Below are 42,780 nucleotides of genomic sequence, written 5' to 3'. Positions count from 1 at the left end.
GGTCCTCTCGGGGGGCGGGGCGTGCCCCCGCGTTCTGTAGGTACTGGGGCCCGCCCCCGTTGGGGGTTCTGTGCTGGCTGGGCGTCGCCAGGCAGACGGGAAACGACAGGCCCTAGCAGGGCCGGAACCGGACGCGCATGCCTAAGGTGGTCACGAGTACGGCCCTGGAGAGAAGCCATGCCCGAGGCGCCCCGTCCGGAGAACGGCACCACCCGCAGCACGTCCGCGACGATCTCCCCGAACATCCTGCGCTATCTGGGCCAGATCACCGGGGAGTACGGCGTCGACCTCGGACCGGAGCTGACACACGTCGGTCTCACCGAGACCCTGATGCGGTCGGCGGCGCTGCGCGTCTCGTACCGCCAGGGCAGCACGGTCATCCGCCGCGCCGTCGAACTCACCGGTGACGAGAACCTGGGCCTGCGGGTCGGAGCCGCACAGCACCTCACCGCGTGGGGCCTCCTGGGCTTCGCCATGCTGGCCAGCGACACCCTCCAGGTCGCCATCGAGGCGGGGGTGCGCTTCCAGAACGTGTCCGGGGCCATGACCGTCTGGTCGGCCGGCCGGGAGGGCGCGGACTACGTGGTGCGGGCCGACCTCCCCGATCCGATGGTCGACCCGAAGGTCGGCGTCTTCCTCGTCGAGGAGGCGTTCTCCAGCGTCGTCTCCCTGACCCGTCTCGCCGTGGGCACCGACCTCGGACCCCAGGAGGTCCACTTCGCCTTCCCCGCCCCGCGCGACGTCCAGCCGTTCCGCGACCTCTTCCGCTGCCCCCTGCGCTTCGGTGCCTCCGGCAACCGGCTGGTGGTGCCGCAGGCATGGATCAACCGGCCGATGCCGGGCCGCGATCCGGTCACGTACGCCTCGACGCTCGAACTGCTCGAAGCGCAGATGGCCTCACGTCGCCGACAGCAGGACCTCCTGGAGGTACTGGAGATCTCCGTCGCCCAGAGCCTCCCGGTCGTCCCCTCCTTCTCCGAACAGGCCCGCAGGCACGCGTCGAGCGAACGCACCCTGCGCCGCCGCCTGGCCGACTGCGGCACCTCCTACGAGGCGCTGGTCGAGGGCGTGCGCCGCGAACGCGTCGAGCAACTTCTCCACCGCCCCCACCTCACCCTCCGCGAGGTGGCGCGCCAGGCAGGCTTCTCCGACGAGCGCGCCCTGCGCCGGGCGGTCCGCCGCTGGCACGGCATGGCGCCCTTGCAACTGCGCCAGGGCCTCCTCGACGAGTAGGGCGGGAACGACGCCATGTCAGGGGCCGGGACCGCATCGGACGTAAGCCCCCACCGGCCGTAGCCACTTGCGGGCCTCTCACCCCAGTGGCTGGGGGAAGATCACGCGGAGTGTCTGGACGCGTCTGCTGCGGCGGATCATCAGCCAGGCCAGGGCCGGCGGGTAGGGTTCGGAGACGCCGGCGGGGTGGCCGCGCTCGCCCGGCGTGCTCAGGACGCCGAGCAGTTCGGTCTGTGGCGGCCACGCGCACGTATCGGCGGGACCCGGCAACCCGGGGCCCGCCGACCCGTCACCCGGTCATGAGCAGGAAGTGCGCCACCGGTGGGAGCGGATCTTGGTGTTGAACTCTGATCCGAAGCCACCGTTCTGCGCCCAGCAGTAGTGGTCGCCGGTGTAGTTGGCGCCGGTGTAGAGGACGACCCAGTTGTACGACGACGACGTGCCGCGGTTGTAGATCGACCTGACGACCTGGTTGTCGGCCCACGAACACTGGACGTCGCCGCTGTACCAGTCAGGGTCGGCGTTGCTCCATGAACACCGGCTGCCCGTACCGTTGTTGCCGCTGTAGACGCACACGCTGCCGCTGTTGCACTCCCACGCCTGCGCCGTCGCACTCGCGGAACTCGGTGCGATCAGGCCGAGGGCGGCCGTGGCGAGAGTGAGCGCCGCGGCGACGAGGCCCCGGCGGCCCCGGCGGAGGATGCGGCTGGACTTCCGGTCGTGCTCCTGCTCGTACGGGAACATCTCGTACCTCTCTGGTGGACTGCGCCAACGGGCCTACGGCTGGCGGGAATTCATGCTTCCCGGCCCCGCATATCGCTGTCATGCTCATGCGAGTCCACTGACACTTCGCAGGTCGGCACCAATACCCCACGGGGAAACGGATGCTCCGCTTTCACTTCACGTCCGAGGACCTCACCAGGGTCAGAGTGGCGACCGAACCACACGCACTCTGGGAGATCGCGGCCAGTCTGCACAGGCTGCAGACCCGCGAAGGCCGCTGGGCCTACGCACCCTGGTTCCGCACCACACGTGACTCGTTGCGCCTGGCCGGGCTCGAACGGACGGTCAAGACCTTCCTGTTGCCGCTCTTCCCGCGCGCCAGCTACTTCCCCGACCTCCTGACCCCACCGGAGGGCACCCAAGGACTGGACGCCGGGCTGGAGGCAGTCCTGGCGACGCCGTGCGAGCGGGTCGCGCGCGAGGTCGACGCGCTCAACCGGGTTGTCGGAGCACCGGCCTGGACACGCCGACTCACCGAGTTGGACCTGCGCGAACAACTCGTGGGCGCCCTGCGCGCCTACCACCGTGCCGCGATCGCCCCACACGAGGAGTGCATCCAGGAACGTCTGCACGCCGAACGGACCCGGCACGCCCACACTCTCTTCCACGCGGGCACCGAAGGCCTGCTCGCCGGACTGGGCCCTACGATTCACTGGCGGCCACCGGTCCTGGAGATCGACCCGTATCCGGAACACCGCGACGTCCACCTCGACGGGCAGGGACTGCTCCTGATCCCCTCCCACTTCTGCTGGCAGGCACCCATCGCGCTGGCCGACTCCGGCCTCCCGTCCGTTCTCCTCTACCCCCTCCACCACCAGCCGACCACGACCGCCCTCACGGACCCCACACCGCTGAACGCGCTGCTCGGCCCCACCCGCGCCGCCATCCTGAGAGCCAGCGCGACCGGCTCCACCACCACCGAGGCCGCCCACCGGGCCGGCGTGACCCCCACAACAGCCAGCCACCACACCGCCGTACTACGCGACACCGGCCTCATCACCAGCCACCGCCAAGCCAACACAGTCCTGCACACCCTCACCCCACTCGGAGCCGCCCTACTCCAAACCCGGCCACGCAACCGCTGACCCCGTGCAACATGTCATGCGATCAAACCGGCAGCACGTCACCCCTCCCCCAGATACCGGGACCGTTCCCGAGGGGTGAGATCCCTGTTCACGGCCTCGTGTATGCCCCGGATCGCGCGAGCCGGGTCCGGCAGGTCCACATCCCACAGCCCGACTCCCCTCACGCCGCTCACGCCGCTCACGCCGCTCACGCCGCTCACGCCGCTCACGCCGCTCACGCCGCTCACGCCGCTCACGGCGAGGGTGCGCCCGTCGGGGCTGAGAGCCGGTGGCTCCGCCTCGCCTCCGGTGCTGAGGCCGCCCCGGAGCCGGGCGGTGCGCACATCCCACAACTTCACGGAACCGCTGCCACCCCCCACGGTGACCAGCGTGCGCCCGTCCCGACCGAACTCGAGGGACGCCAGCATCCCGGTCCCCGGCTTGAGGATGCCGCGCGCGCGGCCGTTCGCGGAGTCGACCAGCTCGACCTCGTCGCCGTCCGCAGCGATGACGGCGACGGCGAGTGTACGGCCGTCCGGCGCGAACTCGCCGCTCTGGACAGGGCCGTCACCGCCGCTGCGGACAGTGCGCAGTGCGCCGGTCGACAGCTGCCAGATCCGCACCGATCCCTCCAGGCCAACCACCGCGAGCCGTGTCCCGTCCGGGCTGAAGACGAGCACGCGGACCGGATTCTCGGCCCGGCTCCGGCGCAGCCGCCCGGGCGAGAAGGGCTGCATGGGTCCGGGCGGGATGCTCGCCGGGGGTCAGGATCCTGATCGCGGTCGGTCGCGTGGACGGCTCCTGGTCCCGCTGGAGGACGGGTATCAGTCCGGCCCGCAGCAGGGAGGACTTGCCGCTGCCGGAAGGGCCGAAGACGGCCGCGAACCGTCGACGGCGCAGCAGGCCGGCCAGGTCGGCGGTGAGCTCCTCGCGGCCGAAGAACAGGGCGCTGTCCGTGGTTTCGAACCGTGCCAGGCCCCGGTACGGGGCGGTGGGGCCGAGGTCGTCACGGGCGTGGGCGGCGGACTCCTCCATCGCCTCCTTCCACCGGGTCTCCCACGGCCGCGTCTCGCCGCCGCAGGCCTTGACGTAGGCCAGGGCCACCGGAAGCGTCGGCAGCTGCTCGCCCGCGGCCGCCTGCGACAGCGTGGTCACCGAGTAGCCCGCCCGGCGGGCCATCGCCCGGTAGGTGATCCCGCCGGCCTCGGCCCGTAGTTCGCGCAGCGCGGACGCGAACCGCTGGACCGGGCCCGCCGCCGGATCCACCGGCACCTCACGGCGACCCGCCACATCCTCACCCCTCGCCTCGTCGTTGTTCGGCCGCCGGAACGGTACTGCCGAACAATCCCCCGGCCGCTGAACTCAGGTCGGGGCACGGCCGATCGGGCCGCCCGACACATCACCGCGAAGGACTCTGCCACCCTATGGAATCCCCACCCCCCACCCCTGCCGCACGGCTGGGCTGGCTGGACGCGCTGCGCGCCATCGCCGCACTCGTCGTGGTGTTCGACCACGCGTCGTACACCTTCATGCCGGACTTCCGGCGGGAGCTGATGCCGCAGTTCAACACCAGCCGCTACGGCATCCTGGTGTTCTTCCTGGTGAGCGGGTACATCATTCCCGCGTCGCTGGAACGCCGGGGCTGCGTGCGGACGTTCTGGATCGGCAGGGTCTTCCGGTTGTACCCGCTGTGGGCGGCCGCGGTCGGCCTGTTCCTCGTCGCCGGGCTGCTGGGCGTCGCGCGGACACGTGACTACGGCCGGGAGAGCGCTGCCGAGGTGGTCGTCGCCCACACCACCATGCTCCAGGAGCTGCTGGGCACGCCCAGTGCCCTGCTCGTCCTGTGGACCCTCTCGTACGAGATGGCCTTCTACCTGCTGGTGGTGGGGCTGTTCACGGTCCGCCTGCACGAGCGGTCGGTGGCGGTCGCCGTGGTCCTGGCCGTGGCCGCCGCGGTATGCGGCACGACGGGGCTCGCGCTGCCGTCCTCCGCCCTGTCCCGGGCGGTCGGCACCGGACCGCTGATCGCGTTCGCCGCCGTCACCATGGTGGCCGCCATCGGGTGCGCGAGCGCCGGGTCGCGGACACTTCAGTGGTACGGCGGTGTGACGGGCGGAGTGCTGGCACTGGTCCTGGTGGCGTCGAACGGCACGGTGCCGCTGTGGGAGGGGCTGGTGATCCTCGCCGTGATGTTCCTCGGCACCGCTGTCCACCGGGCCGAGAACGGTGCCGGCAGCTGGCGGTACGTCGCGGCGACCGCTGGCGTGGTGGTCGTCTGCGCCGTGGGGAGCGCGTGGCGCTACGGCGACGGTGACCAGTTCACCCGGCGTGGCTGGATCCTCGCGTTCCTGCTGGCCCTGCTCACCTTCGGCGCCGGGCTGGCCTCACGCCACCGGCGCATTCCCCGTGCCCTGGCCTGGCTGGGGGCGATCAGCTACTCGGTGTACCTGGTGCATCCGGTGCTGCTCGCGGTGATCGACGGTACGGTCGGGCGACGGCGGCAGGACGACGTCGTTCTCGCCGTGGCCTTCTTCGCCGTGCTGTTGCCCCTGTGCGCGCTGACCTACCGCTACGTCGAGGTACCGGGCCAGGCCCTGGGGCGCCGGTTGGCGAGGCGTATGCGGTGACACCCGGCCGGCGGCGATGACCGTCTCTGCCGGCGGGCTCAAGATTGACGCCAACCGGTCCCGGCACACCCGACTTCGACCCCGGCATTCCGCTGCGGCCGCGCCCGACGTCATGAAGACTGAGTCAAGTTCCCGTGCGACGAGCCGTGTTGCCCACGGGAACTCTCCATGCGCGACGTGACACAGCATCACCAGTGCCCTTCCGAAGAAGTCCACGAGACGGGGAATTCGCGTCATGAGCATCGGCATCAGAGCCCTGCGGTCCGCGGGCGCCGCCGCCATCACCCTGGCCACCCTCTGTACCCTCACGCTGGCCACGGCCCACACCACGTCGGCCCACACCACGTCGGCCGACACCGGCCCGACGACCGACGCGGCCACCGACCTGCCCCTCCCGCCCGGCGCCAACTCCAGCTACCCCGCCGCCATCAACGACGACGGGGTGATCGTCGGCTACACCACCGTTTCCAACAACCAGATGTCCCCGACCCGTTGGAACCCGGACCTCAGCCCCACGACACTCCCGCTGCTGCCCGGCGACCCGATGGGCTACGTCGAGTCCGTCAGCGACGACGGCACCGCCGCCGGCTGGTCGGGGAGCCACCCGGTGCGCTGGCCGCCCGACGGCACGGTCACCCCGCTTCAGCCGCTGCCCGGCGACACCTGGACCGTCCTCCGCGCGATGAGCCGCACCGGTATCGCGGTGGGAGAATCCGCGCTCGGCGGGACCTACCACGCAGTGAAGTGGCGCCCGGACGGCCAGGCCGTCCCGCTCGCTCCGCTCAACGGTGACACCCTCGCCTTCGCCCTCTCGGTGAACAGCTCGGGCACAGTCGCCGGTGTGTCGTTCTCGGACTACAACGCCTATCACCCCGTGAAGTGGAACCCGGACGGCACTCCCGTCCCGCTCGATGCGACCTCGGCCTACTCCACCGCGTGGGTCGTCCGGATCAACGACGCCGGCACCGTGCTCGCGCGAGAGGCCGTACCGACCGGCGGCACGAGGAACCAGTCCCGCTCCGTGACCTGGGGCGCCGACGGCACCGTCACGGACCTGGGCCCACACTCCATCGCGAACGACATCAACGCTGCGGGCACCGTCGTCGGACGGCAGCTCGGAGCGGACAACATCGACTACACCGCGACGAGTTGGAGCCCTGACGGCACCGCCACGGCGATCGGCTCGGCGTACGAGTACACCACGGCCGTCGCCGTCAACGACGCCGGTGTCTCCGTCGGGCACACCGGGGTCAAGGTCCCCTCCGATGAACACCGTTATGCCCTGCGCTACGAGGCCGACGGGAGCCTCACCGAACTGAACGTGACACCGGACGCCAGCAACTCCTACGCCACGTCCATCAACAACACCGGCGCGGCCGTCGGCGTCCGGATCACCTTCCCGACACCGGGAAACTCCACGCGCACCGCGGTGATCTGGCGGCCGTAGCCCCCGGACAGTTCGCCGCCTCGGAGGCAGAGCCTCGGAGGCAGACCCGGGTGCTGCCTCCGCACCCGCTCTCCACGAACTCCGGCCGCTCAGCGGATGCCGCACTTCTTTTGCACAACGGTTTCCTACGCTCCGACGGCACCGCCCACCGAGCGCAGGGAGTCATCCGTGACACTGATCGTCGCCGCCGCATCGCCGTTTCACGGCCATGTCCAGCCCATCCTCACCGTCGCATCGGACCTGGTGCGGCGCGGGCACGAGGTCGTCGTACTGACCGGGAGTCGGTTCGCCGACGATGTTCGGGCCGCCGGTGCCCTCCATGTGTCGTTGCCGCCCGCCGCGGACTTCGACGACCGGCAGCTCGACCTGTACTTCCCGGACCGCACCGCCTTCCCGCCGGGCCCGGCCCAGTTGGAGTACGACCTGAAGCACGTCTTCGGTGACCAGACACCCGCCCAGTACAGCGCGCTGCGGACCCTGCTGGCCCGTCGGTTCCCGGCGTCCGTGGTCATCAGCGATCCGCTGTTCCTGGGGGCGACAGCACTGAGTCTGTCCGCTCCGCCCGGCCGCCGACCGGTCACCATCGGCCTCGGCATCACCATGCCGACCCTGCTGAGCGAGGACGCGCCACCCATCGGGCTCGCGATGCCGCCCCTGGTCGGGGAGGACGCCAAGAAGCGGCACCGAGAAATGAACGACCAGGTCAAGGACGTCTTTTCCGGCGCCCAGCGGCACATCGAGGAGAACTTCGGAGAGAGCGGCACCGAGCTGCCCGGGTTCATCCTCGACTGTCTGATCACCGCGCCGGACCACTATCTCCAGTTGACCGTCCCGGAGTTCGAGTATCCGCGCGGTGACCTGCCGCCCTCGTTCCGGTTCGTCGGTCCGCTGCCCGCCGTACCGCGCCCGCCGCGGCCGCTTCCCAACTGGTGGGCGGAGGTGGAGGACGCGGAGCGACCGGTCGTCGTGGTCACCCAGGGGTCGTTCGCCAACCGTGATCTCGGCAGGCTCGTACGGCCGACGATCGACGCCCTGGCCGCAGAGGAGGTCCTCGTGGTGGCCGCGACGGGGCGCGCGGACGGGCCGGCCGTGATCGAGGCCGCGGGACCCGTGCCGGCGAACGCGCGCATCGAGGGGTACGTCCCCTTCGACCTGCTCCTCCCCCACACGTCCGTGCTGGTCACCAACGGCGGTTACGGCGGCGTGCACGAGGCACTGCGGCACGGGGTACCGCTCGTGGTGGGGGGCGACGGCGAGGACAAGCCGGAGGTGGCGGCCCGCGTCGAGTGGAGCGGAGCCGGGATCGATCTGCGCACCGCGGATCCCTCGCCGGAGGAGATTCGGGAGACCGTACTGGCTGTGCTCGCCGAGCCCGGGTACCGCGAGCGGGCCGGGGCCCTGCGGGCGCGGTTCGAGCGCCATGACGCACTGGAGGCCATCGCGGAGGTGGTCGCGGCGGCCCCGTAGCCGCCCCCGAGCGGCTCGTCCGGCCGGAACCGCCCTTGCGCCACGCCTGAAATGTCCTGCCCCGTGAGTGCCGCCTCCGCCGCTGCCTAGCATGTTGTCCGGCAGGGCGGAGGACGGGGGAGGTCGGGGCGATGACATCGATGCCACTGCGGTTCGCGGTGCTGGGGGAACTGCGGGTCTGGCGGGACGGGATCGAGGTGGAACCGGGGCCGCCGCTGCGCCGCACCCTCCTCGCCCTGCTGCTGGCCAGGGCGGGCTCCCCGGTTCCGTTGCCGGACATCGTCGACTCCCTGTGGGCGGACCGGCCTCCCGCTCGTGCGGTGAACATGGTGCACCGTCATGTGGGCGCCTTACGGCGGCTGTTGGAGCCGGGGCTGCCGCAGCGGGCCGAGGGCGGTCTGCTCCTGCGCGGCGGTGGCGGCTACCGGCTCCTGGTTCCGCCGGACTCCGTGGACCTGCTGCTCTTCCGGCGACTGGTGGCGAGGGCCCGGGAGCACGCCGATGTACGGCAGGCCGTCGAGACGTACGCCGACGCGCTCGCCCTGCGTCGCGGCCGGGCCGCCGGATGCCCGGCCCGGGCACCCGCGCATCCCGTCTTCACCGAGCTGGACAGTGAGTACGACGCCGTCGTGCGCGAGGCGGCCGAGGTGGCCCTGCGCGGCGGCATCGCGGAGCGCGTCCTGCCTGCCCTGTCCGAGAGCGGCTCGCCGCCCGCTCGACGAGGGACTTCAGGCCTCGCTCGTCCTCCTGCTCACCGCCACCGGTCGCCGGGCCGAGGCGCTGCACGTGTTCCGTTCGACGGCCGACCGGCTCGCGGAGGAGCTGGGCGTCGATCCCGGCCCCGAGCTGATCGCCGCGCGCATGCGGGCGAACGCCGAACCGGAGCCGGAGGGCTCTTCGTGGGGCACACCGGCCGAACTGGGGCCGGAGGGCATTTCGAGCGGCGCACCGGCCGAACCGGGCCCCGCAGACCTCCCATGGCACGCGCAAGCCGAACCAAGCCACGCAGACCTCCCATGGACCGCGCAAGCCGAACCGGGCCCCGCAGGCCTCTCATGGCACACGCAAACCGACCCGACACCGGAGACTCGCCCTCCCGCCGCCCCGCCGCTCCCCTCCATCCGCCCCGCTCAACTGCCCCCCGCTCTGCCGGTCTTCGTCGGCCGGGCCCTACAACTGAACCGCCTGCGAACCCTGCTCGACAGCACCGGCACAGGAGACGACAGCGCCGGCGCAGGAGACGACACCCCCGCGCCCACCGTCGTGATCAGCACCATCTCCGGCCCGGCCGGAGTCGGCAAGACCGCCCTGGCCGTACACCTCGCACACGAGGTGGCCGACCGCTTCCCGGACGGGCAGCTCTACGTCGACCTGCGGGGTTTCGACCCCGCCGGACGGCCCACGCCACCGCGGGACGCCCTGCGGGGATTCCTGGACGCACTCGGCGTACCGGCCGCCCGCATACCCGAAGGGCTCGACGCCCAAGCCGCCCTGTACCGCGGCCTGTTGGCCGGCCGCAGACTCCTCGTCCTGCTCGACAACGCGCGTGACGCCGCTCAGGTCCGGCCGCTGCTGCCCGGCACGCCCGGCGCTCTGGTGCTCGTCACCAGCCGCAACCGGCTCGGCGGCCTGGCCTCCGCCGAGGGCGCCCACCCGGTCACCCTGGGCACGCTCACACCGGCCGAGGCACGCTCAGCCCTGGCCCTGCGCCTCGGCGCCGAACGGGTGGCCGCCGAACCTCGGGCAACGGAGGAGATCGTACGGCTCACAGCGCGGCTGCCCCTCGCCCTGGCCATCGTGGCCGCGCGCGCCACTGACCGGCCGAAGTTCCCGCTGGCAACGCTGGCCGAAGAGCTGCGGAGCGCGCATGGAGGCCTGGAGGCCTTCCGCGACGCCGACCCCTCGATCGACGTACGAGCGGTGTTCTCGTGGTCGTACGACGCACTCGGTTCCTCCGCGGCCCGTATGTTCCGGCTGCTGTCCCTGCATCCCGGGCCGGAGCTGACCGTCCACACGGGCGCCGCGCTCGCGGGTGAACCCGTCTCCAGGGCGCGGGCCCTGCTCGCCGAGCTGACCGACGCGCACCTCGTCACCGAGCGCACACCCGGCCGGTATGTCTGCCACGACCTGCTGCGTGCGTACGCCACCGAACTGGTCCGGGCCACCGAGAGCGAGGACGAGCGGCGGGCGAGCCTGCGGCGGTTGCTCGACCACCTGCTGCACACCGCCCATGCCGCGACACTGCTGTTTGACCCCCCGACGGCCGTGATCACCCCGGTCGCGCCGGCCGAGCCCGCCGCCCCGCCGCAGCCCCTCGCCGACGCGGCGTCGGCCCAGGCCTGGCTCACCGGCGAGCGGGCGGTGCTCCTCGGCGCGTTCCGGCAGGCCGTCGACCTCGGACTCGACACCCACGTCTGGCAGTTGGCGTGGTGCTTGGAGCGCTTCCACGAACGGTTCGGCCACTGGCCGGAGTATCTCGCCCTCCAACAGGCCGCCTTGGAGGCCGCCCGGAGGCTCTCCGACCCCTTGGCCCTCGCCCAGGCCCACCGCGGGCTCGGCCGGGCCTGCATGATGCTGCGGCGGTACACCGAGGCCGAGGAGCATCTCCGTGCGTCCCTGCGCGAGTTCGGCCGGGACACGGGCGACGACGGCAGCGGAAGGGCGCAGTGCCTGCTCGCCCTCTGGACACTGATGACCCGACAAGGCCGGTTCAGGGAAGGGTTCGACGAACTGGCGCCCGCCCTCGGCCTGTCCCGGGCGTCAAGTCGGCGCAGGGGTGAGGCCGATGTGCTGGTGGCGACGGCCTGGGGGCAGGCTTGTCTGGGGGACGGCCTGGGTGCGCTCACCCACGCACACCGGGCACTCGCCCTCTTCCAGGAGCTGGAGATCCCCGTCGCCGAGGGCTACACCTGGGACACCCTCGGCCACATCCACCGTCAACTCGGCCAACACACACGGTCGGTGCACTGCCATCGACGTGCCGTCGGCCTGTTCCGGGAAGCCGGAGACCTGTTCAACGAGGCGTGTGTGCTCGACCGGCTCGGCGACGCCCATCACTCGGCCGGTGATCCCACCGAGGCTCTGCGCGCCTGGCGGAGCGCGCGGAACGCGCTCCACGACTTCGACCCCGTCTGGGCGGCCGAGGTGCAGCGGAAGCTAGACCGCCATCAGCCGCGGCCCCCGGTCACAAGCCAGGCACACTTCGTCCACTGCACCCTGCCTACGCTCCCGCCGTCCACCAACACCCCTCCACGGGAGCGAGTCACATGACGTACACGATGATCCACGGCAACCGGCTGTTCCACACCGACGAGGGACCGGCCGGAGACCGTGCGGGCGAGACACTGCTGCTGGTGCACGGCGGGGCCTGCGACTCGCACGACTGGTCGGCCCAGATCGGGGCGTTCTCGGCGCGGCACCGGGTGATAGCCCCGGACCTGCGCGGACACGGCCGGTCCACCGGGATGACGGGAGGCATGCGCCCCCGTGAGTTCGCCGCGGACCTCGCGGAACTCCTCGACGGCATCGACGCCGGTCCGGTGGTCGTCGTCGGACACTCGATGGGCGCGGTGGTCGCCTCCGTCCTCGCGGTCGAACACCCGTCGCTGGTACGGGCCGTCGTCGCGGTCGACCCCGGCTACGGCTTCGAGGCGGAGTTCGCGCCGCAACTGGCCGCGGCCTTCCGGGTACCCGACCCGGTCGGTACCGCCGCCGCGGTCCTCGGCGGTCTGGAGAACCCCGCCGCGGCCGGGCCCGAGGCCGAGGCGCTGCGTGTCTGGCACCGCCGACGGATCCTCGGCATGGACCCGATGACCGTACGGGACGTCTTCCACGGCCTGTTCGACGAGGCGGCCGCCCCGCTGACCGTGCGGCCGGGCGTCGAGACCTACCTGTCGCGCCGCGCCTGCCCGGTGCTGTCGCTGTCGGCGGCCGCCTCACTCAAGGCCAAGGGGATCGACGGGGGCTGGGAGGAGGCGCTGAGCCGGCACCCCTACAGCGCGTCGGCCGTCCTCGAGGACGTCGGGCACTGGCTGTTCCAGGAGCGGCCGGCCGAGTTCAACGCGCTGGTCCTGGGCTGGATCGAGGGGCTGCCGGCCGCCTGACCGCACACCAACAGGGCACGAAAACGGGACACGGGGACACGGGGACTACGAGGGTGACGATGCGGTTCGAGGTACTGGGACCGGTACGAGTCTGGCGCGACGGCAGGGAGGTGGGGCTCGGCGCGGCCCAACAACGCCTGCTGCTGGCCCAGTTGATGGCGCACGCCGGGCTGCCCGTGCCCATGGAGGAGTTGCAGCACGCCCTGTGGGGCGAGGCGCCGCCGGGCTCGCCCGCGAACGCGGTCTACCGCCACATCGGTGTGCTGCGCCGGCTGCTCGAGCCCGAACTGCCGCTGCGGGCACCCGGCCAGTGGCTGGTACGGGACGCCGGCGGCTACCGGCTCAACGCCACCCCGCAGACCCTGGACCTGCTGCGCTTCCGTGAACTGGTGCGCCAGGCACGGCAGAGCGGGACCCGCGACACGGAGGCGGCCGTATCGATGCTGCTGGAGGCGCTGCACCTGCGCACCGGCCCGGTCGCCACCGGCGTACCCATGGAGGCGCGCTCCCACCCCGCGTTCAACGCCCTGGAGCGTGAGCACCTGACGGTGGTCAAGGAGGCGGCCGACGCGGCGGTGGCCACGGGCCGGGCCGGGCGGCTGCTTCCCGTCCTGCACCGCGCCGCCACCGAGCACCTGCTGGACGAACCGCTCCAGGCACGGCTCGTCCGGGTGCTCGCGGCCACCGGGCAACGCGCGGCGGCGCTCAACACCTGGCAGAAGGTACGTGCCCGGCTCACCGCCGAACTGGGCGTCGAACCCGGCGCCGAACTGCGGGCCGCGCAGGCGGAGGTACTGCGCGAGGACGCCCGGACGGATCCGCCCGAGCCGAGCCGCGGGGATCGCGGCGCCCCGGTCCGACTGACCGTGGTTCCGGACACTCCGGCGCCGGACATCCCCCGTCCGGCCACGCCTCAGCCGACGGCCCCTTTCGTCCGCCCGGCTCAACTGCCCCTCGACCTGGCCGCGTTCGCGGGCCGTCGGTCCGAACTCTCGCAGGTGGCACAGCTGTCCGCGAAGGATTCGTCAGGGAGCCGGATCGCCGTGATCAGCGGGATGGGCGGCATCGGCAAGACCACGCTCGCCGTGCGCTGGGCGCACCGCGCCGCCCACCGCTTCCCCGACGGGCAGCTCCACATCAACCTGCGCGGTTTCGACCCGGGCGGCACCCCGGCGGATCCGGCCCAGGTGCTGCGCGGGTTCCTGGAGGCGCTCGGCGTGCCCCCGGCGCGCATACCCGGCGGGGCGGACGCCCAGGCCGGGCTCTACCGCAGTCTCCTGGCCCGGCGCCGGGTGCTGATCCTGCTCGACAACGCACGGGACGCCGAGCAGGTGCGCCCGCTGCTCCCCGGCAGCCCCGGCTGCCTCGTGATCGTCACCAGCCGTGACCGCCTGCTCGGCCTGGTCACCGCCGAGGCCGCCCGGCCGCTGGCGCTCGACCGGCTGCCCGACGCGGAGGCCCGCGAGTCGCTCACGCGTCGCCTCGGCGCCGACCGGGTGCTCGCCGAACGGGCGGCCGTCGACGAGATCATCTCCCGCTGTGCGGGGCTCCCGCTGGCACTGGCCGTCGTCGCCACCCGGGCCGCCGCCCACCCCGATTTCCCGCTGGCCGCGATCGCGGACGAACTGCGCACCGCCCACGGCAGTCTGGACGCGTTCACCGACGCGGATCCGGCCGGGGACGTACGGGCGGTGCTCTCGTGGTCGTACCGCGCGCTGAGCCCGGGCGCCGCCCGGCTGCTGCGGCTGCTGTCGCTGCACCCGGGCCCGGACGCCACGTTGTCGGCCGGGGCGGCCGTCACGGGCGACGAATCGGCGACCGTCCGCTGTCTGCTCGCCGAACTCACCCGCGCCCACCTGCTCATCGAGCACTCCCCCGGTCGCTACGCCTGCCACGACCTGCTCCGTACCTATGCGGCGGAACTCGTGGTGGAGCACGAGGACGCGGGCGCGCGGGACACCGCCGTACGGCGGCTCCTCGACCACTACCTGCACACCGCGCACGCCGCCGGCCGTGTCTACTCGCCTTTCTGGCGGCTCCATCCGCTGCCCCCCGCCACCCCTGGGGCAGGTCCCGAATCCTTCGCCGACGACGGAAGCGCACTGCGCTGGTACACGGCCGAGGCGCGCGTGCTCGCCGCCGTCGCCGAACGGGCGGCCACCCTCGGGGAGCACGCCCATGTCTGGGGCCTGGCCTGGGCGTTGGAGCGGTTCATGGACCGGCAGGGTCACTGGCACGACTCCGCGGCCCTCCAGCGCCTCGGCCTCGACGCGGCCGTCCGCGACGGCCACCGCACGGCCCAGGCCCATCTGCACCGCGGTCTGGCTCGCGCCTCGGCCCGCCTGAAGCGGTACGACGAGGCCCGCACCCACATCCGGCACTCCCTCGGCCTGTTCGCCGAACTCGGTGACCGGCTCGGCCTCGCCCACGCCCACCGCAGTCACGGCTGGCTGCTCGACCGCCTCGGCGGTCACGACGGAGCGCTCGACGCGGCCGGCCGGGCGCTCGTCCTCTACCAGGCCCTCGGCGACCGGGTCGCGGAGACCAGCGCCCTGCACGCCCTGGGCTGGACCCACGTCCTGAAGGGCGAACACCGAAGGGCCGCCGCCTACTTCGAGAAGGCCCTCGCCGGACTCGAAGGGCTCGACGGCACCCGGTATGCCGAGGCCGGTGCCTGGGACAGCCTCGGCATCGCCCGCCACCATCTCGGCGACCACCTGCGGGCCGTCGCCGCGTACGAGTGCGCGCTACGGCTCTACCGTGAGGTCGGCGACCTGTTCAGCGAGGCCGGCACGCTCCGCCACCTCGGCGACACCTACCTCGCCACCGGCGACCCCGGCGCGGCCCGCACGGTCTGGGAACGCGCGGTGCGGCTCCTGGCCGGGACCGACCCGACCGCGGCGGAGGAGCTCCGTGCCCGTCTGCTGGCCCTCGGGGACGAGGTGCCCGCGCCGCGGATCGCCCTCGTGGCCGCGGTGGACGAGGATCTGGCCCGGATCGCCGGGGCAGAATCCGAGTGACTCACTCCTTGCGGGCCCAGGCGCCGTACTGGACAGGACCCTGGATCTGGCTGCCCAACTCCCCCACCGCCTTCTCCAGTTGGTCCGGCAGGGTGTCGTCGGCGACGAGGCCCTCGGGCAGGGACAGCCCCGTCCGTTCCAGCACCGGTGCGAGGCTGCGGACGGAGTCGGCGACCCACCGGATCACCGGTGAGGACACATCGGTGCCGACCGGGGTCAGGCATTCGACCGTCGGGCTGGGCAGCCCGGCGTCCAGGAAGGCCCGGGTGAGTCGGCGGCCGAAGTCCGGCGGGGTGCCGCCGCGCCGGTACGCCTCGGCGAGGAGGCGGTAGCTCTCGTCCCAGACGGGGCTGGGCGGCCAGCTGGAGTACTCGTTGGTGAGGTCGATCTCGTGGAACACCATGACACCGCCCGGCCTGAGGAAACGGGCGAAGCGCCGAAGCGTGCCGGCCGGGTCCGGCTGGTACAGCAGGACGAACCGGCCCACCACGGCGTCGAACCGTTCCTCGGTGTCGAAGTCTTCGAGGGCGGCGAGATCGAAGGCGAGGCTGTCGCCGAAGCCTTCGTGCTCGCCCCGGCGGCGGGCCTTGTCGATGACGACCGGATCCCGGTCGATTCCCACGACCCGGCCTCGCGGACCCACGATGCCCGCGGTCAGCATCGAGACATCGCCCATGCCCGACCCCAGGTCCAGCACCGACATGCCGGGCACCAGGCCGGCGGCGCGCAGGAAGCGCTCGGTCCACGGGCGCAGGATCCGCGCCTGGAGCATGAGCCGTCGGTGCTCCAGGTCCGAGCTTCCGAGTATGTACACGTCCTGGTCCGTCATCCCGCGTCCTCCTGCTGGTTCCGCTTGCTGGTAGGGCTTCCGCCGCCGACCGACGGCATCGAGGCGGACCCTACGGAGCGCTTGTGCAGGTCAAGTGGGCGCGTTCTGACCGGACGCGGGGCCGCGGCCACTGGACGCGTCGCCGTGGGCGCATTCTCGTCAGCCGGCGGCCAGTCTCCGCAGCACCCAGGAGGAGACCGGCGTGGGCAGGGTGCTCAGGGTGCGGACCAACGTCGCCGTGGGCCACGGGAAATACGCCTGCGCCGATTCCCTCTCCAGGGCCCGTACGACATGGCGGGCCGCCCGCTCCTGGCTGATCTCAAACGGTTTGGGCAGGCCGTCCCCACTGGTGCGTTCGGTGGCAACGAAACCTGAGTGCAGGGAAGTGAACCGGATGCCCTCGGGCGCCAGTTCGACGCGGGCGGCGTCGATGAGCGTGCGGACGGCGGCCTTCGCCGCCGAGTACGGCCCCTGCCGGGGGATGCCCATCAGCCCTGCCAGGGAATTGGTGTGAGCGATCAGGCCGCCGCCGGACTGTCCGCGCATCTGCTGGATCAGCGGGACGAGGTAGTTGACCACGACGTCGTAGTTCAGCGCCATGATCCGTGACAGGTCGGCGACGCTCACTTGGTCCATGCGCATGTCGGGTCCCTGGCCCGCGTTCAGGAGCGCGACGTCGACCGTGCCGTACGCCTCGACGGCCGCCGCCACCACCTCGGCGGCCGCCCCGGCGTCCAGCGCGTCCGCCGGGATGTCCTGGCAGGCGCTGCCCGCGGCCCGTATGTCCCGTGCTACGGCGGCGAGTTCGGCCTCGCGCCGGGCTGTGATCACGAATCGGTTGCCACCGCGGGCGAGCAGCCGGGCCGTCTCGGCGCCGATGCCCGACGAGGCGCCGACGATCAGGATCGTCCGGTCGGTGATGCGTGCCATGCCGTTCCTCCGCTCGGTGGCGTCAGCGTAGACGGGGCGAGTGGGCGAAGTGTGCACGTCCGGATCCACACGGCCATGAGACCCTCCCGCCTCATCCTCCGGGCTTGCCCGCCAGCGTCGCAAAGTAGTGCGACATGTAGTGAGCGGACGCGTTCGATTGGTGCGGCGCCTCCGTGAACCCGGTGATGGCGAACCCCGCCGCGAGCTGCCCGCCGATCTGATCGGCGAGGGTGTGACTGTATTCAAGCGGGGCATCCGCACCGAACTTCGCGGCGCGTTCCTCGGCGGAGTAATGCGTGACATCGCTGTAGGGCAGCTTGTGTACGACGATCAGCTCGCCGCGCTCGTCGAGCGCCTCGTGGTCGAACAGGTACGCATCAGGGTTGAGGAAACCCGCGAGCAGCCGTCCGCCCGGTCGCAGAACGCGGAAGCACTCACGCCAGACCGGCGCCAAGTCCGGTACGAACAGGTTGGAGACCGGATGGAACACGACGTCGAACGTCGCGTCGCCGAAGGCACTGAGGTCGCGCATGTCGCCGAGGACGGTGCGCAGTTCGAGCCCGTCGCGCGCCGCCACCATCCGGTCCTGACCGAGCTGGCGGGGTGAGTTGTCGAAGACGGTGACCCGCGCCCCCGCCGCCGCGAGGATCGGACTCTGCTGACCGCCGCCGGACGCCAGGCACAGCACGTCCTTGCCGGTCAGGTCCGCCGGCAGCCAGGAGCGGTCCAGCGGCTCATGGCCGACGAGCACAACCGACCAGTCGCCCCTGCGTGCGCGCTCGACATCCTCAGCACTCACCGGCCTCGACCACTCGTTGCCCTCCTGGACATACTTGTCCCAGGCTGCCCGATTGTGGGCGACAGGGTCGACAGCAATGTCCCGCACGTTCAACTCCCTACAGCGGCCGGCGGACCTGAGGCACTGACAATTCCGCGCCGCCAGCCAACACCAACGCAGGGTGCGGGCTCAACGGAATTGGCGGGCATCTGGTACCGGGGTCCCGGAAGCCGTAGAACGTGCGCCGTTGCAGCAGGCGAGCGCTGAGCGTCAAACCAGGTCGACGTGGATCAGTGCGGTGCCCGATCATGCGTTCATGCCCCTGAGAGAGACCCTTGCCCGAATTGATGCAGACCTGGCCGCCGGCCGGGTCCCCGTCGCACGCCAGCGGCTGCGAGGTCTCGTCTCGTCCTTCCCCTACGATCTGACGCTCCGCCGACGCCTGGCCGAGGTGTACCGGCTCTACGGCGACGCCGCCGAGGCCGGACGCTGGATGTACCTCGAAGAGGACCGCGACGCCGACGAGACCGCCGCCTTCGAGGCGCGCTACAGGTCTCCCGGGCAGCGGATGAAAGTTCTCGCCTGGCGCGGCCCCGAGACGTTGGCCGCCACCGCCTTCGCGGAGGGGCAGCTGGTCGCAGTGCGGACCGCCTGCGCCGAGCAGCTGGGACACCCCGTCGACTGGGACGACCCCGCCACTTACCGGGACGGCCTGGAGGAGCAGTACGAGGCATCCTCCGAGCCGTGGACGGTCGGCGGTGTGCTGGCGGGCGTCGGCTGCCTGGTGGGCGCCCTCGCGTTCCTCGCGATCTGGGTGAACGGAGTCGTCGCACTCTTCGACTGACCGATGTCACCAGGGCGGGTGGGGTGCGCCGCTGCCCCACGGAATCCTCGCGCCAGAGGCGGTCGCATCATCACCGCCCACCCCCGCTGCACGTCCTGGACGCCAAGACCCCCGGGCCATCGGTTTTCAGCCACGCCCCTGGAACGCCCCTGCACGAAAAGGTACTTCCGTGCAGGATCATGCACCTGACATCTTGCATCCACCAGTCGTTTCGTACGGCCCGACCCGTGTCCTCGGCGCGGCCGGGCCGTCTCCGGAGGATGCCTTGATACCCCACAGATCCAGCCGCCCCAGACGCACCCTGGTGCTGACGGCCACGCTCGGCGCAGTCCTCACACTCGGCGCCCCCGGCGCCCTCGCGGGGACGCTCCCCGTCGCCCCCTCCACCGCACCGGCAGCCAAGGCCCACGTTCTGGCCGCCGCGCCGGCTTCCGAGAGTGCAACCTGGGTGGCCGGGACGCGTGCCTACCTCGTGATCACCACCCCCGGTGACAGTACGGCGGTCCGCTCGGCGATCACGGCCAACGGCGGCACCGTCTTCTCGACCTTCGACGCCATCGGCGTGATCGTCGCCCACTCCGCGTCCAGCACCTTCGCCGCCACCATGCGCGGCGTCGCCGGTGTGCAGCAGGTCGGCGCCACGCGTACCTCGGACGTCCCGGCCGACGCCTACAACCCGGCGCTCCCGGCCAATCCGGCCCAGTCCACGACGCCGGCCGGAGAACCGGTCCGGGCCGACATGAGCCAGATCAAGGCCGACCAGGCCTGGGCCGTGAACCCGGGCTCCGCCTCCGTCACGGTCGGCATCCTGGACACCGGTGTGGACGACCAGCACCAGGACCTGGCGCCCAACTTCGACGCGGCCGACTCGGTCTCCTGCGCCTACGGCAAGCCCGACACCCGTACCGGCGCGTGGCGGGACGTCGACACGCACGGCACGCACGTGGCGGGCACGGTCGCCGCGGCCAAGAACGGCAAGGGCGTCGTGGGCGTGGCCCCCGGCGTGAAGATCGCCGCGGTCCGGGTCGCCGAGCCGGGCAACGCATTCTTCTTCGCCGAGAACACCATCTGCGGCTTCGTCTGGGCCGGTGACCACGGCTTCAAGGTCACCAACAACAGCTATTACACGGACCCGTGGCAGTTCAACTGCCCGGACAACATCGACCAGGCCGCCATCATCGAGGGCGTCAAGCGCGCCCAGGAGTACGCCGAGAGCAAGGGCTCCCTCCAGATCGCCGCCGCGGGGAACGAGAACTACGACCTGGCCCACAAGACGACCGACTCCGCGAGCCCGAACGACTCGACGCCGGTCACTCGCACCATCACCAACGCCTGCCTCGACATCCCGACCGAACTGCCGGGCGTGGTCACGGTCGCGGCCAACGGCACGGGCGTCACCAAGGCCTCGTTCTCCAACTACGGTCAGGGCGTCATCGACGTCGCGGCGCCGGGCAGCAGCGTGTACTCCACCGTCCCCGGCGGCGGCTACGGCAGCAAGAGCGGCACCTCGATGGCCACCCCGCACGTGGTCGGCGTCGCCGCCCTCATTGCCAGCGCCAACCCGGGCATCACCCCGGCGCAGATCCGCGCCAAGCTGGCCGAGCAGGCCAACGACATCGCCTGCCCCTCGGACAGCCGGTGCACGGGTACGACGGCCAACAACTCGTTCTTCGGCGAAGGACAGGTCGACGCGCTCAAGGCCGTCGGGGCCACGCCGCCGCCCGGCGCGTACTTCGAGAACCTCGCGGACTTCGCCATCAACGACAACGCGACCGTGGAGAGCCCGATCACCGTCACCGGTGTGACCGGCAACGCCCCGGCCACCCTCAAGGTGGGTGTGGACATCAAGCACACCTACATCGGTGACCTGAAGGTCGACCTGGTGGCTCCGGACGGCACCGTCTACACACTGCACAACCGCGCCGGCGGCAGCGCCGACAACATCGCGCAGACCTACACCGTCAACGCCTCCTCGGAGGTCGCCAACGGCACCTGGAAGCTGCGCGTCAACGACAACGCCGCGTCCGACACCGGCAAGATCGACGCCTGGAACCTGACCTTCTAGCGCAGGGCCCCGTAACGTTCCAGGGCTGCGAACTGCTGGGCGGCAGAGGGCATATGGGCCCCGGCGGCGGTGTACATCGCGGTCGGGGCCCCTATGCCGGAGGCGTCCAGGAGAGAAGAGGCGCGTCGTCGGACTTCCGGGGCGGGGGTCATCCGGGTCATCAGGGTCATCCGTTCAGACGTGTTCCAGGCCATGGAGATGCGTGCGTGGCTTCCCGCCCCTAGCGTCGAAGCAGGTGGGTCGTGAGCTCGGCCCCTGCTCCGCCTGTTCGCACATCAGGCTGAGGGCGGCGATCGCGAAGGAAGCGTGACGCCATGCGTTCCCGATGTACGACGGTAGCTGCCGCACTGAGCGCGACTGTGGGGCTGATGCTGCTCGCCGTCGGCTGCACCGGCACAGCGAGCGCGGGGAAACTCGCCGACACCACACAGGGCAGCGGCACGGGTGGGCCGGTCACGCTGTCGCTGGCAACGCCGATGGGCGCGAGTGACGAGTTCCGTGACTTCCTCCAGAACGTGAGGACACTGTCCCACGACTCGATCCGGATCTCCGCCGAGTTCAACGCCCACCATGAGGAGGGACCGGACTTCGAGGAGCAACTGCTCAATGACGTGCAGTCCGGACGGGTCGACCTGGCAGCCCTCGGCAGTCGCGTCTTCGACATCCGTCGAGCCCCGGCCCTGGGCGCCCTGACCGCACCCCTGCTGATCAACAGCTTCGACGCGGAGGAGAAGGTCCTCGGGGCGCCGGTCGCCGAGCGCATGATCCGCGAGGTCGACGGCGGAGGTCTCACCGGCGTGGGCCTGCTCCCGGGCAGCCTGCGCCGCCCCTTCGGCGCCGGGACACCCCTGCTGGGTCCCGAGGACTACGAGGGACGCACGATCGGCATCCAGGAGTCCAAGGTCGCCGACTCCACCGTTCGCGCCCTCGGAGGGAAACCTCAATGGTTCGGCGCCGGCAGCTCGGTGGCCGGTTTCGACGGTTTCGAGCAACAACTCGTCTCTGTCAACGGCAGCCGCTACGACGAAGCGGGGATGATCGGCACCGCCAACGTCGTTCTGTGGCCGCGTCCCATCGTCCTGGTCGCCAACACCAAGGCCATCGAGCGCCTCGGCAGGGACAAGCGCAAGCTGCTGGAGGACGCGGCGCGAGAAGCAGTGCACGGCGCCGGCGCGGACTTGCGCGAACAGGAGCACAGGGCCTTGGAGAGCCTCTGCGCACGGGGCCAGAGGTTCGCCGCCGCGAGCCCGGCCCAATCGACCGCACTGCGCAAGGCGGTGCAGCCGGTGTACGACGAAAGTTCCCGTGACCGGCGGACCAAGGAGTACCTCGACACGGTGACGGCCCTGGTGCGGGACGTACCGGCCGAGCCGCAGGTGTCGTGCAAGGGCTGACGCCGGGTGCGAGGTGGATTGACGAGGGCGGCACCTGCGGCAGGCGGCGAGGTGCCCCCCGTTGGTCTGCAAGCCACTGCTCGTTACGCGCCCTAGTCCGTCTCCAGGACGAAGAACAGGAAGCACAGGAAGCGGGGCTTGGCCGCGATGGCTTCGGGGAACAGCTCGCGGGCGGCTGGATCAGGCTCCGGCTCGCTGATGACCGTGATGCGGAAACCGGCGTCGGTGAAGGCTTCGACCATCGCGTGCAGCGGCCGGTGCCACAGGCTGATCACGGCGGTCTGACCACCCATGGTCCACTCTTCGATCCAGTTGGTGGTGTCGAAGTAGTCGTACTCGGCCTCGCGGCCGGCATGGCGATGCATGAGGTTGATGGAAAAGGGATGGTCGACGGACGCGATCAGCCGACCGCCGGGCTTGAGGACCCGGCGCAGTTCGGCCAGCGCCGGCCCCCAGTCCTCCAGGTAGTGCAGCACCAGGGACGCCACTACGTCGTCGAAAGTGTCGTCCAAGTAGGGAAGCCTGCTGCCCAGGTCGGCGACCTGGAGGTCCGCACCGTCGCCGAGCCGCTGCCGGGCCAGCTCCACCATCCCGGCACTCGCGTCGAAGCCACTCACGATGGCGCCCCGGTCGCGCAGCGCCGCTGACAGGGGCCCGGAGCCACAGCCGGCGTCGAGGATCCGTCGACCGGCCACGTCTCCAGCGAGGGCCAGCATCGCGGGCCGCTCGTAGTAGGCGTTGATGAGGTTGGTCTCGTTCTCGGCCGTGTACGCCTCGGCGAAGCCGTCGTAGGCGTTGACCGGCGACGGACCCCCAGGCACCGCTAACGGCGAGGTACCCCCGGTCGGGCCTGCGTGGCCTTGGTGCTCGTCAGAAATCATGGTGCGGGAGACGTGTGGGGCATGAGTTCGGTTCCTTCTCGCTCCTGGGGGCTCATCCGAGCTGTTCGTGGTGGTTGTGGCCGGATTTCGTCACCGGCGGGTCACAGGTCGAAGCGCGGGCGAACTGCCGCCTCCACGGATCTGTCTGGTTCGACGGGACGGCGGGTCGCCGTGCTCCGGACAACAGGCACTCGGGGGACAACATGCAGTTCGTGAACGGAATGCGCGGTGCGGCGATGGCAGTCGTGGTGGCTTCCGCGGCGCTCGCGATGGCGGGATGTCAGGCCGGTGGGGGCGGTGCGGACACCGCAGCCGACGGCGGCACCCCGGCCTCCTCCTCCACGTCCGGCGCTCCGAAGCCCGGCAGCTCCACGACCGGCTCCTCCACACCCTCCGACCCCTCGACGCCGTCCGCCTCCGCATCTGCCTCGTCCGCACCCGCTCCGAACGGTTCGGCGGCGACCTGTTCCGCGGGCAGTCTGGAGGCGACCGCCCGTCAGGCAGCCGTACGGCCGTCCGGTACAGGGACCGGGGCGGCCATCGTCGAGTTCACCAACGTGTCCGCACACACGTGCGTCCTCACCGGGCATCCCACGGTGGCCGGCGCCGCGAACGGCTCTCCCGAGATGAACGTGCCGCTCACCGTCAAGCCGACCGGAGCCGCGGCGTCGGCGCGGGTGGCTCCCGGCGGCAAGGCATGGGTGAAGCTGACGTTCGTACAGGTCCAGGGAGAGGCCGACGGATACTGCGTGTCCGGCTCGGCGCCGGTGGTGTATCCCACGATGGTCGTCCGGCTGCCGGGGTCCGCGGCGTACCAGGTGGCCCTGGACGACGGGCAGTTCGCCGAGTGCGACGACACCGTGACCGTCACGGCCGTATCGACGGTCAGGCCTTCTTGACCGACTCCAGGTGCAACACCGGGGTGCGGCAGGACGTCACTGACCTGCCGCACCCTTCTGCCAGTCCATATCCGCTGTTCAGCCGCTTGCCGACGCTCAGCGTCGCGAACGTTCCGGGTTTCGGTCGGGAGCCTGAGGTCAGATGCCCGGCACGTCGGCCAGGGCGGCAGTCAGCCCCAGGACGGCGCACACGCCGAGGGTGCGCAGGACGCTCCAGCGCACCTTGAAGATCAGCACCAGAGCCACCACGGCGATCGCCAGCGCGGTCGGCCGCAGGGTCGACAGGTCGGGCACGGCCGGCTGAAGCGGCCCGGCGCTGACGGTGTCGACCGAGGTGAAGAGGGTGTGCTCGGCGAAGTACAGGGCGAGATTGGCGATGACCCCTACGACGGCGGCGGTGATGCCGGTCAGTGCGGCGGAGACGGTCTGGTTGCCGCGCAGGCGCTCGATGTAGGGGGCGCCGAGGAAGATGAACAGGAAGCAGGGCACGAACGTCACCCATGTGGTCAGCAGCGCGCCGAGCAGGGCGGCGGCCCAGGGGTTGAGGGCGCCGGGGTCGCGGTAGGCGCCGAGGAATGCGACGAACTGCACGACCATGATCAGCGGTCCGGGGGTGGTCTCGGCGAGGGCCAGGCCGCGGACCATCTCACCGGCGCCGAGCCAGCCGTAGTGCTGGACGGCCTGCTGGGCGACGTAGGCGAGGACGGCGTAGGCGCCACCGAAGGTGACGAGCGCGGTGCCGGAGAAGAACAGGCCCTGGGCGGTCAACACGCTGCCCGCGCCGGTGAAGACCGCGATCGCCGCGACCGGCACGGCCCACAGCAGCAGGCCGGCCAGCAGGATGCGCAGCGTCCGGCGGCGGCCGGGCGCCTCGTGATGGAGTGCGTCGTCGGGGATGAGCGGAGCGGGGCCGTCGTCGGCGGCGTGCTTCGCGGGCGGCTTGAGGGCGTGCGGGGCGAGGCGGCCCAGCAGCCACCCGACGACGGCTGCGACGGCGATGACGGCGGGAAAGGGCACGGCGAACAGGGCGAGCGCCGCGAAGGAGGCCACCGCGACGGCGATCAGTGCGGGGTGGGTCAGGCAGCGGCGGCCGACCCGCCACACCGCTTGCGCGACGATCGCTACGACCGCCGGTGCGAGCCCGGCGAACAGTCCGGTGACCGCGGCGGTCGTACCGAAGGCCACGTAGACCGCCGACAGGGCGAGCAACGCCACGACGCCGGGCAGGACGAACAGGGTTCCCGCGGCCAGGCCGCCGCGGGTGCCGTTGAGCAACCAGCCGATGTAGACGGCGAGTTGCTGCGCCTCGGGGCCGGGCAGCAGCATGCAGTACGACAGCGCGTGGTTGAACCGCTGCTGCCCGATCCACCGTTTGTCCTCGACGAGGGTTCGCTGCATGACCGCGATCTGCCCGGCGGGCCCGCCGAAGGTCTGCAGCGAGATGACGGACCAGGTCTTCACCGCCTGCCTGAACGGTATGAGTTCACCGCCTCGCAAGGCGTCCTGCCTGGGCGGGGCCGTCTCGGGTGCGGGAAGCGAGGAGTGATCGGCGGCGGTCACCGGGATCTCCGTCCGGTCGTGAGCGGCAAGGGCGGCATCATCCGGCGAACCTCGACAGCACGCACCGGGCACGGGCTGGGCTCATGGGAAATGCTCCTGCGCCACCTCGGGAATGATGCAACCATGGTTACATCACGAGGGAGGGGCGGGGGAAGACTGCCTCCTGGCGCGGACCATGAAGATTTCATGTCACCGTCCCCGGGACCGATGGGCGGCGGGACCGACGGCTACGAGGCTATGAGGAGGACGGTGCACGTGGCACGGCCGGCTGATGAGCTCAGGGGTCTGCGCGGGTGAGCGATCGCAGCGTTCCGCAACAGGCCGCGCCCGGCGGTGGGGCGAGGCAATGGGTGCTGCTCTCCTACCGGTTGCCGCGCGAGCCGTCCACCCCGCGCATCACCGTCTGGCGCAAGCTCAAACGGCTCGGCGTCGCCCAGATCAGCGACGGACTGATCGCCCTGCCCGCCGACGCCCGCACCCGCGAGCACATCGACTGGATCGCCGAGGAGATCGAAGGCTACGGCGGCACCGCCACCGTGTGGCTCGCCCAGCCCGGCAGCACCGCACAGGAACACCGGCTCGCCCAGGGCATGGCCGAAGCCCGCACAGCCGAATACCAGCAGGTCACAGCCCAGGCCGAACAGGCCCGCACCCTTGCCGAAGACGAGCGCCGACGCACCCTGCGCCGCCTTCGCGCCGAACTGCGCCGCATCCACCGCCGCGACTACTTCCCCCCACCCGCCAGGCAAGCGGCCGAAACAGCCGTCAACGCCCTGCACCCCCTCCACCGTCCCGCCGAGGAGAACGCATGAAGTGGGCCACCCGCGCCGGCATCCACATCGACCGGGCCGCCTGCGCCTGGCTGATCCGCCGCTTCATCGACCCCGACGCCGCGTTCCTGTTCGTCGACGACCTGGCCCATGTGCCTTCGGACGCCACGGCGTTCGACATGCGCGGAGCCGACCTCGGCCACCACCACGGCGACTGCAGCTTCGAGACCATCCTGCGCCGCTACGAACTCACCGACGACCCGGCCCTTCAACGCATCGCCGAGATCGTCCACGAAGCCGACCTCGACGACGAACGCTTCGACGCCCCTGAAGCCCCCGGCCTCGACGTCGTCCTGCGGGGCCTGTCGATGACGGGCGACGACGAGCACACGCTGAGCATCACGCGGCCCGTTTTCGACGGCTTGTACGAGTACTACCGCCGCGCGACGCTTCTGGGCCGCGAGCCTGCCTGAGTGCTGTCGGTCAGGGCGGGTCAGCACGATTGGCCGGGGGTATCCGCCACAGCCCAGTGTTCGTCTTCGCCATCGGCGTCAGAGGTTGGATGGCGTGGCAGTCGATAGGCAACCACCGCCGCGAGGGCCGCTACCCCACCGAGTATGGCGGCCACGAGGCGAGGGCCGGTGAGGGCGAGGAGTTGGCCGCCGAGTGCTGCTCCTGCTGCGGATCCGAGGTTGTAGCCAGAGCCGAGCCACGCGTTGGCTTCCGCGTGGCGCGAGGAGTCGATGCGTTCGTCGACGAGGAGATAGGCGATGACGAAGATCGGTGTGAGCGGGATGCCGACGCAGAAGGCGGCCAGGATGGTCAGGGGCGATGCGGACAGCGCTGCCAGCGAGAGGGTGCCGATCACGAGTCCGGTGGTGGCGGCCGCGTACCGCAGTCGCAGGGAGGCGGCCCACTTCTTGCGCCCATAGGCCAATCCCCCTACGACACCGCCCAGTGAGAAGGCGGCGAAGGAGTAGCCGGAGGAGATCACGTCACTGAATCCTGCGGAGGCAGCAGGGAGGATGACCGTCAGTCCGCCTCCGCACAGTCCGAGTGCGATGACCGGGACCGTGATGCCGCGGCCGTCACGGGACCGGATGACGGATCGCCGTCGTCGTCCCGTAGCCACGTTGGGACGAGCCTCGGCGCCCTCGGCAGCAACAAGGGCGCGTGTAGCCGCGCCGAGCCCCACTGCTGCGGGCACCAGAAGTAGTGCGCTGCCGACCAGGACCCAGCGCGCGTCGGCCAGGGCCATGGCCGCGGTTCCCATGAGCGGTGCGGCGACGAAGGTGAGTTCTTCCACGGTCGAGTCGAGTGCGTGGATGCTCTGCAAGTGGTGCTTGTCCGGCATCAGTCGGGACCAGAGAGCGCGCAGGGCGGGGTTCAGCGGCGGGAACAGGGCGCCTGCTGCCGCGATGAAGAAGAGGGGAATCTGCCAGTGGCTTCGGCTGGTTGCGACTGCCGCAGCAGCGAACAAGGACACGCTGGCCAGCGCCAGGATGAGTGGTGCTGCCGGGCCGTGGGTGGCGCACCACCGTGCTCGGGCGGGTCCCGGCAACGCGATGGCCAGCAGGAGAGCTCCAGAGGCAAGGCCGGCGACGCCGATCCCGTAGTGCTGGGTGAAGGAGATCAGCACTGCGAACGGCACGAGGCCGGACGGCAGCCGGCTCAGGATGCCCAGGGCCAGGAGTCTTTTGGCGCGTGGTACTGAGAGGGTGGCCCGATATCCGAGCGCGCAACGGCCCTGCTGATGTCCTTCGATGACGGCACGGCCTTTCCTGATACGGATCGCATGGCGAAGTATCCGCGCTCTCCCTTTGCCGCCGGTACGCAAGGTGCCCAGCGAGTCATCAACTGGTGCCATGTTGAGCGGAGTCGAACACAGACCGGCCACGATCCCGGGCCCGCCGCCGACCCTGATGACCTCGCACTGCACCTTGACGCCCTCACCCTCCGGCAGCGACAGATCCACGCCGTCGACTGAATTGACCAGCGGCCCGCGGCCCCCGACGCGAAAGCCGGGCACCGCGGGCCGCTCCTGGCGGACGCCTGTCAGGGGGAAGGGACCGGTGCGGGGACGGCCGTACGGCGTGCCGCGCTGCGGTAGGTGGAGATGCCCACCGCGAGCAGCCAGTAGCTGAGCAACGCCCCCATCAGGGCTGTGCTGCCCCACCCGTTCGCCGCATAGAAGTGCGCGGGGGTGTTGCCGAAGAACAGGGACGGCACGAAGGCCAGATTCACCGCGGCGAGGGCGTAGGCGGAGCGGCCGATCCAGCGGGGAAGTAGGTTCGCCCGGGTAACCGCGTAGCCGAGCGCGGTCAGGAAGAGTGCGAGGAGAAGGCGGCCGATCGAGCCGTAAAGGATGTAGGTGCCGCTGACCGTGATGGTCGGGTCGATCGGGTGGTCGGCGGCGATGACGGCGCCGGCCTCCAGCCCGCTGGATACCAGGGTGACGGTCGCGTAGACCAGTCCGGTGGCGAAGGCCACCGTGCCGACCCATTCGTGAGCGGGGTCCACCTGCTTGACCAGTTCACGCAGGCCCGTGACGAACAGGATCAGAGCCGCCAGCGCGACGATGCCGATCAACAGCCGCGTGAGCACGTTGGCGTCCGGCGGGGGCCCCGAATAGAGGAAATACAGGGGCACTTCGATGATGAAGCAGACTGCCGCCGCGATGCCGGTCAGGCCCGTCAGGCGCCTGGCGATGATCTCGTTCACGTGATTACCCCCGAAGTGAGTTGTGTCAGTGCCCAGTTCGACGTCCGTGTGATGCCGACGAGGAAACTCTCCCGCGCACGCGGCGCCACGTCGCTGGGCCTGAACACCGAGCCGGGGGTGGTGCTACGGCCACCTCGCGAGGGCTCTTATCTCCCGCGCTCGCCTTGACTGCTACGTCGCCTCCACCCCCTGCCGGACTCACCAGTGTCCGACCGGCCACCACGCCTCATGCGGCGGCGCTGCACCCATCGGACGGGCTACGACTGCACCCGCAGCCCCGTGAGTCGTTCGGAGGTCTCCCACACGCGGGCGGCTTCTTTCGTGCTGGTGAGGCGGCTGTACGGCTTCTGCTCTGCCGGCGGGCCGCCCAGGTGGAGCGGTCCGCTGGGGCCGTAGAAACGGCCGGGCTCGGCGTTAGGGGACGTGGCGGCGTACAGGGCCGGGAATTTCGCGCTCTCGACGGTTCCGAGGAGGATACGGCGGGCGGACAGGAAACGGATCACGCGCACACCGAGGGTGTCCTTGTCCCGTCCCACCTCGGGCCGGGCGGCCAGCAGGCTGGTCGGTGCGACGCCGGGGTGGGAGACGTTGCTGGTGATGCCCCAACCGCCGCTCTCACTGCGCCGGTTCAGCTCCAGACCGAACAGTCCGAACGCGATCTTCGACTGGCTGTAGGCGCGCTGTCCGTTGTACGAGCGTTCCCAGTTCAGGTCCTCCCAGTTGATGGCGTTCTGGTTCGCCGCGATGCTGACCTGGGACGTCACCCGGGCCTGGCCGGCTCGCAGCAGCGGCAGCAGATGGGCCACCAGGGCGAAGTGCCCCAGGTGGTTGGTGCCGAACTGCAGCTCGAACCCGTCCGCGGTGGTCTGCCGGTTCGGCGGTGTCATGACACCGGCATTGTTGATCAGCAGGTGGATCGGCCGGTCCTCCTCGGTCAGCGTCTTGCCGAACGCCTCCACCGAGGCGAGCGAGGACAGATCGAGGCTGCGCAGCGACACCTGCCCGCCGGGCGCCAGCCGACGGATCCGCGCCAGCGCCGCCTCGCCCTTGGCCTGATTGCGGACCGGCATCACCACGTCCGCACCTGCGGCGGCCAGCCATGCCGCCATACCGAACCCGATACCGTCACTCGCGCCGGTCACCACGGCGCGCCGCCCGGACAGGTCGGCGACGGGAATGTCGATGGAATCACGCGGCATGTGAACTCACTCCAGATCGTTGCGTCATTTCCTCCACTGTCACGGACGCCGTCGCCGTTATGCAGGGCCTGTCAATCCCCCGCTACGGGCGCCAGGACCCGCAGCTCGGGGCGCGCCCAAGGGGGGATTGGCAGGCCGTGGATAACACTCTGTACGGGCGGTAGAAAGAGCGACCTGAGGAAGCAGAGGGTGAATGAGGAGCAGATGCTGATCGACCGGGCCGGGCTCGCGGAGTTTCTCAGGCGTCGCCGGGAGGCGTTGCAACCCGAAGACGTCGGTCTTCCGCGTGGGCAGCGGCGCAGGACGAGCGGGCTGCGGCGCGAGGAAGTGGCGTTCCTGTGCCACATGTCGACCGACTACTACGCCCGGCTGGAGCGGGAGCGCGGCCCTCAGCCCTCCGAGCGGATGATTGCCTCCATCGCGCAGGGGCTCCATCTCTCTCTCGACGAACGCGACCACCTGTTCCGGCTCGCCGGACACACCCCGCCGCCCCGCGGTGCGGCGAGCGACTACATCAGTCCCGGACTGCTGCGCATCTTCGACCGCCTTCAGGACACCCCTGCGGAGATCGTCACCGAGCTCGGCGAGACCCTGCGGCAGACGCCCCTGGCCGTCGCACTCACCGGTGACCTGACCACGTACGAGGGGCCGGCCCGCAGCCTCGGCTACCGCTGGTTCACCGACCCCGCCACGCGGGCGCTCTACGCCCCCGACGAGCACCCGTTCCTGACCCGCATGTTCGCCTCGGGCCTGCGCGGGCTGGTCACCCTGCGCGGGGCCCGGTCCCGCGCGGCTGAACTCGCCGATTTGCTGCTGGCCCAGAGCGAGGAGTTCCGGCAGGCGTGGCAGGCCCATGAGATCGGCATCCGCCCCCGCGAGACCAAGCACTTCATCCACCCCGAAGTCGGAGCGATGGAGCTGACCTGCCAGGCACTTCTGGACCCGGACCAGTCACATCTGCTGCTCGTCTACACCGCCACGCCCGGCACCGAGAGCTACGAGCGGCTGCAGCTGCTGTCCGCCATCGGACCGCAACCGCCCCGCTGAACTTCCGCTCAGGACTGAATCCTGACGGATATTCATCCATGGCAGGTACATGACGGATAGGCGTCGCAGGGCATACCATCGCAACGCCCCGGAGGGGCGGTCGACGGCGCGCCCGGCCCCCACCGGACAACCCGTGCCGCCCCTTCGCGAACCCGGCCCCGCCGGGGCCGGATTCCCCCCACGGATGAAGGAGCAGCAATGCCCCTCGGCACTTGGCTCAAGGCAGGCACCTCCGCCGCCGCGCTCGTCCTCGCCACGGCGGGCGCCGCGACCGCCGCCCCCGCTCCGGTGGGTGCATCGTCCGCCGCGCAGGCGGCGGCGGTGACCCTTCGCTACGACGACAGCCGCGCGGCGGGCTGGGAGGCCGCGATCGCGGCCGGAGTCGCCTCGTGGAACGCGAACGTGAGCAACGTCCATCTCGTGGAAGCGGCTGCCGGCACCACGGCCGAGATCGTGATCGTCGCCACCACCGGCTGGCCGCAGGCCACACTCGGCCCCGTGCGTCCGGGCCGTCAGGTCCGCGTCGAGCTCGGCAGCCAGGCCGTGGACCAGGGCTACAACAAGACCCGGATCGCCGCTCACGAACTGGGGCACAGCCTCGGTCTGCCGGACACCAAGCCGGGCCCCTGCTCACAGCTGATGTCCGGGTCGAGCGCCGGCACGGCCTGCACCAACGCCACTCCGAACGCCACCGAGCGCTCCCGCGTCCAGTCCGCCTACGCAAGCGCAATCGCGGCGCTCGTGCCCACTGACGGCCGGACGCTCGTCGACGCACCCTGACCACACGGTCCCGGGGACCTCGACGAGGTCCCCGGGGCGTAGTGAGCAACCTGTGATCGGCGGCGGTCCTTGTGCCAGTGGATCACCCACTCCGTCACAGCACGGTGAGGTGTGCCTGGCGATCGACGGTGGGCCCGACGAGCTCGACGCGATCTTCGAGCAGTGGAACTCCAAGGGGGTCCCCATCCTGCGCGAGCCTCAGGACGCGGGGTTCGGGCTGACCTTCCTCGCGGCCGATCGCGACGGGAACCGTATCCGCGTCGTCCCGCGGGACTGAAAGGCCAGGCGCGCCAGAGGGTCCGCGCCCCCCACGAGTGGGCCGGAGGGCAACCCCTCCCTCACCTCCCGTGCCGGTCACGCTTCACCCGTTTCAGGGGAGGCGGGCTCACCCGGCGGAAACGAAAATGCTGCGTGGTAACCGCTCGCCGACGACAGCGCCGACATCGAGGGGCGCCGTGTGGAGGTTGTGGTGCACACATCGCACGACGTTTCACGACGGCCATGACGGTCGATGAAGGCGTCTCCCCCGTCGCAGCGCCCTCCCCCGAGGCCCGGGACCGCGCTCTGACGGGAATGCCGGAACCAGCGGTGCCACTGCGACCGCCCCCGCCCGGCTCACCACAGGACGCTCTGGCCGTCCGCGACATCGTCGCCCGGCTCACAGCCTCATGGCCCACCGTGTCCCGGATGACCGTCGAAGCGCAGGTCATGTCCGCTTTCGACTCGTTCCGTCAGGCGAAGGTCCGCGCCTACGTGCCCATCCTGGTCGAGCGCCGGGTGCGCAGGGAGCTCCGCGCGATCTGCGGCGACACGCCGTGCGGCCCGCGCGACGGCGAGGAGAGGAAGTGACAGGACATGACGGACAAGAGAGCCGGGCGTATCGCGGACTTCATCGAGCCGCTGCGGGTGGAACCGGGGTCGAAGGTCCGCCTGGACCGTGACTTCGATCCCCGCTTCAAGGCCGGTCTGAAGAAGCGGGACGCCGCCGAACTGCTGCGGTCCGGGGTGGAACTGCTCGCCGAGTACCAGCAGCGGCTGGCCGCCCAGGACACCTACGGCGTGCTGCTGTGCCTCCAGGCACTCGACGCCGGCGGCAAGGACGGCACGATCCGTCATGTGATGAGCGGCGTCAATCCGCAGGGCGTGCGCGTGAGCAGCTTCAAGGTGCCCTCCAGCGAGGAGCTGGACCACGACTACCTGTGGCGTTACGCCCAGCGGCTGCCCGCGCGCGGCGAGATCGCCATCTTCAACCGCTCCCACTACGAGGAGGTGCTCGTCGTACGGGTGCACCCCGAGCTCCTCGTCAGGCAGAAACTGCCCGACAGCGCGCGCGGACCGGGCAGGTGGAAGCGGCGGTACCGGGAGATCAACGACTGGGAACGCCATCTCACGGACAGCGGGTTCAAGGTGGTGAAGATCTTCCTGAACCTGTCGAAGGAGGAGCAGCGCGTCCGTTTCCTGAAGCGGATCGATCTGCCGGAGAAGAACTGGAAGTTCTCCGCGGCGGACGTCCGGGAGCGCGGGTACTGGGACGACTACCAGAAGGCGTTCTCCAAGATGCTGTCGGCCACGAGCACGGAGTGGGCGCCCTGGTACGTCGTCCCGGCGGACCGAAAGTGGTTCGGGCGCCTGTGCACGGCGGCGATCCTCGCTCACACCCTGATGGAGATCGACCCCCAGTACCCACAGCTGCCGGAGGCTGACCGCAAGGAACTGCTGGTCGTCAAAGAGGACTTGGAGCGTGAGGCACCGGAGGGTCTGCCGGCGGATCCGTACGCGGCACGGCACCCGGCAGCACGGGGTGCGAGGACCCACGCGCGACGGTGAGCGCGGTGGACGCGTGGTGCGAGGACCCGCGCCCGGCCGTGAGACCGGCGGACGCATGGTGCGACGACCCGCCGCCCGGCCGTGAGACCGGCGGACGCACGGTGCGTGGGCAGGCACGCCCGGCCAGGATCGGAGGCAGTCGATGACGGTACAGCCGCAAACCAGAGGCGCACAGCCGCGGCCCGCACAGGACGATTGGTACGCCCGCTCCCCCGCGGAGCTCCTGTCCGCCTTCGACGTCGACCCGGCGGTCGGACTCAGCGCGGCACGGGCCGCCGAGCTGCGGGAGGCGAACGGCCCCAACGCCCTGCCCGAGGAGAGCCGTACGCCGACCTGGATCCGCTTCCTCGGGCAGTACCGCAGCTATATGCAGATCGTCCTGGTGGCCGCGGCGGCCGTCTCCCTGCTCATCCAGGAATGGACGACCGGGATTCTCCTCATCGTCCTGACCTTGTTGAACGCGATCGTGGGGCTGCGCCAGGAAGGCAAGGCCGAGAGCGCGATGAACGCGCTGAAGTCGATGATGAAGACCACGGCGCGGGTCCGCAGGGACGGCACGGAGGCCGAGGTCCCCGCGGAGGAGCTCGTCGTGGGGGACGTCGTACTGATCGCGGCCGGCGACCAGGTGCCGGCCGACGGACGCATCATCGAGGCCAGCGCCCTCCAGATCGACGAGTCGGCGCTCACCGGTGAGAGCGTCCCCGCCGCGAAGGACTCCGGCACCCTGCCCGGAGGCCGGCGGCCGCCGCCCGGTGACCGCACCAACATGGCGTTCATGAACACACCGGTCACCCATGGCAGCGGCCTGGTCGTGGTGACCGGCACGGGCGCCGACACCGAGCTGGGCAGGATCTCCGGAATGCTCTCGGCGACCGAGAAGGAGGTACCGCCGCTGACCCGGGAACTCGACCGGCTCACCCTGTGGATCACGGGGGCGGCAGGGCTCACCATGATCGTGATGTTCGCCCTGGGGCGCAGCCGGGACCAGGCCTGGGACGTCCTGTTCGTCAGCGCGGTCTCCCTGGCCATCGCCGCCATCCCGGAGGCCCTGCCGACCGTCACCCAGGCGATCCTCTCCGTCGGGAGCCTCAACCTGGCGCAGCGGAACGCCATCGTGAAGGAGCTGCCGTCGGTCGAGACCCTCGCGTTCACCTCGGCGATCAACTCGGACAAGACCGGCACCCTGACGATGAACCAGATGACGGCCGTCGAAGTGCTCACCCCCACCGACCGGTACACGGTCTCCGGGACCGGCTACGCGCTGGAGGGCCGCATCCATCACCCCGCGGGGGCCGCCGCGGACATGGAGGACGCCATCCTGCCGTACATCGTGGCAAGTGACGCCAGGCTGGTCGGGGGCGAGGTGGTCGGCGACCCCACCGAGGGCGCGTTGCTGGTCCTGGCGCACAAGGCGGGCCTGGACACCGACGCCACCAGGGAGCGGTTCCCGCGTCTGGCGGTCCTGCCGTTCGACCCGGACTACAAGCTGATGGCGACCTTCAACTCGGCCGTCGACCCCGCCGGCCGTCCGGTCGTCCGGTGTTTCGTCAAAGGCGCGGCACCCGCGGTGATGGCACGTACGGCCGGAGCGCTCGCGGCGGGCCGGACCGTGCCGTGGGACGCCGAGTTGCAGGCTCGCGCCCGGACGGCGACCGAGCGGATGGGCGGCGAGGGCAACCGGGTGATGGCCGCGGCCACCCGCGATCTCGCCCCGGCCGACTTCGACCCCGACGGCGACCTGCTGGGGTACGTCACCGGGCTCCAGCTGACCAGTCTCGTCGCGATGGTCGATCCGCCCCGCCCGGAGTCCACGGCCGCGGTGGCCAACGCGCAGGCGGCGCACATCCGGGTGCGCCTGGTGACCGGCGACGACGTCACCACCGGCGCGGCCATCGCCCGCCAGATCGGCATCCCCGGCGAGGCCGTCCTCGGCGCCGACTTCGCCGCACTGACCCCGGAGGAGCAGCTGGCCCGCATCGACCGCATCGGGGTCGTGGGACGGGTCGCGCCGGAGCACAAGGTGCTGCTCGCCAACACCCTCAAGAAAAAGGGCGAGGTCGTGGCGATGACCGGGGACGGCGTCAACGACGCACCCGCCATCAAGGCAGCCGACATCGGCATCGCGATGGGCAGTGGCACCGACGTGGCGAAGAACGCCGGACGCATGATCCTCTCCGACGACAACTTCTCCACTCTCGTCTACGCCGTGGAACAGGGCCGGGCGATCTACGACAACCTCACCAAGTACATCCGCTTCGTTCTGCTCCTGCTGGTCACCTTCGTGCTGACCTTCCTCGGAGCGACCGTCTTCAACATCGCGGCCGGCGAACCCTTCACCCCGCCGCAGGTGCTGTGGATCCACTTCGTGGTGAACGCCTCCTTCGGCTTCGCGCTCGGTTTCGACCAGGAGAGCCCCGGGCTCATGAGCCGCAGGCCGCGTCCGCGCGGGGAGTCGGTGCTCACCCGGCCCGTCTTGGTCACGGTCGGACTCGCCGGACTGGCGATCACCCTCGCCCTGCTCGGTCTGATCAAGCTCGGGCAGGCGCGCTACGACAGCGTCGCGACCGGCCAGTCGATCGCCTTCACCGCTTTCTCCCTCTGCCTGATCGTGGCGGCCTTCGAGTGCCGCAGCGAGACGGAGTCCGTGCTGACGCCCGCCACCTTCGACAGCAAGCAGATGAACTGGGTGGCCCTGACCCAGCTGGTGCTCTCCGTGCTGGTCACCCAGATGGACGGCTTCCGGCGCCTGCTGGGAACGACCGAGCTCAACGCACGGCAGTTCGGCTGGGCCCTGCTGGCCGCCCTCGCCCTGCTCCTCGCCTGGGAGCTCGGCAAACTGCTGACCCGCCGCTCAAGACACCACACCACGCGAACCGCCACAGACGACCGCACCGCGCTGGCCTCTGACGGTCACTGACCTCGCCGGCGTCGGGCAGCGGCTCAGGACGTCAACTGGGCGATGCTCCTGCTCACCAGGAACAGTCCGGCTACCAGTGCCACGGCCACCAGCGCCTGCTCCTGGTGGGCGGTGATCCAGGTGCGGAGTCTGCCCAGGCGCACTCGGGCCGAGTCCGGAGCGAACGTCGTCCAGACCTCCATCACCAGCAGACTGCTCGTGGCCAGGAGGCAGTATCCGAACAGGGCCAGGTAGGAGGACGCGTGGGACAGATCCGCGCTGACCACCGTCGCCGCCCCGGCTGCCACGAGCCCCCACGGCTGGAGCAGCGGCCCCAGGCCCGCCGCGGTCCACAGGGAGATGTCGTCGAGTCGCGCCATCAGTCCGCCGGAGGACTTGTGCCGTCGGCCCGCAGCGGGGGCGGCCCCCTCACTGTTCCTGCGTCGGGAGCGGTGCCGGTACCAGCCGTATCCGATGAGTCCCACGCCGATGGCGAGCTTGACGGCGGACGACGCGGTGGAGGGCGGGGAGTGCGGAGCCGGCGGTTCGCCGCCCGTGGTCAGCAGTACGGCGGCCAGGACGGCCACGAAGCAGGCGAGCCAGGCGAGGATGAAGACCAGGCCGTTCCAGACTCCCCGGCGCGCCGACAGCACCAGGACGAACGCGGTCACCGACAGAGGGAACACGGTGATCGCGAGACCTATGACCACCAGGTCAAGCACCATCGCGGCCCCCGCGCGACGGCGCGCGTCCGGCGACGGCACGACTCCCGGCCATGCGTTCAGTTTCCCCGCCGGGTCCGCACCGCACAATTCGTCGGCCGCAAAGCCGGTCCGTACAGCCGGGGCTCGACCCGAACTCGGACCCGCCCCCGCGCCCCGTTTCGCGCGAGATTTTGGCCCATCCGGCCCTGTGTCGTACACCTGCCCGGGCCAAGCGGCCGCAGGAGCGGCACCCTGGCAGCATGCAGCCAGGGACAGGAGCCGGAAGAAAGCGCCCGGACCGTCCGTCACGCCGGACAGCACTGCGGGAGCGTGTCGCCTCGACACAGTCCCGGCTGACGGAGCTGCGCGCCCAGGCCGAGAACCGGTTCCCCGTGATCACGCATCTGCTGTCGCACCTGATCTCGGTGAACGTGTTCGACTCCGCGACCCGGCTGGCCGCCCAGACCTTCCTCACGGCCGTACCCCTGCTGTTCGTGGTGGCCTCCATCGCCCCGCAGTGGCTGCGTGACCAGTTCGTCACGTCCCTGCACGAGGCCTTCGGACTGACCGGAAGCTCGAACGCCGAACTGAGCAAGGTCCTCCTGGGCACCGCCGATCCCTCCGACGAGCTGCGGCAGACCACCGGTGTCGTCGGCGCGCTGATGGTGCTCCTGTCGGCCACCGCGTGCAGCCGCGCGATGCAACGGCTGTGCCAGCGCGCGTGGAGCCTGCCCAAGGCGAGCGCGCGGGTGGCCGCCTGGCGCTGGATCGCCTGGATCGCGACATGGCTGGCCATGTTCGCCGTACAGGGAAGCCTGCGCAACGGCTTCGGCCTCGGTCTGTGGCTCGGCGTGCCCCTGCTGCTGATCGCGGAGATCGGCATCTGGTGGTGGACGCAGCACCTGCTGCTGGTCGCGCGCATCCCCTGGCGGCCGCTGCTGCCGGGCGCGCTGCTGACCGGGTCGGCCCTGGCCGTCCTCACCTCCACCGCCTCGCTGTACGTCCCCCGGGCCCTCAACCGCAGCCTGGAGAAGTACGGCTCTCTGGGCGCCGTCTTCACACTGTTGTCCTGGCTCATCACGCTCTGCGTGGTCGCGACCCTGTGCCTCACGGCCGGCGCGGTCATCGCCCGCGAACCCTGGGCCGCCCGCCGCCTGGGCACGCCTGAACCGCCGGGCCCGCCCGTGCACAGCGCGGGACCACCCGGCCGGACAGAGCGTCAGTGAGCCGCGCGATCGGCCGGCTGCTCACCCATCGCGGGAAGGGCCGGGCCCTGCGGCAGCAGTTGGACGAGCACGAAGGATCCGACCGCGGCCAGCACCACCAGCGCCACCGTGTCGACGTTGCCCAGCAGGAGCACGACCAGGACGACGCTGCTCACGGGCAGCCGCAGGGCCGCGGTCACCGAGGCCGCCATCCCCACCGCCATCGCCGGGACCAGGCCCAGACCGGGCAGCGGCGCCAGCAGCACACCGGCCGCCCCACCGAGGAACAGGGCGGGGAAGACGGGACCACCGCGCAGACTGCCCAGACACAGCGCGTACGCCAGGCCCTTGAAGGCAAGCACCGCGATCAGGGCGCCCACCGGCCAGGCGTGCGGATCGTGCGCCAGATCCGAGAGGGTGGATTCGCCCGACAGGGCCGCCTCGGCGGGCGAGCGCCCCGTGGCGACGGCGTAGAGGGTGACGCAGACCGCCGCGGCCAGTGCGCAGAGGGTGGTGTTGCGTACCGTCCGGGCCGCCACGAACCGGGCCGCGAACCGCCCGCCCACGAAGGCCCAGTGGATGAGGAAGGCGAGGGCGGGCGCCAGCACCACCGCCCACAGCACGTCCGCCCAGTCCAGCGGCGGCGGCTTCGGCAGGCCGATGTCCAGGCTCCCCGTCTCGAGACCGGTCCAGTGGACGAAACCGGTGAAGATCAGGTCACCCACCCCGCTGGCCAGCAGTGCCGGCAGCATCACCGCGAACAGTTGCGGACCGCCCACCCCGGCCACCTCGATCAGCAGCACCGCCCCGACGATCGGATTCCCGAAGAGCGCGGAGACGGCGGCCGCCGCCCCGGCCGCGCTCAGCAGCGCGGTGCTCGCCTCGGTCTCGGGAGCCCGGGCCACGCGCGCGAGGAGCAGCGCCAGTCCGCCGCCCATCGCGATCAGCGGTGCCTCGGGCCCCAGCACGGCGCCGAGCGGCAGACCGACCAGCGCGGCGATCAGGACGCCGGGCAGCGCCCGTCTCGTGACGCCACCGGAGTGCAGGCCCCCCGCCGGCACGTGTCCACCCCGGCCCGGAAACCGGGCGGCCACCACACCGACCACCACACCGGCCGGCGTGAGCAGGGGAAGCGCCCACCACCAGGGAGCCTTCTCCCAGCCCAGGTCCTTGGGCCAGTCCGTCCAGATCAGCTGCTCCAGCTGGTGGACCGCCACAAGGAACCAGAAGGCGATCAGTGCCACCGGAACACCGATCAGGCCACAGAACACCAGGGCCCTGCGGTACTCCGGCCGGCCCAGCATGGTTCTCAGCAGGTCGGCTTCCGGCGGCTGACTCCGCGCCCCGGGGCCTTGGCCGCTCCGCGATGTCGTTCCGGCGATGGGTCCTCCCGACTTCGGCGCCACACCAGGGGGCGGTACGTCGCTCAGCGGTCCCTCCGCACGGTGCACAGGCCCCAGATGACGAAGCCGTACATGGCGATCAGGGTGAGTGACCAGACGGGGTAGTACGGGATCGACAGGAAGTTGGCGATGATCGCCAGCCCCGCGATACCGACCCCGACGACCCGGGCCCAGGTGGCGCGCGTGAAGAGACCCGCGCTCACGCACATGGCGATCACTCCGAGGACCAGCTGGATCCAACCCCAGCTGGTCAGGTCGAACTTGAAGACGTAGTTGGGGGTGTTCACGAACACGTCGTCGTTGGCGATCGCCATGATGCCCCGGAAGAGGTCCAGGACACCGGCGATGAACAGCAGGACAGCGGCGAACACTGTCAGTCCGCCGGCAGTCGCCTCGGCGGTTTCCGAGTGGCGGTGCGTCGCGGTCGTGGCCATGGTCGTTCCCTCACTTCCCCGGCGAGAGGCGGCATTCAGCGCCTCACCTGCGAGCATGCGGCGCGATCCGGCGCCGGTGATCACCCGTGGGGGGTGAGGTTCGGGAGCCGGTCGCCCTCGCGCGCGTCGGCAGGGGAGCCGACCCGTGGGTCGCGAGGTCCCTCACCAGCCGACGGGCGCGCCGGTCACCGCTCACCCTTGCCGGGTGAGGCAGGACGGGCCGTCCGGTGGCCAGCGTTGAGGGCAATCGGTCAGGATCCGGAGCACTGCTCCGGTCGCGAGAGAGGACCCGGAGGATGGTCGAGGAAACGAACAGGCCCGACGGCGGCGGCGTGCCCGGCGCGGCGGACACCCCCGTGTTCGACACGCTGGTCGAGATGACGCAGAACGCGTTCGAACGATCCGGACTGCCCCCGGAAACCTACCTGCTGACCCGTATCGCCGCGCTGGTGGCCACGGGCGCCTCCCCCGCCTCGTACCTGCTCAACGTCGCCGCCGCCGACGACATCGGCGTACCCCTGGAGAAGATCCAGGGCACCCTCGTGGCCATCGCCCCCGTCGTCGGCAGCGCCCGCGTGGTCACCGCCGCCCTCGGTATCGGCGAGGCCTTCGGGCTGCCCCTGTTGCCCGACATGTGACGCCGGTGCCTCCTCAGGTGGCCTCCGCCGGCAGCCTTCCGGCGCGGATGGCGTCGACGAGCGCCTGGTGATCCCGTTCGTTCTGGTCGGCGTAGCGCTCGGCGAACGTGACCAGTGCCCGGTCGAAGGAGTCGCTGCCGCCCAGGTACGCGGCGATGGCGATGCGGTCGCCGGACCTGGCGTGGGCGCGGGCCAGTGTCACCCCGCACAGGGCGCCGAACGTCCGCATGCCCTGCGGCACCATGTCCTCGGCCACGGCGACCCACTTCCAGTCCCGCAGCTGCCGTACGTAGAAGTCGCGGCGTCGGCCGTCGAGCCCCTCGACCCGCTCCCAGCCCAGGAAGATGTCACTGGTGGCCTGCATCAGCCGCTGCCCGGACACGACGCGCTCGCCCTGGGTCGGGTACGCGGTGGGCCCGACGTGCGGTGCCAGCACCGACTCGTCGGCCTCCTTCGCCTGGAGGAACAGGGGGTCCTCGTCGTCCCGCCCCAGCAGGAGCACGATCCAGCAGCGGGTGCCGACACTGCCGACCCCGACGACCTTGCGCGCCATGTCGGCCACCCGGTACTGCTCCAGCAGGAACCGCCGGTCCGCTTGCAGGCTCTTGCCGTACCGCTCGATCAACCGGGTGATCTGCTGCTCGAGCCGGCCGCGCCGCTCGTCCGGCAGCAGGTCTTCGAGGCGGGTGATGAGCGGCGGATCGGGGACGATGCGCCGCTTGCCGTCGACGACCGCAGTGAGCTTGTCGAAGACCTGGAGGGTGTCGTGCGAACGCGCCTTGGTCAGGGCCTGCTCCCAGCGGTCCCGGCCCCGCGCGGAGACGTCGTCCCCGAACCGGTCCTCCACCCACTTCTCGTCGAACTGGGCGTACCAGACGGCCAGGTTGCCGATTCCGGCGAAGGCGCGCATGTTCTCGCGGTACGAGCGCACGGTGGCCCGTACGATCGCGGCCCGCTCCTTGGTGCTGAAGCCGTTGGCGCGGCCGGCGATGACGAGACTGGCGGCCAGGCGTTTGACGTCCCACTCCCAGGGGCCCGGCAGTGTCTCGTCGAAGTCGTTGATGTCGAACATGAGGCGGCGCTCGGGTGAGGCCAGCAGCCGGAAGTTCAACATGTGCGCGTCGCCGCACAGTTGGGTCCTGAAGCCCGTCCGGGGCGTCTCCGCGAGATCCGACGCCATGATGGCGGCGGCTCCCCGGTAGAACCGGAACGGAGACTCGGACATCCTCCCG

38 protein-coding genes and 2 pseudogenes (1 of these 40 cut by a window edge) are annotated in these 42,780 nt (G+C 71.0%); 22 read left to right on the top strand and 18 right to left on the bottom strand.

Translation table 11 applies throughout. The features are described 5' to 3' along the window. Nucleotides 1-177: 177 nt before the first annotated feature. Nucleotides 178-1,233, top strand: a complete 1,056-nt coding sequence (locus tag ACFULQ_RS06785) for an AraC family transcriptional regulator (protein WP_383539090.1) — start codon at nucleotides 178-180, stop codon at nucleotides 1,231-1,233. 297 nt (nucleotides 1,234-1,530) lie between these two features. On the opposite strand, the gene ACFULQ_RS06780 is transcribed toward ACFULQ_RS06785, so the two are convergent. Next, nucleotides 1,531-1,977, bottom strand: coding sequence for a peptidase inhibitor family I36 protein (locus tag ACFULQ_RS06780; RefSeq protein ID WP_383539087.1), 447 nt, complete (start codon nucleotides 1,975-1,977; stop codon nucleotides 1,531-1,533). A 140-nt stretch (nucleotides 1,978-2,117) separates the two neighbouring features. Here ACFULQ_RS06780 and ACFULQ_RS06775 point away from each other — a divergent pair, with 140 nt between their 5' ends. Continuing rightward, a complete protein-coding gene (locus ACFULQ_RS06775) occupies nucleotides 2,118-3,101 on the top strand; it encodes an ArsR/SmtB family transcription factor (RefSeq protein WP_383539085.1) in 984 nt (327 codons plus the stop codon). Between the two features lie 38 nt (nucleotides 3,102-3,139). On the opposite strand, the gene ACFULQ_RS06770 is transcribed toward ACFULQ_RS06775, so the two are convergent. The 3 genes and pseudogenes from ACFULQ_RS06770 to ACFULQ_RS06760 form a co-directional block, all read right to left on the bottom strand. Beyond that, nucleotides 3,140-3,703 carry a WD40 repeat domain-containing protein gene (locus tag ACFULQ_RS06770; RefSeq protein WP_383539117.1) on the bottom strand — a complete coding sequence of 188 codons (564 nt, stop codon included), beginning with the start codon at nucleotides 3,701-3,703 and terminating at the stop codon, nucleotides 3,140-3,142. 24 nt (nucleotides 3,704-3,727) lie between these two features. After that, nucleotides 3,728-3,817: pseudogene (locus tag ACFULQ_RS06765) on the bottom strand (hypothetical protein); the annotation flags it as partial. Beyond that, nucleotides 3,783-4,370 (bottom strand): annotated as a pseudogene (locus tag ACFULQ_RS06760) (helix-turn-helix domain-containing protein); the annotation flags it as partial. The pseudogenes ACFULQ_RS06765 and ACFULQ_RS06760, both read right to left, overlap by 35 nt. A 134-nt stretch (nucleotides 4,371-4,504) precedes the next feature. Here ACFULQ_RS06760 and ACFULQ_RS06755 point away from each other — a divergent pair. The 3 genes from ACFULQ_RS06755 (at nucleotide 4,505) to ACFULQ_RS06745 (ending at nucleotide 8,621) form a co-directional block, all read left to right on the top strand. Further along, nucleotides 4,505-5,707 carry an acyltransferase family protein gene (locus tag ACFULQ_RS06755; protein WP_383539082.1) on the top strand — a complete coding sequence of 401 codons (1,203 nt, stop codon included), beginning with the start codon at nucleotides 4,505-4,507 and terminating at the stop codon, nucleotides 5,705-5,707. A 235-nt stretch (nucleotides 5,708-5,942) separates the two neighbouring features. Beyond that, nucleotides 5,943-7,154: a hypothetical protein gene (locus ACFULQ_RS06750; RefSeq protein ID WP_383539080.1), complete on the top strand. Its 1,212-nt coding sequence runs from the start codon at nucleotides 5,943-5,945 to the stop codon at nucleotides 7,152-7,154. A gap of 168 nt (nucleotides 7,155-7,322) precedes the next feature. Beyond that, complete coding sequence (locus tag ACFULQ_RS06745; RefSeq protein WP_383539078.1) at nucleotides 7,323-8,621, top strand: glycosyltransferase; 1,299 nt, start codon at nucleotides 7,323-7,325, stop codon at nucleotides 8,619-8,621. A 350-nt stretch (nucleotides 8,622-8,971) separates the two neighbouring features. Here ACFULQ_RS06745 and ACFULQ_RS06740 read toward each other — a convergent pair whose 3' ends face one another. Continuing rightward, nucleotides 8,972-9,211 (bottom strand): hypothetical protein, encoded by a 240-nt coding sequence (locus ACFULQ_RS06740; RefSeq protein ID WP_383539115.1) that lies wholly within the window; start codon nucleotides 9,209-9,211, stop codon nucleotides 8,972-8,974. On the opposite strand from ACFULQ_RS06740, the gene ACFULQ_RS06735 reads away from it, so the two are divergent. The 3 genes from ACFULQ_RS06735 to ACFULQ_RS06725 are packed head-to-tail and all read left to right on the top strand — an operon-like array spanning nucleotide 9,123 to nucleotide 15,744. Further along, nucleotides 9,123-11,891, top strand: a complete 2,769-nt coding sequence (locus ACFULQ_RS06735; protein ID WP_383539077.1) for an ATP-binding protein — start codon at nucleotides 9,123-9,125, stop codon at nucleotides 11,889-11,891. The genes ACFULQ_RS06740 and ACFULQ_RS06735 overlap by 89 nt on opposite strands. Next, nucleotides 11,888-12,724 (top strand): alpha/beta fold hydrolase, encoded by an 837-nt coding sequence (locus ACFULQ_RS06730; RefSeq protein WP_383539075.1) that lies wholly within the window; start codon nucleotides 11,888-11,890, stop codon nucleotides 12,722-12,724. Before ACFULQ_RS06735 ends, ACFULQ_RS06730 begins: the two co-directional genes overlap by 4 nt. 59 nt (nucleotides 12,725-12,783) lie before the next feature. After that, complete coding sequence (locus tag ACFULQ_RS06725; protein WP_383539073.1) at nucleotides 12,784-15,744, top strand: BTAD domain-containing putative transcriptional regulator; 2,961 nt, start codon at nucleotides 12,784-12,786, stop codon at nucleotides 15,742-15,744. Nucleotide 15,745: 1 nt separating this feature from the next. Here the strand turns inward: ACFULQ_RS06725 and ACFULQ_RS06720 are convergent, their stop codons facing one another. The 3 genes from ACFULQ_RS06720 to ACFULQ_RS06710 all read right to left on the bottom strand — a co-directional run bounded on the left by ACFULQ_RS06720 (nucleotide 15,746) and on the right by ACFULQ_RS06710 (nucleotide 18,389). After that, complete coding sequence (locus ACFULQ_RS06720; RefSeq protein WP_383539070.1) at nucleotides 15,746-16,573, bottom strand: class I SAM-dependent methyltransferase; 828 nt, start codon at nucleotides 16,571-16,573, stop codon at nucleotides 15,746-15,748. 159 nt (nucleotides 16,574-16,732) lie between these two features. After that, nucleotides 16,733-17,503, bottom strand: coding sequence for an SDR family NAD(P)-dependent oxidoreductase (locus ACFULQ_RS06715; RefSeq protein ID WP_383539067.1), 771 nt, complete (start codon nucleotides 17,501-17,503; stop codon nucleotides 16,733-16,735). Nucleotides 17,504-17,594: 91 nt separating this feature from the next. Beyond that, the gene (locus ACFULQ_RS06710; RefSeq protein WP_383539065.1) at nucleotides 17,595-18,389 is read right to left on the bottom strand and encodes a class I SAM-dependent methyltransferase; all 795 of its coding nucleotides are present in this window, start codon (nucleotides 18,387-18,389) and stop codon (nucleotides 17,595-17,597) included. Between the two features lie 208 nt (nucleotides 18,390-18,597). Between ACFULQ_RS06710 and ACFULQ_RS06705 the strand changes: the two genes are divergently transcribed. Together ACFULQ_RS06705 and ACFULQ_RS06700 are read left to right on the top strand one after the other, a co-directional pair. Then, complete coding sequence (locus ACFULQ_RS06705) at nucleotides 18,598-19,125, top strand: DUF6584 family protein (protein ID WP_383539062.1); 528 nt, start codon at nucleotides 18,598-18,600, stop codon at nucleotides 19,123-19,125. A gap of 304 nt (nucleotides 19,126-19,429) precedes the next feature. Further along, nucleotides 19,430-21,190: a S8 family serine peptidase gene (locus tag ACFULQ_RS06700; RefSeq protein ID WP_383539112.1), complete on the top strand. Its 1,761-nt coding sequence runs from the start codon at nucleotides 19,430-19,432 to the stop codon at nucleotides 21,188-21,190. Here ACFULQ_RS06700 and ACFULQ_RS06695 read toward each other — a convergent pair. Continuing rightward, a complete protein-coding gene (locus tag ACFULQ_RS06695; protein ID WP_383539060.1) occupies nucleotides 21,187-21,351 on the bottom strand; it encodes a hypothetical protein in 165 nt (54 codons plus the stop codon). The two genes, ACFULQ_RS06700 and ACFULQ_RS06695, sit on opposite strands and share 4 nt — an antisense overlap. A gap of 153 nt (nucleotides 21,352-21,504) precedes the next feature. Between ACFULQ_RS06695 and ACFULQ_RS06690 the strand changes: the two genes are divergently transcribed. Continuing rightward, entirely contained in the window at nucleotides 21,505-22,584 is a 1,080-nt protein-coding gene (locus ACFULQ_RS06690; RefSeq protein ID WP_383539057.1) for a TRAP transporter substrate-binding protein, read from the top strand. 92 nt (nucleotides 22,585-22,676) lie between these two features. On the opposite strand, the gene ACFULQ_RS06685 is transcribed toward ACFULQ_RS06690, so the two are convergent. Continuing rightward, complete coding sequence (locus ACFULQ_RS06685; protein WP_383539055.1) at nucleotides 22,677-23,465, bottom strand: class I SAM-dependent methyltransferase; 789 nt, start codon at nucleotides 23,463-23,465, stop codon at nucleotides 22,677-22,679. Nucleotides 23,466-23,668: 203 nt separating this feature from the next. Here ACFULQ_RS06685 and ACFULQ_RS06680 point away from each other — a divergent pair, with 203 nt between their 5' ends. After that, the gene (locus tag ACFULQ_RS06680; protein ID WP_383539052.1) at nucleotides 23,669-24,364 is read left to right on the top strand and encodes a DUF4232 domain-containing protein; all 696 of its coding nucleotides are present in this window, start codon (nucleotides 23,669-23,671) and stop codon (nucleotides 24,362-24,364) included. 138 nt (nucleotides 24,365-24,502) lie between these two features. On the opposite strand, the gene chrA is transcribed toward ACFULQ_RS06680, so the two are convergent. Next, nucleotides 24,503-25,924, bottom strand: a complete 1,422-nt coding sequence (gene chrA, locus ACFULQ_RS06675; RefSeq protein ID WP_383539050.1) for a chromate efflux transporter — start codon at nucleotides 25,922-25,924, stop codon at nucleotides 24,503-24,505. 293 nt (nucleotides 25,925-26,217) lie between these two features. On the opposite strand from chrA, the gene ACFULQ_RS06670 reads away from it, so the two are divergent. Continuing rightward, entirely contained in the window at nucleotides 26,218-26,736 is a 519-nt protein-coding gene (locus tag ACFULQ_RS06670; RefSeq protein WP_383539048.1) for a Chromate resistance protein ChrB, read from the top strand. After that, entirely contained in the window at nucleotides 26,733-27,167 is a 435-nt protein-coding gene (locus tag ACFULQ_RS06665; RefSeq protein ID WP_383539045.1) for a chromate resistance protein ChrB domain-containing protein, read from the top strand. The genes ACFULQ_RS06670 and ACFULQ_RS06665 overlap by 4 nt, the downstream gene beginning before the upstream one ends. A gap of 20 nt (nucleotides 27,168-27,187) precedes the next feature. Here ACFULQ_RS06665 and ACFULQ_RS06660 read toward each other — a convergent pair whose 3' ends face one another. The 3 genes from ACFULQ_RS06660 to ACFULQ_RS06650 form a co-directional block, all read right to left on the bottom strand. Continuing rightward, on the bottom strand, nucleotides 27,188-28,669 hold the full coding sequence (locus ACFULQ_RS06660; RefSeq protein ID WP_383539043.1) for an MFS transporter: 1,482 nt from the start codon (nucleotides 28,667-28,669) through the stop codon (nucleotides 27,188-27,190). 80 nt (nucleotides 28,670-28,749) lie between these two features. Further along, nucleotides 28,750-29,415: a hypothetical protein gene (locus ACFULQ_RS06655; protein ID WP_383539040.1), complete on the bottom strand. Its 666-nt coding sequence runs from the start codon at nucleotides 29,413-29,415 to the stop codon at nucleotides 28,750-28,752. A gap of 257 nt (nucleotides 29,416-29,672) precedes the next feature. Then, nucleotides 29,673-30,614, bottom strand: coding sequence for an SDR family oxidoreductase (locus ACFULQ_RS06650; RefSeq protein ID WP_383539037.1), 942 nt, complete (start codon nucleotides 30,612-30,614; stop codon nucleotides 29,673-29,675). Between the two features lie 204 nt (nucleotides 30,615-30,818). Here ACFULQ_RS06650 and ACFULQ_RS06645 point away from each other — a divergent pair, with 204 nt between their 5' ends. The 6 genes from ACFULQ_RS06645 to ACFULQ_RS06620 all read left to right on the top strand — a co-directional run bounded on the left by ACFULQ_RS06645 (nucleotide 30,819) and on the right by ACFULQ_RS06620 (nucleotide 37,185). After that, nucleotides 30,819-31,661 (top strand): helix-turn-helix transcriptional regulator, encoded by an 843-nt coding sequence (locus ACFULQ_RS06645; RefSeq protein ID WP_383539109.1) that lies wholly within the window; start codon nucleotides 30,819-30,821, stop codon nucleotides 31,659-31,661. Nucleotides 31,662-31,859: 198 nt separating this feature from the next. After that, nucleotides 31,860-32,441, top strand: a complete 582-nt coding sequence (locus tag ACFULQ_RS06640) for a snapalysin family zinc-dependent metalloprotease (RefSeq protein WP_383539035.1) — start codon at nucleotides 31,860-31,862, stop codon at nucleotides 32,439-32,441. A 109-nt stretch (nucleotides 32,442-32,550) separates the two neighbouring features. Beyond that, nucleotides 32,551-32,718 carry a VOC family protein gene (locus ACFULQ_RS06635; RefSeq protein WP_383539032.1) on the top strand — a complete coding sequence of 56 codons (168 nt, stop codon included), beginning with the start codon at nucleotides 32,551-32,553 and terminating at the stop codon, nucleotides 32,716-32,718. 224 nt (nucleotides 32,719-32,942) lie between these two features. Continuing rightward, the gene (locus tag ACFULQ_RS06630) at nucleotides 32,943-33,290 is read left to right on the top strand and encodes a three-helix bundle dimerization domain-containing protein (RefSeq protein WP_383539029.1); all 348 of its coding nucleotides are present in this window, start codon (nucleotides 32,943-32,945) and stop codon (nucleotides 33,288-33,290) included. Nucleotides 33,291-33,296: 6 nt separating this feature from the next. Next, entirely contained in the window at nucleotides 33,297-34,268 is a 972-nt protein-coding gene (locus ACFULQ_RS06625; protein WP_383539027.1) for a polyphosphate kinase 2 family protein, read from the top strand. Nucleotides 34,269-34,410: 142 nt separating this feature from the next. Further along, entirely contained in the window at nucleotides 34,411-37,185 is a 2,775-nt protein-coding gene (locus ACFULQ_RS06620) for a cation-translocating P-type ATPase (RefSeq protein WP_383539024.1), read from the top strand. A gap of 23 nt (nucleotides 37,186-37,208) precedes the next feature. On the opposite strand, the gene ACFULQ_RS06615 is transcribed toward ACFULQ_RS06620, so the two are convergent. After that, nucleotides 37,209-37,889 (bottom strand): GAP family protein, encoded by a 681-nt coding sequence (locus ACFULQ_RS06615; protein WP_383539022.1) that lies wholly within the window; start codon nucleotides 37,887-37,889, stop codon nucleotides 37,209-37,211. 239 nt (nucleotides 37,890-38,128) lie between these two features. Here ACFULQ_RS06615 and ACFULQ_RS06610 point away from each other — a divergent pair, with 239 nt between their 5' ends. Beyond that, entirely contained in the window at nucleotides 38,129-39,094 is a 966-nt protein-coding gene (locus tag ACFULQ_RS06610) for a YhjD/YihY/BrkB family envelope integrity protein (protein ID WP_383539020.1), read from the top strand. On the opposite strand, the gene ACFULQ_RS06605 is transcribed toward ACFULQ_RS06610, so the two are convergent. Beyond that, the gene (locus ACFULQ_RS06605; protein ID WP_383539018.1) at nucleotides 39,088-40,377 is read right to left on the bottom strand and encodes a chloride channel protein; all 1,290 of its coding nucleotides are present in this window, start codon (nucleotides 40,375-40,377) and stop codon (nucleotides 39,088-39,090) included. The two genes, ACFULQ_RS06610 and ACFULQ_RS06605, sit on opposite strands and share 7 nt — an antisense overlap. A 122-nt stretch (nucleotides 40,378-40,499) precedes the next feature. After that, nucleotides 40,500-40,910: a hypothetical protein gene (locus tag ACFULQ_RS06600; protein WP_383539015.1), complete on the bottom strand. Its 411-nt coding sequence runs from the start codon at nucleotides 40,908-40,910 to the stop codon at nucleotides 40,500-40,502. 296 nt (nucleotides 40,911-41,206) lie between these two features. On the opposite strand from ACFULQ_RS06600, the gene ACFULQ_RS06595 reads away from it, so the two are divergent. Continuing rightward, complete coding sequence (locus ACFULQ_RS06595) at nucleotides 41,207-41,548, top strand: carboxymuconolactone decarboxylase family protein (protein ID WP_383539012.1); 342 nt, start codon at nucleotides 41,207-41,209, stop codon at nucleotides 41,546-41,548. Between the two features lie 13 nt (nucleotides 41,549-41,561). On the opposite strand, the gene ACFULQ_RS06590 is transcribed toward ACFULQ_RS06595, so the two are convergent. Next, nucleotides 41,562-42,780, bottom strand: partial view of a DUF2252 domain-containing protein gene (locus ACFULQ_RS06590; protein WP_383539009.1) — the 3' portion only. Its footprint extends 200 nt past the window's final position; 1,219 of the gene's 1,419 nt are visible here — the last part of the coding sequence; its start codon lies off the right edge, out of view — the gene reads right to left on this strand; the stop codon is at nucleotides 41,562-41,564.

Origin of the sequence: Streptomyces sp. NPDC057253, assembly GCF_042669125.1 — a bacterium.
GTDB lineage: Bacteria > Actinomycetota > Actinomycetes > Streptomycetales > Streptomycetaceae > Streptomyces.
Note: the sequence above shows the minus strand (reverse complement) of the source record. Positions and strands in the feature narration are given on the sequence as shown.

Excerpts from the sequence above, each read along its gene's own strand:
- ACFULQ_RS06785 (WP_383539090.1), top strand. The coding sequence starts at position 178 with ATGCCCGAGGCGCCCCGTCCGGAGAACGGCACCACCCGCAGCACGTCC.
- ACFULQ_RS06780 (WP_383539087.1), bottom strand. The coding sequence starts at position 1,977 with ATGTTCCCGTACGAGCAGGAGCACGACCGGAAGTCCAGCCGCATCCTC.
- ACFULQ_RS06775 (WP_383539085.1), top strand. The coding sequence starts at position 2,118 with ATGCTCCGCTTTCACTTCACGTCCGAGGACCTCACCAGGGTCAGAGTG.
- ACFULQ_RS06755 (WP_383539082.1), top strand. The coding sequence starts at position 4,505 with ATGGAATCCCCACCCCCCACCCCTGCCGCACGGCTGGGCTGGCTGGAC.
- ACFULQ_RS06750 (WP_383539080.1), top strand. The coding sequence starts at position 5,943 with ATGAGCATCGGCATCAGAGCCCTGCGGTCCGCGGGCGCCGCCGCCATC.
- ACFULQ_RS06735 (WP_383539077.1), top strand. The coding sequence starts at position 9,123 with ATGTACGGCAGGCCGTCGAGACGTACGCCGACGCGCTCGCCCTGCGTC.
- ACFULQ_RS06740 (WP_383539115.1), bottom strand. The coding sequence starts at position 9,211 with ATGCGCGGGTGCCCGGGCCGGGCATCCGGCGGCCCGGCCGCGACGCAG.
- ACFULQ_RS06730 (WP_383539075.1), top strand. The coding sequence starts at position 11,888 with ATGACGTACACGATGATCCACGGCAACCGGCTGTTCCACACCGACGAG.
- ACFULQ_RS06725 (WP_383539073.1), top strand. The coding sequence starts at position 12,784 with ATGCGGTTCGAGGTACTGGGACCGGTACGAGTCTGGCGCGACGGCAGG.
- ACFULQ_RS06720 (WP_383539070.1), bottom strand. The coding sequence starts at position 16,573 with ATGACGGACCAGGACGTGTACATACTCGGAAGCTCGGACCTGGAGCAC.
- ACFULQ_RS06715 (WP_383539067.1), bottom strand. The coding sequence starts at position 17,503 with ATGGCACGCATCACCGACCGGACGATCCTGATCGTCGGCGCCTCGTCG.
- ACFULQ_RS06705 (WP_383539062.1), top strand. The coding sequence starts at position 18,598 with ATGCCCCTGAGAGAGACCCTTGCCCGAATTGATGCAGACCTGGCCGCC.
- ACFULQ_RS06695 (WP_383539060.1), bottom strand. The coding sequence starts at position 21,351 with ATGACCCGGATGACCCCCGCCCCGGAAGTCCGACGACGCGCCTCTTCT.
- ACFULQ_RS06690 (WP_383539057.1), top strand. The coding sequence starts at position 21,505 with ATGCGTTCCCGATGTACGACGGTAGCTGCCGCACTGAGCGCGACTGTG.
- ACFULQ_RS06685 (WP_383539055.1), bottom strand. The coding sequence starts at position 23,465 with ATGATTTCTGACGAGCACCAAGGCCACGCAGGCCCGACCGGGGGTACC.
- ACFULQ_RS06680 (WP_383539052.1), top strand. The coding sequence starts at position 23,669 with ATGCAGTTCGTGAACGGAATGCGCGGTGCGGCGATGGCAGTCGTGGTG.
- ACFULQ_RS06665 (WP_383539045.1), top strand. The coding sequence starts at position 26,733 with ATGAAGTGGGCCACCCGCGCCGGCATCCACATCGACCGGGCCGCCTGC.
- ACFULQ_RS06650 (WP_383539037.1), bottom strand. The coding sequence starts at position 30,614 with ATGCCGCGTGATTCCATCGACATTCCCGTCGCCGACCTGTCCGGGCGG.
- ACFULQ_RS06645 (WP_383539109.1), top strand. The coding sequence starts at position 30,819 with ATGCTGATCGACCGGGCCGGGCTCGCGGAGTTTCTCAGGCGTCGCCGG.
- ACFULQ_RS06640 (WP_383539035.1), top strand. The coding sequence starts at position 31,860 with ATGCCCCTCGGCACTTGGCTCAAGGCAGGCACCTCCGCCGCCGCGCTC.
- ACFULQ_RS06630 (WP_383539029.1), top strand. The coding sequence starts at position 32,943 with ATGACGGTCGATGAAGGCGTCTCCCCCGTCGCAGCGCCCTCCCCCGAG.
- ACFULQ_RS06625 (WP_383539027.1), top strand. The coding sequence starts at position 33,297 with ATGACGGACAAGAGAGCCGGGCGTATCGCGGACTTCATCGAGCCGCTG.
- ACFULQ_RS06620 (WP_383539024.1), top strand. The coding sequence starts at position 34,411 with ATGACGGTACAGCCGCAAACCAGAGGCGCACAGCCGCGGCCCGCACAG.
- ACFULQ_RS06615 (WP_383539022.1), bottom strand. The coding sequence starts at position 37,889 with ATGGTGCTTGACCTGGTGGTCATAGGTCTCGCGATCACCGTGTTCCCT.
- ACFULQ_RS06610 (WP_383539020.1), top strand. The coding sequence starts at position 38,129 with ATGCAGCCAGGGACAGGAGCCGGAAGAAAGCGCCCGGACCGTCCGTCA.
- ACFULQ_RS06605 (WP_383539018.1), bottom strand. The coding sequence starts at position 40,377 with ATGCTGGGCCGGCCGGAGTACCGCAGGGCCCTGGTGTTCTGTGGCCTG.
- ACFULQ_RS06600 (WP_383539015.1), bottom strand. The coding sequence starts at position 40,910 with ATGGCCACGACCGCGACGCACCGCCACTCGGAAACCGCCGAGGCGACT.
- ACFULQ_RS06595 (WP_383539012.1), top strand. The coding sequence starts at position 41,207 with ATGGTCGAGGAAACGAACAGGCCCGACGGCGGCGGCGTGCCCGGCGCG.